This window comes from Bacillus sp. FSL R9-9410 (assembly GCF_038050385.1).
Lineage (GTDB): Bacteria > Bacillota > Bacilli > Bacillales > Bacillaceae_G > Bacillus_A > Bacillus_A cereus_U.
The window spans coordinates 115344-172695 of the sequence record NZ_JBBOTV010000001.1; the positions used below are offsets into that span (position 1 = coordinate 115344).

Genomic DNA, 57352 nt, shown 5'->3' on the forward strand with positions numbered 1-57352 from the left:
TATCATGAGTTATTAAATGAGTATGAGCGTGATGAAATTTTGAATTATATTCAGTCATTTACTGAAATGCATATCAATAATATAGTAAAAACAAACAAATAAATCATTATTTGTACATTTAATAGAGGAGATGAAGGAAGAAGTGAACGTACCGAGTAATCCCATAACGCTCATGGCGAAAGTATACCGTGATGTGTTTCCGGTTGTACACCATGAGCTAGCGATGTGGAAAGAGCGTGCCTACCATATTCCGAATGATGAGCTTCATAGTCAGGCAATCGCAAGTATTGAGAATAAAACGTTTCATTGCGAGGGCGGTGGCATTTTAGCGCTGCTAGCAAATGAACACCGAGAGGAATGCATTCGTTTTATCGTAGCATATCAAACGATTAGCGACTATTTGGATAATTTATGTGACCGTAGTACATCACTTGATCCGAAAGACTTTGCGGCTCTTCATGAGTCAATGGTAATGGCATTAAGTCCTGAAGTTGAAGGAGGCGGTAATTATTATCGTTACCGTGATGACCAAGATGATGGTGGTTATTTAGATGAGCTCGTTGAAACGTGTCAGGATGTTTTAAAGAAAACGAAGCATTATGATAAAATTGCTCCAATTCTTCATGAGCTTGCTTGTTATTATTGTGATTTGCAAATTCATAAACACGTGAAATTAGAAGAAAGAGAACCACGTCTAAAAACATGGTTTGAAGCTCATAAAGAAAACTTGCCGCCGATGAGCTGGTTTGAATTTTCGGCTTGTGCAGGATCAACTTTAGGAATCTTTTGTCTTGTGGCATATGCATTTCATGATGAATTACATGATGAGGATATTGAGAAAATTAGACAAGGATATTTTCCTTACGTACAAGGACTTCACATTTTACTTGATTATTTCATTGATCAAGAAGAGGACCGTATCGGCGGAGATTTGAATTTCTGTAGTTATTACGAAAACGAGCAAGCCATATTAGATCGTATGAAACATTTTGTAGAAGAAGCAGAGAAGAGCATTGGTGATTTGCCTCATGCGAAGTTTCATCGTCTAATAAGCAGAGGGTTACTTGGTATTTATTTATCAGACCAAAAAGTATCAGCACAAAAGAATATGCACAAAATGGCACGGCGCATTGTAAAATACGGAGGGCTCACTTCACGATTCTTCTACTGGAACGGGAAGATGTACCGAAAGAAAATGGCGCAGTGATGAAGAAAACCACTCATGTTGAGTGGTTTTTTTTATCCCGCATTAACGAGCAGTAAGACTCCCACCTCAAAATTCGGCGAATGCGAAGGGGTTAGGTGGGAGATCAACTGCCCGTAAAAGCCCGATTGGTGAAGGCTAATAATCAGTGGGGGATGGACAAAACCCCCACTGATTAAAGTTTCACTTTATTATGATCGTATTTTTGAAAATACATATATAAGAAGTTCAATTGCGAAAATAACTAAAACAGATAGTCCGAATAAAGGCATGACAGTGCCTAGTATAACCATCATGATAAAGAAAACGAATATGCTTTTCTTATCTCTTTGTTTTGGAGGTGCTGCTAATTTGCCTTTCGGTTTTCTTGCTAACCACATTTTTATTCCGTAATAAATGAGAAGTAATAAAGATAATGTCGTTAGTAAGCATAATATTTTATTTGGCCATCCGAATAAATGTCCTTCGTGAAGCGGGATACCGTAAGTGAACCATTGTGCAAATAATCCATAATCAAGATAGTCTGTTTTTGAAATCAGTTCTCCGTTATATTGGTCAAAGTAAGCTGTTAGCTCTTCATGTGGTGCCACGTGCATGCCCGTAATGCCAGAGCCGCCCGATTTCGAAACAGTGAATACACCTTTCGGATCAGCCGGTAGTGAGATAACATATGGCTTCTTTATTTCAACCCCTTTTTGTAATTCATCAACTGAAATGGCTTTTGGCTCATTTGAATTTGATTCAGGAGGAGCTTCTTTTCTTGTTGCCCACGGCAATTCTTTTACCTTTGATTCAGGTGGTGCCATATACAATTTCGGATATCCGATTGATTCATTCGACGCTGCGATTTTATAAATTTGGTTACCCATAAATCCGGACCACGGCAATCCAGATGCGACTAGCAGAACGAGAGGAATTGTAAATATAATACCGATAATAGAATGACGTCGTTTTGCTTTTTCTCGCTTATTGGATGACGGTGTGTTTTTGAATTGGCGTATACTCATATATAACCCAGTTACAATTAAAAAGAGTGTCCAGCACGCTGCAAGCTCTACAATATAGTTGACGACCGTACCACCGACTAAAAGAGAACTATGTAATTCCCGCATTATATTGGCAAACGTTTCACTTGCGTTTTGATCTCCAACAATTTGATTATTGCTATCTAAATACACATACTTTTGTTGTCCAGTATATTCATTTGCAATTGTAAGTCTCGTATTATAATCCCCATTAAACTCACTAATTTTCGCCACACTATAATGTGGATATTTTTTCTCTGTTAATGAAATAGAATCAGACATCGAAATAGACTCTGTTTGGGCGCTCTTCCCAAAATATAAATCTTTATAGATGAAATCTTCAACTTCTTCCCGAAATAAATACCCAATTCCGCTTAGTGACAAAGTAATAAGAAGCGGCGTAATAAAAAGTCCAGCATAAAAATGCCAACGCCAAAAAATGTAATGAAGTGAACGATTTTGTTTCATACTTCAGTTCCCCTAACCTTCCCTATATGAATAAACTACTTATTTAATATAGCGAGATTAAGTGTGGATAATTTGAAAGAATTGTGAAAAAAGTTAAAAGTTTTGGGGGAGGAATGGTCGCTTGTTCGAATTTTTTCGGTAATTCGATATATTTGAACTTATGACCGATATAATTAAAAAAATGCCGATATATTTATCGGCGGGACATAAAAATGCAATTGGTGCGGGATAAATACATCCTAATAACCGCCTCAGCAAGACATTGAGAGGAATCAACAAAGTCCTCACTCGCAACGACATTTAAATCGGTACATGCGATAATAGCGGTATCTACTTCATCTTTCAATTGTAAAACGAGCACATTCCATAATTTGCGAGCTTCTTCAACTTCTCCGCTTTTAATACAAGTAATAATTTGATTAATCATTTCCTGCCATTTTTCATCATGAATGTACGCTATATCACGTTTTACAATCCCGTCTTGATAAATTCCGGCTTGAACAGTCGCTTCTGTTGCGAGAAGAGCAACCCTTTTTGCATTTTCAGGAATTGCTTTTAACGTCTCATTGACTATATTCAAAATAGGAATGGTAATAGAACGCTTTAATTCCTCGAAATAAAGATGCGCCGTATTACATGGCATTGCGATGAAATCTACACCAGTACTTTCAAGTTTTTGTGCCCCTTCAATAATCGCTTTTTTCATCGCTGTATGATCAATAGGCCGATCCATGTAAAATGGTGTTGGACAAGAATAAATCATCATATGAGGAAAGTCCATATCATGCTTTGCTCCGTATGTTGCTTGGCATTGTGCTACAACTGTATCGACGAATGGCCCAGTTGATTTTGGTCCCATTCCTGCTAGTATTCCAATCATTATTTAGTCCCCTTTAATATGTAATCAAAAACGTTTGCTGCGAACGAGAAAAAGAAATAAAGTAAGTAATAAAAATGAATAGACGATAGCCCAAGCTGTGAGCCATAGAGTGTGAGTAAGTATATTATATTTGTATTGTCCAAGCATTATAAAGCTTTCGACAGGTGGTAAAAACCACAGTAGCTCTTTTTTAAACCGGATTGAGGCGATCGTTATAAGTAATATAAATGTAAGACTAAGCCAAGCAGTGCTTGCTTTTTGAATAATATTTCTTGTAAATAATGTTGCGATTGAAATCCCTAGTATAGATAAAGACATATGAGCCAGAAATCCGACTAGAAATAAAGAAGCTGTCATTTTTTCATTGAACATTTGTAAGACAATTGGGTAGCTGATGGATATGACAGATAAAACAGTACAAATAAGAAGGGCTGTAATATATTTACCGAAGTATAATGCTGAAATATTATTCGTATGTGAAATAGTAATTTGTTCTTGTACAGGGTCTTCTGTATGAAAAATTGTAACTGTAATCCAGGCAGACAGTAAATAAAGTGCGAGTGCCGTTTCTAAATATGTCGGTACAATGGGAGTCGGTTTATACGCGTATACAAAAAGTAAGCTCACGAAGTACATCACAATAGGAGGGACGTACTTATACGATTTTGTGTAGTCGAGAAAATTGTAACGAATAAGCGCAAACATAATAAACCTTCTTTCGATTTAAAAATTAGGTTGTAGCAGTGTAATAGATGCTTTTTTATGTAATAAAAACTGGAGTATTTCGTTTGTACAATCTTTCTCGATTTGTAACTGAATGAGGTTTTGATTTGAATTGTGTGTAACATGTATAATCCCTGATTGTTGTTGTAGTTCTATCGCTGAAAATGTTTCATGGACGATTGCCTCAATATAGACTTGTTCTATTGATTTTTGCACAGAGGTATCTTCTACGATCGTATAATTTGCTAACGTCACAATTCTCTGGGCGAAGTTTTCTAGTAGTTGTTTTTCGTGACATGTGAAGAGTACAGATATGCCTTGTTGTTTTAATGAAAGTAAAATGTGTTCTAGTTCTTGCTGAGAGTTAGGATCGAGTCCAGAAAGCGGCTCGTCTAAAATTAATAAATGGACGTCTGTAAGTAATGCTTGCATGATGCCTGTTTTTTGTTTCATACCTTTTGAAAAGTTTCGTACAATGGAATGCCTTGCATGATGTAAATGAAAAGATTCAAGGAGCATCGGAATTTTATTTCTTAAATATTTTGTTGATAAACCGTGAATGTGGCCGAGATGATATAAATAATCCTCTAATGTAAACCGAATTCCTTCAGGAAAATGTTCAGGTACATAGCCGATTTGCATATGTTCTTTTCTTTGAAGTGTCCCCGCCGTAGGTGAAATAAAGCCTGCAATTATTTTGAGTAAAGTACTTTTTCCAGTCCCGTTCCCACCAATAATAGCGATTGCTTCGCCTTCTGGAATGGATAAATCGATGTTGTCTAGTATAAGTGATTTGCCATACTTCTTTTGAATTCCCCTTAGTTCTACTAGCAAAGTTCTATCCTTCTTTCTTCAAATATTGTATACATCCATTATATAGGAGGATAAGAAAAAGACGTGCATCCGTTGCACGTCTTTTTTTGTTATGTTTTGTCGAAGAATCGATATATCGGCAAAATCGTTGATATATTATTCCGCATTAACGGGCAGTAAAACTCCCACCTCAAAATTTGGCTGGAGCAAAGAAGTTAGGTGGGAGATCAACTGCCCGTAAACGCCCGATTGGTGAAGGCTAATAATCAGTGGGGGATGCCCCCCGACTGATTAAAGTTTCACTTTATCGTTTCTCAATCGCCACAATAAATGGCGGGTTATTTTGCTGATTAATGAAGCCGTATCGCAAAACGTGAGCTTGTTTTTGGTCTAGTTCTTCTGCAAATTTGAGAACAGCGTCGCGTTCTACTTGTCCTTCTGGGTGTCCGTGGTAAATGACAAGGACGATGATACCTTCAGGTGCCATTACGTCTAGCAATTGTTCGAGAGCCGAGATTGTTGAGTTCGGTTTTGTGACGATATGTTTGTCTCCACCAGGAAGGTAACCTAAGTTGAATATTGCCCCTGTTACTTTTCCCTTTGCGTCGTCCGGTAATATGGATAGAAGTGTATCGTGACTATCATGAACCAAAACAGTACGTTCGAAAAGTTCTTTTTCTTTCAGGCGGATAGTCGAACTTTCGATTGCTTCTTTTTGAATATCAAATCCAAACACTTTTCCGTTATCCCCAACGATTTCAGCTAGGAAGCAAGTGTCATGTCCATTGCCAAGTGTTGCATCTACAGCGTAATCGCCTTCTTTTACTGCTGTTTGCAAGAGTGTGCGTGCAAATGGTAATACGCGTTCTAATTTCATGCTTGTTTCTCCTCATTTGCATATTTTCCTTGCCAGCTTCCGCGGCGTACAAATTCTGCATCGATGGAATTTAATACTTCCCATTTATTTAAGCTCCACATTGGGCCGATCATTAAATCAGGTGGACCGTCACCTGTGATGCGGTGCACAATTACGTCTGCTGGAATAATTTCAAGTTGGTCAACAACGAGACTTACGTAATCTTCAAGAGATAGGAATTCTAGTTGTCCTTTTTCATATTGCTTCACCATTGGCGTTCCTTTTAACAAATGAAGTAAATGAATTTTAATTCCTTGTACGTCCAGTTTTGCAACTTCACGAGTTGTTTCCATCATCATGTCGTAATCTTCAAGGGGAAGACCGTTAATAATATGAGAGCAAACTCTAATACCGTGCTTGCGTAATTTCTTTACGCCTTCCACATAAGATGGATAATCGTGAGCACGATTAATAAGATTTGCAGTACGTTCATGAACAGTTTGTAGTCCGAGTTCAACCCAAAGGTACGTGCGTTTATTTAAGTCCGCTAAATATTCAACAACATCGTCAGGTAAGCAATCTGGACGAGTTGCGATAGAAAGACCGACAACGTCTTTTTCTGCTAGAAGCGGTTCGAATTTTTCTTTTAACACTTCAAGCGGTGCATGTGTATTTGTGTACGCCTGGAAATAAGCGATACATTTTCCGTCTTTCCACTTTGAGCGCATTTTTTCTTTCATTTCATGATATTGCGTTATAACATCATCGCGGCGATCGCCAGCGAAGTCACCAGATCCAGCAGCGCTGCAAAATGTACAGCCACCGTAAGCAACTGTGCCGTCACGGTTCGGGCAATCGAAGCCAGCATCTAATGAAACTTTAAAGATTTTTTCACCAAATTCATTTCGTAAGTGGTAATTCCATGTATGATAACGTTTATTGTCGTTTGTATATGGAAAAGGGTTTTGAACCTTCATTACTTTCCCTCCTAAGACGAGTCAAAATGAAACAAAATCCATTATAACATACTCATAAGGTTGAGATGGAAGGGACACACTAAAGGGGAATTGAAGCAAGGAGGGACAATTATGGCAGAGCGTCAATCACTTGAAGAGTATATTACACAAGCGGAACAAGCGGTGGAATATGCGAAAGAACAATTAGATCAGGGCATGAGACAAGAACATTACAATACGATGGAATATTCAGATGCACAGTTGCAATTAGAGCAAGCATATAACGATTTACAAACGATGCAACAACATGCGAATGATGAGCAACGCGAACAATTAAATAGAGCACGTATGGCAATTCGCCAACTGCAACATCAAATGATTATTACACCGCACTAATAAGGAGTGAATGTAATGGCGAAACGTTCAGATCAAAATAATCCAGAGCAAAAAACACAAAATGGACATAACGCTGAATTTTCAAATGAACTTGATCCGATTGTTCAAGTGAAACAGCGTAATAGTAAAAAAGGACAACCTCAAAGATCGAAGCAATCAGAGTAAACCAGGTCGCAATATGACCTGGTTTTATTTTGCTCTGCAAACGCCCGATTGGTGCGGGATGGGAAAAAACACACTGATTAAAGTTTCATTTTATTATATGACAATAATGTAAGACTCCTGTAAGGTTTGTCGATAGTTGTAAGCTTATTTTTCCAGTAAAGTAAGGGAGGATTTAATTTAGGACAAGGAGTTGCATTATGGGGAACAATATTACAAACAAACGAATTGATGAGTTAGATTACATTCGTGGCTTCGCATTACTGGGGATTATTTTAGTAAATATTCTTGCACTACTTAATATTAAAATTCCAGATTCTAATACAGTGGATGCAAGTTATCAAAGGTTTCTATACTTATTTGTAGAAGGTCGTTTCTTCTCGATTTTCTCATTCTTATTTGGAGTAGGATTCTATATCTTTATTACGAGAGCAATTGCAAAAGGGAAAAATGGATATGTTCTATTTTTACGTCGTTTAGTTGCATTATTTATTTTTGGTTTGATTCATCAAATGTTCCAACCTGGAGAAGCACTAGCGTTATACGCGATTTGTGGATTAGTCACTTTACCGTTTTATAAAGTGAAGAAACAGATAAATTTAGTAATTGGTCTTATTCTTACAATAGCTTTTAGTATTATGGCTTTTAAGGAACTATTACCACTAGGTTTAATTTTATTAGGTCTTGCTGCAGGGCAGTATAAAGTATTTGAAAATCTTTCAACGAAAATAAAGCAAGTCGCTATTTTTACAGGCATTATGTTTGTTTTAAGTGTGATAGCTTTATGGTATCAATATGGGCACGTCCCTGCTAATCCATTTGTAAATATGATACTCATGAATGAGGATGGAACAATGGATGCTGCAACGCAGTTTTTAAAAATTGGTGTTACAGTTGGGCCAATTATTTCAGCTTTCTATGTTGGAGCATTAATTTTATTACTTCAGTTAAAACCAGTTCAAACATTGTTAGCACCACTAAAATACTACGGCCGTATGGCTTTAACAAATTATATCGGACAAACTGCAATGATTTTAATTGCCGGTAGTGTGTTTAACTTTGCAGGTAATTTAACATATATGCAAACGTTATATGTATGTATCGCAATTTATGCCATTCAAATTGTGTTTAGTGTGATTTGGATGAAAGTCTTTAAAATGGGTCCACTAGAATGGATTTGGCGTGTTATTACGTATTGGACGGTAACACCTTTAAAAAAATAAAGAGAGAAGTGGGCTGTTCCTTTGTGGAACAGCTCGTTTTTATTGTCATCTTTTGTCGGTAAGTCGATATTCCTTGAAGAATCGCCGATATATTTTGAAAATCGCTAATAAAATTTCATTTACCAATGAAGCTTACATGCTCAGTTTTTTTTCTTACAAAAGTGTAAGGTAATTGTAATGTTAATAAATAGCAGTTCACCTCCAAAAGGCGCAAAATAGGTAATGGAAAAACAAGCGTAGGAGGATATATATGACGAAACCAGTTGTAGACGTGAAAAACGTTCAAAAAGTGTACGGTAAAAAAGGTGAGAACCAATCACACGCGTTAAAGGGTGTGTCATTCTCAATTCAAGAGGGTGAGTTTGTCGGAATTATGGGACCATCTGGTTCTGGTAAAACGACATTATTAAATGTAATTTCAACGCTTGATAAAGCAACGGGCGGCGTTGTTGAAATTGCGGGTACGGACATTACGAAAATGAAGCAAGGTGAGCTTTCTGATTTCCGTTCACAAAAATTAGGATTCATCTTCCAAGACTTCAACTTATTAGAGAACTTATCTATTTATGAGAACATTGCACTTCCACTTTCACTTCAAGGTGTTCCATCACGTAATATTGGTCCGAAAGTAGAGAAAGTAGCGAATATGTTAGGGATTTCAGAGATACTTCAAAAGTATCCAACTGAAGTATCAGGTGGACAGAAACAGCGTTCAGCAGCAGCGCGTGCACTAGTGCATGAACCGGCAATTATTTTAGGGGACGAGCCAACAGGAGCTCTTGATTCTAAAAATGCAGCAAGTTTACTTGATGCGATGACAAACTTAAATGAAGAACAAGGCGTATCTATTATGATGGTTACGCATGATCCGTACAGTGCAAGTTACTGTCAGCGTATTTTATTCATTCAAGATGGTGAGCTATATAAAGAAATTCACCGCGGTGGTACACGTGAAGAGTTCTACAAAGAAATTTTAGATGTGCTTGCAGACATAGGTACACAAAAAGCATAAGAAAGGAGGTTCAGGCATGTTATTTAAACTTTCCATGTCAGGGCTAAAGAGTAAGCTGAAAGATTACATCGTCTTACTTGTCGGTCTTGTCATGTCCATTTCAATTTTTTATATGTTTCAAACGCTAGCGCTTAATAAAGCGTTTCTTGAATCCAATTCTGTAATTAAGTCTATTGGATTCGTATTCCAAGCAGGTTCATTTTTACTAGCTATTATAACGTTCTTCTATATTTTATATGCGAACTCTTTCTTATTATCTCTTCGTCAAAAAGAGTTTGGTATGTACATGATGTTAGGAGCGAAAAAACATAAAGTTACATTACTTATGTTTATTGAAACAATCGTATTAGGCGCTGCGTCTCTTGCAATTGGAATTACAGTTGGTGTAGGACTTGCAGAAGGTATCGGACAATTATTAATGAAACAATTGGAATTTGCTGGTGAAGGTTATAAAGCATTTTATCTGCCATCTATGACTGTTACTTGCATTTTCTTCTTTGCACTATTTGTATTATCAGCAATTATGAACAGTATTAAGTTATCACGTATTTCTGTATTACAACTTGTACATGCAGATGCACAAACAGAACGTGTTGCGGTAAAAGGAAAAATGACAGGTTTAGTTGCATTCCTTGCGGTTATTTTATTAGGAATTGGCTATGCATCAATGATTTATATGGAAAAGCTAAGAGAAATGGGAATTCTTATTGCATTAATTACAACAACAGCCGGTACTTACATGCTATTTGGATCACTTCTTCCGGTCATTATTAAAAAGTTAAAGAGTAATAAAAAACGTAGTGAAAAAGGCCTTAACGCTTTTACTTTTGCACAATTAAACTTCCGTATTAATAGTTTAACAAAGGTGCTTGCGACGGTAGCTATGTTAGTTGCTCTTGGAGCTGGTGCAATTTCAGGTGGTATGGCGTTTAAAAATAACGTTATAAAAATGGTAGATGGTTTAGTAATATATGATTCAGTAGTTCATAACCCAACAGCTGAAGAAAAGAAAATTTTGGACGGTATTACATTTAAAGAGAAAAGTGAATATCGTTACAAATTGGATGATAAATACGTTTATTATGTAAAAGAAGATTTAGAGAAAAATCGTCCTTTAGTAAGAGATATGGAAAATATGGAGTCGATGAAAGATTTAGTAAATACGAAAAAAGTTTCAGAGGAACTACCAGTAGGTGCAGTTTCTAGAGAAATGAATGAAAAAGATGCGAACGCTAAAGAACTTTCAGAAGAATGGAGAGATGCTTTTAGTACAATCCATCCATATTATATATACGAAGATCATGCAATTAAAATTGTAGATCAAAAAACGTACGATGGGATAAATGGTAAAGAAGGTATGGCATTTATCGGAAAAACAGATGACTTTTTAACATATACAAAAGAATGGAAAAAACTTGACGAGTTGCAGCTAGTTAAATATAAAAATGTAACGGCTGAAAGAATGAACAGTAAATATCAATCTTACGATATGTTCTACGGTGTTGCGAGTGGAACAGTATTTATGGGATTCTTCCTTGGAATTGCTTTCTTGGCGATGATGGCAAGTTGCTTAATGTTTAAAATTCTTTCTGGTGCATCAAAAGATATTACGCGCTATCAAATGCTTCGTAAAATCGGTGTGCGCCGTGAATTATTAACAAAATCAATTTATAAAGAGTTATTCTTAGTATTCTTATTCCCGGCAATTGTGGGTATCGCCCACGTATTAGTTGGTATGAATATTTTCGGATTTATTTTAGTCGATCCGTACTTCCGTATTTGGATACCAATTGTAATTTTCGTAGTCATTTACGCGATTTATTACTTCATTACTGTTCAATTGTATAAAGGAATTGTTCTTCCGAAAGAAGATTAATAGGTAAAAAACCGAGCGAAAGTGCTCGGTTTTTTATATTTTCAGAAAAAACACTTTTATGTTACTAAAATATATAATATAATGTAAATAAGTAACATAACATAATATAAGATTATCATCAGCTGGAAAATGAAAGGAGGAATCCTATCTGTAGAAAGAAGCTGAACTTATATCCCCCCCATTTCTTTTCTCACCACAAAGCATTCGTACAATCGTCAATTTCCAAATTAAAAATTGACGGACCTAAGCTGGATATTGTGAAAATAATGGATAATACATGGAAATCTCATAGCGTGATAAGGTAAAATGGACAACATGATGAGAAAATTACCGTTCATAAGATGAGGAGAATACATGTATGGAAGTTGTAGAAGCATTAAAAGATATAAACCAAATTGAGGCTATGAAAAAGTATTTAAAAGAGCACTCGCAGCGAGATTATCTTTTATTTGTTATTGGGATTAACACCGGATTAAAAATTACTGAACTACTGAGTATTAAATTTGAAGATGTATTACATGAAGATGGAACTGTTAAAGATTTTTATTCTCTTCCTGTGAAAGATGAAAAGTTTAAACAAGATATTTATTTAAATACAAAAGTAAAAGAGGCGCTTTTAGCGTACGTACAATCTTTTGATATTCAAAGAGAAAATTACGTATTTCAATCTAACAAAACAACAAATTCAATCTCACGCCAACAAGCGTATCGTGTTATCCATAACGCAGCTGAATCGGTCGGAATACTTGGTAAGATTGGAACGAACTCAATGCGAAAAACATTTGGATTTCATGCATATAAAAGAGGAATAGCAATCGCACTGTTGCAAAAACATTTTCATCACGCGACTCCGTCAGAAACGTTAAAGTATTTAGGGATATCAAAAGATGAAAAGTTTAAAACAGAGATTGATGTAGATTTGTAAAAGGGAAGAGCCGTAACTAAAAAATTTTAGGAGGCGGGAATATGAATATTAGAGAGAGTGAACTACCGGGCATTGGATGTAAATTTGAAGTGATAACAAAGGGTAATGAAAAAATGGTTATTGTTATTCATGATGATGGAAGAAGGGAAATGTATCATTTTGATGCGGATCATGATGAGAGTATTTCAAGCATTTCTCTTCGCGATTCTGAAGCAAGACAAATTGCGGCTATATTAGGCGGGATGGTATATAGACCACAAGCTTTAGACACGATTGAGATGGCTTTTGAAGGATTATCAATTGAATGGTTTAAAGTAGAAAATAACGCACCAGTGGTACAAAAAACAATTGGTAGCTTACACGTTAGAAAAACATATAACGTAACAATCATTGCTATTTTGAAAAAGAATATGAAGAAGTTTTTTAATCCAGGCCCAGATTCTATCATTGAAGCTGGCGATATGCTCGTATTATCGGGCGAAAGACATGAAGTGAAAAGAATTATTAATGAGTTGCTTTCAGCAGGAGGTGATTCGTAATCGATGGATACTTTAATTTTTGAAGTTGGAACTGCGTTAGTATTAGTAGCTTTTGCAGCTATCCTCGCTGCAAAGTTAAAGTTCTCGATTATTCCGTTTCTCATTATACTCGGTATGCTAGTGGGGCCTCATGCCCCAGATTTAGGACTTATCGATTTAAGGTTTATTGAAAGCGGAGAAGTTATTTCCTTCCTCGGCCGTGTTGGCGTCATATTCCTCCTATTCTACTTAGGCTTAGAATTCTCAATAAAAAAATTAATTAAATCAGGAAAGTCGATTGCCCTTGGGGGAACTGTTCATATATCACTTAATTTTATATTAGGTTTACTTTATGGATATATAATGGGCTTCCCCTTACTAGAAACATTAATTATTGCTGGAATCATTACAATTTCATCGAGTGCAATTGTAGCGAAAGTAATCGTTGATTTAAGAAGATCTGGTAATAAAGAGACAGAGCTAATTTTAGGAATCATTATGTTTGATGACATCTTTTTAGCTGTATATTTATCAGTCGTTTCAGGTTTAGTACTCGGCGGTGCAACGTCATTTGTAGGTGCCCTTACATCTGTTTTAATAGCAGTAGGATATATGTTACTATTCTTTGTGGTCGCTAGAAAAGCTACGTCGTTCCTAAATAAAGTATTAGATATTTCGTCAAACGAAATTTTTATTATCGTAATATTCGCTATTTTATTCTTTGTAGCAGGATTCTCGGAAACGATTCATGTTGCTGAGGCGATTGGAGCATTATTATTAGGACTCGTCTTTTCAGAAACAGAGCATAGTGATCGAATCGAGCATCTCGTCGTCCCGTTTCGTGATTTCTTTGGAGCTATATTTTTCTTCAGCTTCGGTTTAAGTATAGATCCGTTTTCGCTTGGAGGAGCAGTATGGTTGGCATTAGGAGCAGTTTTCATTACTCTTATCGGTAATTTTACAGCTGGAATGATTGCAGGGCGTAAAGCCGGGTTATCGCATAAGGCTTCTACGAATATCGGTTTAACACTTATATCACGCGGGGAATTCTCCATTATTGTCGCGAATCTCGGGATAGCGGGTGGCTTAATGGCAACGATTAAACCATTCTCAGCCTTATATGTTTTAATATTGGCGTCGTTAGGGCCATTATTAACGAAGGAGTCTGGGAGAATATACTTTCTACTAGACAAAATATTTAAATGGAGTGCTAAAGAAAGTGCAAAACGTAAAAAGGAAGTTGGATAACCTTTCGCGAGGGAACGATTCCATTATTTATAGATTAATATTTTACAAAGACGATTAGAATACATTCTAATCGTCTTTGTGCTATTATCTGAATTTCATCAACTATTAATCAGTTGCCTTCCTATTTAAAAACGACTACAATTTTACTGTTATATATATGAACGAAAAAAAGAGAATAGGAGGGGAGACTATGCCAAGGAAAGTATGGCTATTAGTAGCTGGGATGATTATTAATGTCACGGGTGCTTCTTTTTTATGGCCTTTTAATACAATTTACTTACATGATAGTTTAGGGAAATCTTTATCAGTAGCCGGAATGGTATTAATGATCAACTCGCTTACTGGTGTAATCGGAAACTTGCTCGGCGGTGTTTTATTTGATAAATGGGGCGGTTATAAATCAATTTTAGTAGGGATTGTCATTACACTTGTATCGATTTTAGGTCTTGTATTTTTCCATGGTTGGCCGTTATATGTTGTGTGGCTAGCATTAATCGGATTCGGTTCTGGAATGGTGTTTCCATCGATGTATGCGATGGTTGGTACGGTTTGGCCAGAAGGCGGGAGACGAGCGTTCAATGCAATGTATGTTGGACAAAATGTTGGGATTGCGATTGGAACAGCGTGCGGTGGTTTAGTTGCGTCTTATCGTTTTGATTATATTTTCTTAGCGAACTTTATTTTATATTTTATTTTCTTCTTAATCGCCTTTATTGGATTTCGTGGTATGGAAGCAAAAAAAGAGCAAGAGGTACAAAAAGAAGCCGAAACGAAAAAAGGTTGGTCACTTACACCTGGATTTAAAGCGCTTCTAATCGTATGTGTAGCATATGCTTTATGCTGGGTTACATACGTACAGTGGCAAGGGGCAATTGCGACGTATATGCAACAGTTAAATATTAGCCTTCGTCACTACAGTTTATTATGGACGATAAACGGGGCGATGATTGTTTGTGCACAGCCGCTTGTTAGTATGCTGATTCGCTGGATGAAGCGTTCTTTAAAACAACAAATTATGATTGGAATTATCATTTTTGCGGCGTCGTTTATTGTTTTAAGTCAAGCGCAGCAATTTACGATGTTTCTCGTTGCGATGGTGACATTAACAATTGGTGAATTATTCGTATGGCCGGCAATTCCGACCATTGCAAATATACTTGCGCCGAAAGATAAGTTAGGATTTTATCAAGGCGTTGTAAATAGCGCAGCGACTGTAGGGAAAATGTTCGGACCGGTCGTTGGCGGAGCGATTGTTGACTTATACAATATGGAAGTATTGTTTATTGCGATCATGGTAATGCTTGTAGTAGCGCTTATAGCAACGAGTATTTATGATAGACGAGTAAAAGTAGAAGAAACAGTTGAAGAAAAAATTGCAGTTTAGTTTGACGGAACAAGTAACATGTTTTAGAATATATTTAAATAAATAGTAATAAAACAACCTTTGGAACAAGGGAGATAGCTCGGCTGTCCTAAGACGAATTCGTTAGTTATCAAGAGTAACGATTAACCGAGAAGCCCCGCTTCAAGTAAGCTCTTAAGAGATACTAAGTGGCGGGTAGTTCACATTAACTCATATTTGTAATAACAGTGAGAAGGAGTAGTAGTAATAGAAGCTGGTTTAGAGAGTTGACGGTCGGTGCAAGTCAATCCACGTTTCGTTATGAACTCGCCTTTGAGTTGCAGTTGTGAAATCATTAGTAGCAATTGCCGTTAATCCACGTTACGGATCTAAGCGAATGTATTTATTACATTAATTTAGGGTGGTACCGCGGGAATCTATAACCTCTCGTCCCTTTCTAGGGATGAGAGGTTTTTTGTATTTTGGGCGGTGAAAATAAATCGAATTTCAAGGAGGGTATCTCATGAGCTTTAATCATCAAAAAATTGAGAAGAAGTGGCAAGGTCATTGGGAAGAGAATAAAACATTCCGTACGCCAGATGAGACGGAAAAACCAAAATTTTATGCACTAGATATGTTCCCATATCCATCAGGTGCAGGCTTACACGTAGGTCATCCAGAAGGTTATACAGCGACAGATATTTTATCTCGTATGAAGCGTATGCAAGGGTATAACGTTCTTCATCCAATGGGATGGGATGCATTCGGTCTTCCAGCAGAGCAATATGCACTTGATACTGGAAACAGCCCGGCAGAATTTACAGAGCTTAATATTAATACGTTCCGTAATCAAATTAAGGCATTAGGTTTCTCTTACGATTGGAATCGTGAAGTAAATACAACAGATCCAACTTACTACAAGTGGACACAATGGATCTTCCTAAAACTATTTGAAAAAGGTTTAGCTTACGTTGATGAAGTACCTGTAAACTGGTGCCCAGCACTTGGTACAGTACTTGCGAATGAAGAAATAATTGACGGTAAGAGTGAGCGTGGTGGACATCCAGTTGAGCGTCGTCCGATGAGACAGTGGATGTTAAAAATTACAGCTTACGGAGATCGTCTATTAGAAGATCTAGATGATCTTGATTGGCCAGAAAGCTTAAAAGATATGCAGCGTAACTGGATCGGTCGTTCTGAAGGTGCAGAAGTACATTTCAACATCGATGGTACAGATGAGAAGTTCACAGTTTTCACAACGCGTCCTGATACACTATTTGGTGCAAGCTACTGTGTACTTGCTCCAGAGCATGCACTTGTTGCTGACATTACAACAACAGAACAAAAAGAAGCTGTAGAAGCTTACATTGATTCTGTAAAAATGAAGAGTGACCTAGAGCGTACAGAACTTGCGAAAGAGAAAACTGGTGTATTCACTGGTGCTTACGCAGTTAACCCAGTAAATGGTGAGAAATTACCAATCTGGATCGCTGACTATGTTCTTGCAACTTACGGAACAGGTGCTGTAATGGCAGTTCCAGCTCACGATGAGCGTGACTATGAATTCGCATCAACGTTCAATCTTCCAATGAAGGAAGTTGTAAAAGGCGGAGACATTTCGAAAGAAGCATATACAGGTGATGGTGCGCACGTAAACTCAGCATTCCTTGATGGTTTAAATAAAGAAGAAGCAATTGTAAAAATGATTGAGTGGCTTGAAGTAACAAGCGCAGGAAATCAAAAAGTAACGTACCGTCTACGTGACTGGTTATTTAGCCGTCAACGTTACTGGGGTGAGCCAATTCCAGTAATCCATTGGGAAGATGGTACAATGACAGCTGTGAAAGAAGAAGAATTACCATTAGTTCTTCCGAAAACAGAGAACATTCGTCCTTCAGGTACAGGTGAATCACCACTTGCAAACATTGAAGAGTGGGTAAATGTTGTTGATCCTGAAACTGGTAAAAAAGGTCGTCGTGAAACAAACACAATGCCACAATGGGCTGGTAGCTGCTGGTACTACCTACGCTACATCGATCCAAACAACAGCGAAGCACTTGTAGATCCTGAAAAAGTAAAACAATGGCTTCCAGTTGATATTTATATCGGTGGAGCAGAGCACGCTGTACTTCACTTACTATATGCTCGTTTCTGGCATAAAGTATTATATGATATCGGTGTAGTTCCAACGAAAGAACCGTTCCAACAATTATTCAACCAAGGTATGATCTTAGGTGAAAACAACGAGAAAATGAGTAAATCAAAAGGTAACGTTGTAAACCCGGATGATATTGTAGCAAGCCATGGTGCAGATACACTTCGTCTATACGAAATGTTCATGGGACCATTAGATGCTTCAATCGCTTGGTCTGAAAATGGTCTTGACGGAGCTCGTCGTTTCCTAGACCGTGTATGGCGCCTATTCATTCAAGATAACGGTGAATTAAGTGAGAAAATTACTGATGCACCAAACAAAGAGCTTGAAAAAGCTTACCACCAAACAGTGAAGAAAGTAACGGAAGACTATGCAGAGCTTCGCTTCAACACAGCGATTTCTCAAATGATGGTATTCATCAACGATGCATACAAAGCTGAAACACTTCCGAAAGAATATGTAGAAGGTTTCGTAAAAATGATTGCACCAGTTGCACCTCACATCGGGGAAGAACTTTGGAGCAAGCTTGGATACAATGAAACAATCACATATGCAAGCTGGCCAACATTTGATGAGTCTAAACTTGTAGAAGATGAAGTTGAAATCGTTGTTCAAATTATGGGCAAAGTTCGCGCAAAACTAACAATGAGTAAAGACGCATCAAAAGAAGAAATGGAACAACTTGCACTTGAAGCAATTAAAGAACAAATCGAAGGAAAAGCAGTTCGTAAAGTAATTGTCGTTCCTGGAAAACTTGTTAACGTTGTTGCAAACTAATTAATTATTAATAAAAGCTCAGAGCGTTTATGCTCTGAGCTTTTTTATGTAAAAAATAATCTCTGGATCATCTTTATCTAAGTTTTCAATTATTCCACTGCGTATAAAACCGTTCGCGTTAAACACTTTTTGCATACTTTCATTCGATTCGTTCGTTGAAGAAAATATTTTTTGAGTAGGGGAATGCCTTAACATATATGAGATTAATGAGCTTGCATGACCTTGTCTTCTTTTCGTTGGTGAAACAATGATTAATGAGAGGAAAGTATAACCAAAGAAATTTGTATCGTATGTTAGAAAACCAGAAATAGAATTGTCCTCTTTTGCAATTATGCAGTTTCCTTCATCAATAGCGTGTTTAATATAATTTCGTCTACTATCGTCTCCGATTACAGCGACATCTATATGTAAGATTGACTCTAAATCATCAATTGAAGCTTTTGCTACGTTCTCCAACGAAGACACCTCCTTTGAAAAAATAATCAGTTAATCTAGTTTATCATCAATGAAGAACGAAGAAAAAGGTGCGGAATTCCCATATAGACAAACACCTATTCTTCTATAGGAAATATGATAAAAAAGGTAGGTTAAATTGAGCAGAAGAGGTGAAAGGAATGAAAGGGATGGACAATAATGCACCACATGGCTTCTTCGGAGGTGTATCGGATAGTTATGGACAAATGATGTTCATGGGAGGAGATGGACAACACGGATATGGCGGAATCCCAAGTTGGATGGGAGGAGCAGCTGGAGGATTTCCGGCGTCAGTGGCGGGTGTACAAACAGGATTCCCAACATCAGTAGCTGGAGCGCAAACAGGATTTCCGGCATTAGTAGGAGGTACACAAGGAGGAGTGCCTGTAGGTACAACTACATTCCCATCTTTCGTTGGAGGCGTACAAACAGGATTTCCTGTACCTGGCGTTGGTGTTGTAGCTGGTGGAATCGGTGGCTTCCCTCAAGGTGTTCACGGTCATCATGTGCACCATGAGCATCACGGCCATCATCAGCATCACGGCCATCATCAGCAACAAATACATCACCAAGGTCATCATCAAATTCACCCGCAGGCTGTCCTTTATCAAACTCATCAAAGTCATCATCATGGTCACCAAGGCCAGCATCAACACCAACATCATGGTCATCACCAACACCACGGCCATCATCAGCAACAAGTACATCACCAAGGCCACCACCAAATTCATCCGCAAGCTGTCCTTTATCAAACTCACCAAGGTCAACACCATCACCAAGGTCAACACCATCACCAAGGTCAACATCATCACCAAGGTCAACACCATCACCAAGGTCAACACCATCACCAAGGTCAACACCATCACCAAGGTCAACAACATCATCAAGGTCAACAACATCATCAAGGTCAACAACATCATCAAGGTCAACAACAATACCAACAGTATCAGCAACAACAACAGCCTTGGGCAGCTGGAATTGGAGCAGGGACGGCAGCAGGAGCAGCAGCTGGTACTGCAGGAGCAGCGGGACACGCGGGACACGCGGGTCATTAATGGGCCAAAGGAAAAAAGAAATAATAAAAAACTGCTAGGAGATCCTAGCAGTTTTTTTCAGCTTCTTGGCGCTGACGTTCGATTTCCGCACGAAGTTGTGGTTCCGGTGCTTGCCATCCTTCTGGTTTCATGATTTTGCCATCGCCCTCGCGGAATCGAGGCTTTCCATCAGGGAATAGTTTTGCCATGTTAGCATTGTTTACAATTTCGAATCCTTTATCTGGACGTACGCCCATTTCTGCAAACGTTCCGAATGCAAAGTAAATAAGGTCAATAAGTGCATCATATTGATCTTCAACAGTTGTTGCTACTAGAAATTCTTCTAGCTCTTCTTGCATAAAGCTAGCACGAATTTTTGCACGCTCTTCTGTTAGTTTTGTTGGAGTACTTGTCACAGGATGTCCGAATTCTTCATGCATTTTTGCAACAAGTTCGTATCCTTTATCTAAACCTTTTTCGTTTGTCATGTTGTTTCATCCTTTCTTACGTTATGCCGAAGTTTATTGTAACATAAGGTAGTTATTAAATAAAAAGAACATCTTATGAGAAATAAGATGTTCGCTCGTTATTCTTCTTTCTTAATTAAAACGGATAAAATAAGATCGATACCAAACATTCCGATGAGTAGCATTGGTATAACGACAAGTAAATAACGTGTGAAAGAAACATTTTTTAAGTATGTATGAGCAAATAAAAAGACGCCGAGAAATAAAATACCATTTAAAATAGGTTTTATTAATTTTTTAGACATAAGCTCCCCCGTAAATATCCCTTTTCTCTATTTAAAAATAAAAACTCCCCTCTCCGTTGTACCATGCCAGAGAGGGGAGTTCAATCATTAACTTATTCAATTACGCCAGAATTTGTAATATTGACAGTGTATTTCACCTTAATAGGAACATCTTTATACATTCTTCGCCACTCTTCTAATTTGAATGGACGGTAATGTTCTTTATACCTTGCGCCGAGACCGAGTGGATCCACATTTAAAGATTTAAATTGTTTAATTAATTTGTTAGCTGTTGCATCTAATTGTTTTTCAACTGATTTTTCTATTTTTTGGGTGTTCTTTTTATTGTCTAAGTTGAACTGTTTAGATAGTTCTTGAATGCGTGCTTCTAGTTTGACGTGTATGAAAAATGATGGTTTACCATCTTTAATACTTACTTGGTAAGTTGGGACGGATCGAATATTATTAATGATTGTGTATCCTGAGTTTGCTTTAAATTCATGTGAATCTAAGCGATGTTTTTCCAATAAACCTTTAAAGGCGAACATATCGTGATAGTTAATTTTCCCAACATATTTATCTCTTTTTAAAAGTCCAATACCAGTAATTCTTATTTTATCTTTCTCTTTTTTGAGTATTGGTAAATAAGAATCTTGACCTTCACGATAATATCGATAGGCTCCTAAATGTAGATTGTCAGTAGGTAAAGGACCCGTTTTCATATTATGGTCTAACATTTTCTTTATATAAATTGCAACGTTAGATGATGTTGTATATTTACCTTTTAGTAAGTCTAGCCCTGTTCCCTCTAATAAACCGACATACATAGAGTTCCCGATATTCACATCACGAATTAACGTGTCAAAGGAAGTTGATAAACCTTTTTTTGCGATTTTTGTAGTAAATAAAGCAAAACGCATTTGTCCGCTAGCAAACGGTTGAGAGGATTCTAAAGAAGTATCCGCTTTTACTTGTTTTACTGCGTTTCCTACTCCTTCAAAGACTTGAACTTTATTACCTTTTTTCTGTATAGGACAAACGAATGTGACTTTTACTTTATTATCTTTTGCTGTATCAAAAACAGTCCCTTGAATTAGGTTGACATCATCGATAATATTTTTTTGTAAGCAACCAGTTAGACTAAGGATGCTGATACAAGAAAGAAGCATTAATTTTCTTTTGATTTTTTCCATTTTCTTTTCACCCACACAATAATAAATAGAATTGGGATGTATATGTATATAAGCCAAAAACTAATTCTTGACGCATTACTAATAAAGTCATTAATATCATGTCTGTTTGTTAAAAGTTGTGAAACAATGAGGGTAATAAGCAAAAAAGTAATTAAAACACCTCTTTGTTTTACACGAAATATTTCGTGTGTTCCTCTTGTTGCTGCCCATAAAGGAAGAATGAAGCTCGTAACAATAACGAGAGTATAAGCTGAGATTGCAATGTACTCTAGCCGTTCTATGAAAGGAAGTTGGATAACTTGAGTCATAGAGAGCTGGGCCCAAATTGTTTTGGATAATTGTTTTTCGCTAAAGAATGTAAAAGCTAAGAGGGTGCTAAATAAATATAAAAGGTTAGAGAATAGCGCACCGTATTGTGCAAATTTATGAGATTTCTTAGACTCTTTTACAAATGGATAAATCATAAGAAAAATTTCAAATCCGCTCATAGTATAGATTGATAATTGAGCTGCTTTTAAAATTTCTGAAAATGAATGTGAAAATACAGGGAGTAAATTAGACCAGTGAGTGTATTTTAAGATAAAAAGGCTAAGGAAAAGATATCCGAGTGTCCCGCCGATAGAAATGACACAGATACCAGTAATAACACGAAAACCAGATGAAATAATATAGTAACCGACTAAGCATAGAAAAGTTGTTAACATCCAAATCGAAGCAGAAGGAAACATCCATACTTGAATAATTTCTACATATGTTCGAACGACAGAAATACTGACCATTAAAAAATACACCATAAAGATAATGTTAATCCCATTCCCGAGCCACTTTCCGAATATTTGTTTATGCAAATCAATTAAATTTCCATCTATACCTTTTAATGAGGAATACATCATCCATAGGAGAATATGAATGATGATTCCTGTGAGAATGACACCTATCCAGCCATCGTATCCTGCTGCTTTCGCAATAATGCGGGCAAATCCGAGAACACCAGCACCAAATTGTGCACCGTGAATTAAAAAGAAAACGAAGACGGGTGATATTTGGTGTTCTGCTTTAATTTTACTCATCGATGCACCTCATTTCTTAATCATCAAAATCTGACGTATGTTTCGTAGAAATTCCATTAGTTGCTTTCTTTACGTGTTGCGGTCTTGCTTGAACATCTCGAGTATCAATCATTGTTAATGGAAAACGAATCCAAGAATCTTTAAAGGATTGTTGTCTCGTTGGATAAAAGAGAGCGTACGGCTTACGTAAAGAAGTAAGTCTAAACAAATGGGTAAATAAAAAGATAAATCCAAGAGATATACCGAAGAGCCCACCTGTTTCTGCAAATGCGAGAAATGGGAAACGTAGTAAACGAACGGCGTTACCCATTTTATAAATGGGTGTAATAAAGGAAGCTAACGCTGATAAGGCAACGATAATTAATAAAATATTACTCGTTAAACCAGCTTGTACAGATGCTTGCCCAATTACAATACCGCCTACAATACCTAGTGTTTGTCCAACTTTCATTGGTAATCGCGCGCCAGCTTCTCTTAATAAATCAATGGCTAATTCTAAAAAGAGTGCCTCGATTAAAGGTGGGAAGGGTACTTGTGCCCTTGATAAAATCAATGTTTCAAGCAAATCACTTGGAATGAGCTCGTAATGATAATTTAAAATAGCGACATATAACGGTGTGGCACAAATTGAGAATAGAACTGCGATAAGGCGTAATATTCTTGAAAATGTCGCGTATAGCCAAGATACGTTATAGTCTTCTGGTGAAATGAAAAAATCGAAATATGATACAGGCGTTAATAGGACACTAGGAGAACCATCAACAAAAATAGCAATTTTTCCATCAATAAGTGCTTTTGTGACTCTATCAGTGCGTTCTGTATTTATATAGAGAGGGAAAATTGACTTTTCACCCATTAATTCCTGTATATAAGCACTATCGTTAATTTGATCATATTCAAGAGCTCGAAGTGATTCTTCTAGAAAGTCTACATTATCTTTTTCGGCAAGGTTGTCTAAATACATCATGACAACCTTTGTTTTTGAAAACTCTCCGATAATCATCTCTTTTGTGTGTAAATCTAAAACAGGAAGACGTTTTCGTACTAAATTAATATTCGTATCAATATCTTCTACGAATCCTTCTTGTGGCCCGATAACGGTGGATTCATTTAATGGAGGAGTTGGTGCACGATAATTATCAATTGCAATGTTTGCAAGCATACATTTTTGATCTTGCTGATTCAATTGAATAATCGCATGTCCCTTTAAAACCATGTCCTCAATTTTTTGTAAGTCGTTCGTAATCGTTATACCACTCATTGGAATATGTTCTTTTAATTCTTCTAATGGAGCGCAAGGACGTTCCATTAGAGTAGGCATTAAATACTTTTGCAATTTCTCACCATCAAGTGAAGGGCGATAGTAAGAAATCCAATATGGCATCGTTTCATCGTCAGATGTGTGGTAATTAACAAAATCACTAGACTGTTTCAGCTTCTCTATTAAATCTTGTAGAGAATGAATATGGTCATTTTCTGGCTTGCTAAAGTCATAAATGCTGTTACTTCCTGAGCTTTGTTGTTTGTTTTGAGAATTATCCTCTTGTTTAGAACTTTGCTGCTTATTTTGAGAATTATCCTCTTGCTTAGAATTTTGCTGCGTGTCTTGAGAAGAATCCTTTTGCTTAGAATTTTGTTGTTTGCTTTGAGAATTATCCTCTTGTTTAGAACTTTGCTGTTTGTTTTGAGAATTATCCTCTTGTTTAGAATTATCCTCTTGTTTAGAATTTTGCTGCTTGTTTAGAGAATTATCTTCTTGCTTAGAACTTTGCTGTTTGTTTTGAGAATTATCCTCTTGTTTAGAGTTTTGCTGCTTGTTTTGAGAATTATCCTCTTGTTTAGAATTTTGCTGTTTGTCTTGAGAAGAATCCTCTTGTTTAGAATTTTGCTGCTTGTTTTGAGAAGAATCTTCTTGTTTAGAGTTTTGTTGCTTGTTTTGAGAAGAATCCTCTTGTTTAGAGTTTTGCTGCTTGTTTTGAGAAGAATCATCAGTTTGTTCCGTGCTTTTTGCCTCGTCATTCTTATCTTTGTTATGTTCCTTTTGATCATCAGACTGTTGTTTCGAATCATCTGTCTCTTTTGTATTTGAATTTTTTTTCTTACGTAACCAATTCCAAATCATATATATGCCCTCTTTAATTGTGTAATATAGTGCTATTTTGTGGCTAATTTTGTATATTATTCATTTATTTATGAAAAGAAGGAGGAGATTGGTTTGCATAGAAAAAATCCTTTAGTAAGCAGTTCATAAAATGACGGGAAGAAGGCGAGTCTGTGCAAATTGTAAAAAAGGAGAAGTTTGTTTTAAAAGAGTTTGTGTTTGAAAATGGTAGGGAGATTCCTGTTCAAATGGGGTATGAGACGTATGGTGCTTTAAATAGAGAAAGATCAAATGGGATTTTGGTTTGTCACTATTTTAGTGCAACAAGTCATGCCGCAGGAAAATATACAGAGCATGATGAGGAAGCTGGTTGGTGGGATGGATTAATTGGACCTGGGAAAGCAATTGATACAAATAAATATTTCGTTATATGTACTGATAACCTTTGTAATGTACAGGTGAAGAACCCCTATGTGATTACAACGGGACCAAAATCGATAAATCCGATGACTGGTTTTGAGTATGCGATGGATTTTCCAGTTTTCACATTTTTAGATGTAGCACGTATGCAATATGAGTTAATAAAAGATATGGGGATTGCTAGATTACATGCTGTAATGGGACCATCGGCAGGTGGGATGATTGCGCAGCAATGGGCTGTCCACTATCCTCATATGGTAGAACGAATGATTGGAGTTATTACGAATCCACAAAATCCAATTATAACGTCGGGAAATGTAGCGCAAAATGCGATTGAAGCAATTCAGCTTGATCCAAATTGGAAAGGTGGAAAGTACGGAGAGGAGCAACCAACGAAGGGGCTTCATTTAGCGAATAAAATGATGTTTATGAAAGCATTTGATGAACATTTTTATGAAATGGCATTCCCGCGGAACAGTATAGAAATGGCACCTTATCAGCAATTCTCTGCACTAACATCATTTGAGAAAGAAATAAATAAAGTGACATGTAAAAGTATAGATTTAGTAGATGCAAATTCATGGATGTACACTACGAAAGCGGTCTTATTACATGATGTTGCACATGGATTTTCTTCCTTAGAAGAGGCTCTTTCTAAGATTGAAGCGAATGTACTCATGATTCCATGCAAACAAGATTTACTTCAGCCGCCTCGTTCAAATTATAAAATGGTAGAAATTTTGCAAAAGCAAGGGAAGTATGCAGAAGTATATGAGATAGAAAGTATAAATGGGCATATGGCAGGAGCGTTAGATGTTCATTTGTTTGAAAAGAAAGTTTATGAGTTTTTAAACCGGAAAGTATCTAGTTTTGTGTAGGAAATAATTAATGTGGAAAGGTGCATGATTTATAGTAGGCACCTTTTTTTACATGATTTGCAGACGGAAAATATATGAAGCGACTGATAAACCGAAGAAAGCTATACTAAGTAATAGAAATAAGAATGACATTTCTTGAGGGGATTTTATCTTTTTATTATTTTTCATACTAAGAGCAATAACTGCAAAAACTAAGAAAATGATGCCCATAATGAAAAGAAAAAGTGTCATTTTAACTGGCTCCTTTCATCAAACAAGTATATTGAGGATACAATGCGCCAGTTATGTTTGTAAAGAATAAGTTTTGCGGAAAAATTGAGAAATAAATGTTCCATTCTTTGCGTTCCTTCCTTCGCATGCTAAAATTGATGAGAAATGATTGTTTAAAGAAGAAACTGAAGGTTTTATTGTATATAAGGAGGAACTACATATGACAGAAGTAAAGACGATTACTACAGAAGAAGTGCAAGAGCGTTTAGAAAATGGAGAAACATTATTTTTAGTAGATGTAAGGGAAGATGAAGAAGTAGCGGCAGGGAAAATTCCGGAAGCTGTACATATTAAAATGGGCGATATTCCAAATAAAGTAGATTTCTTTGAGAAAGAGAATGAATATATCTTTATTTGCCGTTCGGGAATGCGTAGTGAAAATGTATGCCATTATTTAAATGAGCAAGGATTTAAAACAGTGAATATGGTTGGCGGTATGCTTCAATATGAAGGCGAAACGAAATAGTTAATTGTTAAAAACTTGAAACGAGTCTGTTTCAAGTTTTTTTCTTTTGCATACAGTATACAAAAGGGGGAGGCGAAATGGGAATTAACATGCGTAAAGTAAAAATTATTAATAATACAGGAGCTGTTAATGTCGGCGACTGTTATAATATCTCACCTTTAGCTGTGGCAAAAATATATGCCGGTGCTGGAGGATCAAGTGCGGCTATTTTTTTAAATGGGAAGCGGCAGCCAGAAGCGGTGATTAGAACGTCAGTATTTCTTCCACCGTTAGCGACGAGTACACGTACATTAGGTTCGTAAAGGAGAGGTAGAGTGTAAGTATGCCAGCACATATAAAAGAGTTTATTATCGTTAATAACACTGGGAATATATTTACGGGTGATAATTTGAGTGATACTTCGTTTACTGCCTCGAAATCGTATAGTGGTTCAATGGGTTGCACTTGGATTGATGTTGTTACAGTAATAGGGACGGAGACGAAGCTTTGTTTACAGCCGGGAGATTCTGTGACGACAACATATACACGGGGAACTCCTGCTGGTGCTATAACAGGAACAAATATGGGGCAAGGTGCAAATGCATCAGGTATAGCGCAGGCTGTCCCTAATACAGATAATATGGATTCAACAGCTGGACTCCCCTAGGAAATTAGGGGAGTTTTTATTAATTTAATTAAAAAGTTCACTTCATAAAATAAATTAGAGTCTAATAAAAGTAGTCTTGGAGATTGCTTTTGTAAATAGATTAAAAAGAAGAGTTTTGTTTCATGTGAAAAGATGGTTTGTAGGTGGTGAAAATGTGAAAGAGCGTGATAATAAAGGGAAACAACATTCGTTAAACTCTAATTTTAGAATTCCACCAGAACTTATTGGGCCTACTTTTCCTCCTGTTCCAACTGGATTTACGGGTATAGGGATTACAGGCCCAACAGGTCCACAAGGTCCAACGGGCCCACAAGGACCAAGAGGATTTCAAGGTCCGATGGGAGAGATGGGACCGACAGGACCGCAAGGAGTGCAAGGGATTCAAGGGCCAGCTGGACAAATAGGAGCAACAGGACCAGAAGGACAACAGGGGCCGCAAGGATTGAGGGGACCAGTAGGAGCAACGGGAGCAACAGGTTTGCAGGGCGTGCAAGGAATTCAAGGTCCGATTGGTTCAACAGGCACGACAGGAGCACAAGGTATACAGGGAATACAGGGATTACAAGGTCCGATTGGAGCTACTGGACCAGAGGGACCTCAAGGAATCCAAGGAGTGCAAGGGTTACCAGGAGCAACTGGCCCCCAAGGAGTGCAAGGAGTGCAAGGGCTTATTGGTCCACAAGGGCCGAGTGGAAGTACAGGGGTAACTGGAGCAACTGGTCAGGGGGTTACAGGCCCAACAGGAATTACAGGTTCAACAGGGGTAACCGGTCCGTCAGGAGGACCTCCTGGCCCAACAGGTCCAACTGGTGCAACAGGGCCAGGAGGCGGACCGAGTGGAAGTACAGGAGTAACTGGATCGACAGGAAATACTGGGGCGACAGGAAGTCCAGGAGTAACTGGTGCAACAGGTCCGACGGGAAGTACAGGAGCAACTGGGATACAGGGCTCACAAGGAATACAAGGGATCCAAGGGCCACTTGGACCAACAGGACCAGAAGGTCCGCAGGGGATTCAAGGTATTCCTGGTCCGACTGGAATAACGGGAGAACAAGGAATACAAGGAGTACAAGGGATTCAAGGGATAACGGGAGCGACGGGAGATCAAGGAACACAAGGTATACAGGGGGCTATAGGACCTCAAGGAGTGACAGGAGCAACAGGAGAGCAAGGGCCTCAAGGAATACAAGGAGTACAAGGGCCAATAGGAGCAACAGGTCCACAAGGAATACAAGGAATACAAGGACCGATGGGTGAATTGGGGCCAACAGGTCCAGAAGGTCCAGAAGGACTGCAGGGCCCGCAAGGAATACAAGGAGTACAAGGTCCAATTGGTCCAACGGGGCCAGAGGGACAGCAAGGAATACAAGGACCAGTGGGACCGGTAGGTACAACAGGTCCAGAAGGTCAGCAAGGTATACAGGGAGTGCAAGGTATACAGGGGCCGACGGGAGCGACAGGAGCACAAGGGATTCAAGGAATACAAGGGATACAAGGACAAATTGGTCCAACAGGGCCAGAGGGCCCACAAGGAGTGCAAGGTCCTCAAGGTCCCATTGGCCCAACAGGGCCAATGGGACCACAGGGAGTGCAAGGAATACAAGGAGAAATAGGTGCGACGGGAGCGCAAGGTGTTCAAGGTCCACAAGGAATACAAGGAATCCAAGGTCCGACGGGAGTAACCGGAGATACAGGAGAAACGGGAGCGACTGGTGAGGGAACTACAGGCCCAACGGGCGTAACAGGCTCAACAGGGGTAACAGGACCTTCCGGAGGGCCAGCAGGGCCGAGTGGTCCAACAGGTCCGTCGGGACCAACAGGAGTAACAGGTCCATCGGGTGGGCCACCTGGTCCGACAGGAGCGACAGGTGTGACGGGAGCAACCGGAGATACAGGAGAAACGGGAGCGACAGGTGTGACGGGAGCAACTGGAGATATAGGAGCAACGGGAGCAACAGGTCTGCAGGGTCCACAAGGAATACAAGGAATACAAGGTGTAATTGGTCCAACAGGTCCACAAGGTGCACAAGGTCCTCAAGGGATACAAGGAGTAACAGGAGCAACGGGAGATCAAGGTCCACAAGGGATTCAAGGCCCGCAAGGAATCCAAGGTCCAACAGGTCCACAAGGAATTCAAGGAGATCAAGGTCCACAAGGAATCCAAGGAGCAACGGGAGCAACCGGAGCACAAGGTCCGCAAGGTGTTCAAGGGATACAAGGAATCCAAGGTCCGACCGGTCCACAAGGCCCAACTGGCATTCAAGGTGTGCAAGGGGAAATAGGTCCAACAGGTCCACAAGGTGTGCAAGGCTTGCAAGGCCCACAAGGCCCAACCGGTTCGCAAGGCCCACAAGGAATTCAAGGTCCAATGGGAGTCACGGGAGCAACAGGTTCACAAGGTCCAACCGGTGATACGGGTCCAACAGGTTCACAAGGAATCCAAGGTCCAACAGGCCCAACAGGAGCTGGAGCAACCGGAGCCACTGGAGCGACCGGGGTGACTGGAGTTAGTACAACTGCAACATATGCATTTGCAAATAATACATCAGGAAGTGTTATTTCTGTTTTGTTAGGTGGCACGAATATTCCGTTACCAAACAATCAAAATATTGGACCAGGAATAACCGTTAGTGGTGGAAATACTGTATTTACAGTTGCGAATGCAGGGAATTATTATATAGCCTATACAATTAATTTAACGGCAGGATTACTTGTAAGTTCGCGTATAACTGTAAATGGAAGTCCGCTTGCGGGAACGATAAACTCCCCAGCAGTGGCTGCTGGTTCATTTAGTGCAACAATAATTGCTAACTTACCCGCTGGAGCTGCCGTTAGTTTGCAATTATTTGGAGTAATTGCGTTGGCTACATTATCTACGGCAACGCCAGGAGCTACTCTAACTATTATTAGATTAAGTTAATAAGCAAAAAAACCTTGGAACTTTTATGTTTCAAGGTTTTTTATCCCTCTATTTGTGGGCTAATAATCAGTGGGGATGGACAAAACCCCCACTGATTAAAGTTTCACTTTATTCACTTGAGCAAAAACATCGCGGTTCAAAAATATATTATAATAGAATGAAGAGAGGTAAAAATTTGGCAGAAAGGGAGAGTGGCGATGCAGGAGAAGGTTAAAGATTTTTTCGGACGCCCACTTCAAGATTTGCGCATCTCTGTCATTGATCGTTGTAATTTACGGTGTACGTATTGTATGCCAGCGGAAGTGTTTGGTCCTGATTATGCTTTTTTGAAAGATGAGTTTTTACTGACATTTGATGAAATCGAGCGATTAGCAAAATTATTTGTTAGCATCGGTGTACGGAAAATTAGACTTACTGGCGGTGAGCCATTGCTCCGTAAGGATTTAACAAAACTTATCGAACGTCTCGTGAAAATTGACGGTTTAGTAGATCTAGGATTAACGACAAATGCGATTCATTTAACGAAGCAAGCGAAGGCGTTAAAAGAAGCTGGATTACACCGAGTAAATGTTAGTTTGGATGCGATAGATGATAATGTATTCCGCGCAATTAATGGCCGGAATATGAATACGAAGCCAGTGTTAAAAGGAATTATGGCAGCGAAAGAAGCAGGCCTTGAAGTGAAGGTAAATATGGTTGTGAAAAAAGGGATGAACGATCATCAAGTACTTCCGGTTGCTGCGTATTTTAAAGAACAAGGAATTTCACTTAGATTTATTGAGTTTATGGATGTTGGCAGTACGAATGGATGGAATTTTGATCAAGTTATTTCGAAACGAGAATTAATTGATATGATTCATGGGGTTTATCCAATTGAGCCAGCTGAAGCTCATTATTTTGGGGAGGTTGCGAAGCGGTATCGATACGTTGGAACGAATGTAGAGGTTGGTTTTATTACCTCTGTTTCTGAGTCATTTTGTTCTTCTTGTACGAGAGCAAGAATTTCAGCAGATGGAAAGTTTTATACTTGCTTGTTTGCGACAGAAGGAATGGATTTAAGGAAACTTCTGAGGGAAAACCTTTCAGATAATGAGTTATTAAAAGCTATACAAGATGTATGGGAGAATAGAAAAGACCGATATTCAGATGAACGGACAGAAGAAAGTGCGAAAAATCGTCCGAAAATTGAAATGTCTTATATAGGAGGATAAGAAAGGGGGATGTCGTATGCAAGAGCGATATTCAAGACAAATGTTATTTTCTGGTGTTGGGGAAGAAGGGCAATGGAAAATAAGAAGGAAGCACGTGCTCGTCATCGGTGCTGGTGCGCTTGGAGCAGCGAATGCAGAAGCAATTGTTAGGGCAGGTGTTGGAAAAGTAACAATTGCTGATCGTGATTATGTAGAATGGAGTAATTTACAAAGGCAACAATTATATACAGAAGAAGATGCGAAGCATTATAAGCCGAAAGCGATAGCGGCAGCAGAACATTTAAAGGCAATTAATTCCGAAGTCGAAATTGTACCGGTTGTGACTGATGTAACGGTGCAAGAAATGGAAGAGTTAATTAAAGGGGTAGATTTAATATTAGATGCGACAGATAATTTTGAAACGCGCCTTCTTATTAATGATATATCTCAGATGTATAACGTTCCGTGGATATACGGAGGATGCGTTGGAAGTTACGGAGTAACCTATACCATCTTGCCAGGGAAAACGCCGTGTTTTCGATGTTTAATGGAACATCCGGCGAGCGGAGCGACATGTGATACGGCCGGTATTATACAGCCAGCAGTGCAATTAGTAGTTGCACATCAAATAACGGAAGCCTTGAAAATATTAGTAGAAGATTTTGAGGCACTTCGTGAAACAATGCTATCATTTGATCTTTGGAATAATCAACAGATGGCATTTAAAGTGAATAGGCAGAAAAAGGATACATGTTTATCTTGTGGGAAATTACGTACATATCCGAGTTTAACATTTGAAGCACAAACGAAAACAGAAGTATTATGTGGGCGAAATACAGTTCAAATCCGTCCAGGTGTGCGTCAGGGTTTTAATTTAGAAGAAATTAAAAAGCGCTTACAAAAAAATGTGGATGTAAAAGCAACGCCGTATTTATTATCATTTCCAGTGGAAGAATATCGTTTTGTTTTATTTACAGATGGCAGGGCGTTTATTCATGGTACGAATGATATGAATGTTGCGAAACGACTATATACAAGATATATAGGTTGAACCTAAAGGGGAATCCTTTAGGTTCAAATGGAAAAGGTAGGATTAAGAATTTCTAATATAATCTCCATTTTTTCCGCCCGTTTTTTCAAGTAAGTACGTTTCGCCAATAATCATACCCTTATCAACGGCTTTACACATGTCATATACAGTAAGAGCGGAAGCGGAAGCGGCTGTTAAAGCTTCCATCTCAACGCCGGTACTACCTTCTGTTTTAACTTTTACTTCAATAAGTAGTCGATATTGTTCTTCTGACTGTTTCCAATCGAAAGAGACGTCAACACCTTTTAATAATAAAGGATGGCACATTGGGATAATATCAGAAGTACGTTTTGCAGCCATAATACCTGCAATTTGTGCGACGGCTAATACGTCACCTTTACCAATTTCGTTGTGCGAGATTTTATCAAAAATTTCTTTCGTAACGAGAATGCTAGAGCATGCTATTGCTGTTCGAACGGTCATTTTTTTGTCACTTATATCAACCATTTTAGCGCGTCCTTGGTCGTTGAAATGTGTGAATGAAGACATGGAATTCCTCCTTGAAGTAATTGCGATTTAATATATAAAGTGTAATCGAGATTAGATATTTTGCAAATATGAGGTGAGAAACAATGGTAGAAAAACGAATCCCGATTCAAGTTGCTGAGGCAGTAGAGCGGGTTATGAAATACGCTAAGCATGGTGAAGTAGAAGAAGTTTCTATTACAGAAAGTTACGGGAGGATTCTTGGCGAGGATGTTGTCTCAGATCACGACGTTCCTCACTTTGATCGTTCTCCTTACGATGGTTTCGCAATTCGAGCAGAGGATACGAAGGAAGCGAGTCAAGAGCAGCCGGTTGAATTTGAAGTAATAGGAGAAATCGGAGCAGGATCTGTTTTTACAGAAGAAGTAGGGGCTTTTCAGGCGGTTCGTATTATGACAGGAGCAGCTATTCCAGAAGATTGCAATGCAGTCGTAATGCTAGAACTGACGGAAGGATTCGAGAGGAACGAAAGTACATATATGAAGTTAAAACGTCCTTTCCAAAACGGTGACAATGTGTCATTTAAAGGAGAAGATATAAAAAAAAATCAAGTCCTCGTTAAGAAAGGTGTTGTAATCAATCCAGGTGTTGCCGCATTATTAGCGACGTTTGGATATAGCACTGTGAAAGTTGTAAAAAAGCCTGTTGTCGGTATTGTAACGACAGGAAGCGAATTACTAGAAGTGCATGAGCCGTTAGAACCAGGAAAAATTAGAAATAGTAACTCTTATATGATTGCAGCTCAAATTCTGAAAGCTGGCGGAAAAGTGCGTTACTATGGACAACTTGCCGATGAGTTAGATGCATGTTTTACAGTCGTTAAATCAGCGATGGATGAGGTTGATATTTTAATTACAACGGGCGGTGTTTCAGTAGGAGATTACGACTACTTACCGGCTATTTATGCAAGGTTACAGGCGAATGTACTCTTTAATAAAATAGCGATGAGACCTGGAAGTGTAACGACAGTAGCTGAAGTTGATGGAAAGTTACTTTTCGGTTTATCAGGTAATCCATCAGCTTGTTATGTAGGTTTCGAATTATTTGTGCACCCAATTATAAAAACGTATTTGCATGCGAAGGATCCTCACGTATATAGAGCTGATGCTATTTTACAAAAAGATTTTCCAAAGCCAAATCCGTTTACTCGTTTTGTAAGAGCGAAAGCGAGCATTGTTAATGGAGCACTACAAGCGATGCCAGTCGGTTTAGATAAATCAAGTGCAGTCTCTTCACTTGCGGATGCAAATGCTTTTATCGTGCTGCCTGGAGGAACGAGAGGATTTGAAGCAGGAATGAAAGTGTCTGTATTATTGTTAGAATGCTCTGAGGGAAGTGATTGGCCGTGGGCAAAGCCTCTTCAATCTTACAAATAGTAGGGTATCAAAATAGCGGAAAAACAACGCTTGTAGAGAAGATGGTACATGCATTAGCTGAAAGAGAAATGAAGGTTGCTACAATTAAACATCATGGTCACGGGGGATTTCCTGAAGTAGCGCAAAAAGATAGTGAAAGACACCGAAAAGCTGGTGCTGTAGTAAGTAGTGTAGAAGGTGCTGGATTACTATCTCTGTCCTCTTTGCGAGATGAATGGTCTTTGCAAGAAATTATCCGCTTGTACGAATTTTTTGAAGTGGATACGATTTTAATAGAGGGCTATAAAGCTGAGGAATATCCAAAAATAGTGTTACTTCGTTCTGCGGAAGACGCTGAACTTTTACATAAAGTAGAAAATATAGCGGCGGTTATTACGTGGTATGATGCTCCGTCAAATGTACGAGAAGAATATAAAGTATTTCATATAACAGAAGAAAAATTGTATATAGACTGGTTTTTACAAACGGTTAGGGGTGCAAAATGATAAATACGTATTATGAATTAATTGATACAGAAATCTCGATTGAAGAGGTGGCAAAGAAAGTAGTTCGCCGTGAATGTGGTGCTGTCACAACATTTATCGGAACAGTTAGGGAGTTTACGAAAGGGCGTCGTACACTATACTTAGAGTATGTAGCTTATAAGACGATGGCAGAAAAGATGCTACAGAAAATTGGGTCAGAAGTGAAGGAGAAGTGGCCCGGTACACATGTTGCGATTACGCATCGCATCGGCACGCTGCAAATTTCTGATATAGCGGTTGTTGTTGCTGTATCAACGCCTCATCGCAAAGAGGCTTATGAAGCGAATGAATATATTATGGAGCGTATTAAGCAAATTGTTCCGATTTGGAAAAAGGAGTTTTGGGAAGATGGTGACTCATGGATTGGTGATCAATTAGAAAAAACACCATATCCAGCAGGAGAGCCTGGGAAGGAGTTATAACTATGATTCGAGTATTGTTATTTGCGAACTTGCAAGAAGAAGCAGGAACGAGTGAATTACAAATAGAGAAAGAAAATATTACTGTTGCAGAGTTAAAAGATATTGTTGCGAAAGAATATAATGTACCAGTGTCAGCGCCAATTATGGTTGCGATTAATGAAGAGTACGCGAATGAAGATGATACGATACAATCTGGTGATGTAGTTGCACTAATACCACCAGTGAGTGGTGGTTAATATTGGATTTGTGCTATAAAAAACGACTTTCCTAAATAGGGAAAGTCGTTTTTTTATGGCATTTTGGAGAACACTATCTTATAGGAAAAGGAGGAAGTTATGAAAAAGATATGTGTAATGATTTCGATGATATGTTCTGTTTTTTTCTTTTCTCCAAGCAATTCTTTGGCAAAAGAATCGACGGAACAGCTTTTAGAAAGTGCGTTACTGAATCGATATTACTCGGTTATAAGGCAAGTGACAGAAGATCAACATGAATGTGAATCTGTTATAAATATAAAGCGTCTCGGTAAGAAAGATGAGTTCGTTCCTAGATTTGAAATTATGCTACAATTTCTTACATTTCAAGGTGCACATAATCCGCCGAATGATAAAGTTACACTTACTTTGGAAGATAATTTAGATCACGTAAAGATAAAGAAAGTGGAGCGAGAAAAGAATGTTTCTGGTGCTATTGTAGAAAAGATTTGTGCACGAAAAAATGAAAAAATAAAAGCTCACTCTAATGATTTAGAGCGATAACCTATGACATTTTGTAGAGAAAGGTAATGAGCGATGGATATACTTTTAGCGATTTTACCAGCTATATTTTGGGGGAGTATTGTGCTATTTAACGTGAAACTGGGCGGGGGACCGTATAGCCAAACGCTCGGTACAACGTTCGGTGCACTTATCTTCTCAATTGTTGTTTATATTTTTATGAAGCCGGTATTAACTCCGACCGTTATTGGAGTTGGAATTGTATCCGGCTTATTTTGGGCACTTGGTCAAGCGAATCAATTAAAAAGTATTGATTTAATGGGTGTTTCTAGAACGATGCCGATTTCAACAGGGCTTCAATTAGTCGCGACAACATTATTTGGGGTTATCGTGTTTCATGAATGGTCAACGACGATATCGGTCGTACTTGGAGTTTTGGCGCTCGTTTGTATTATTATCGGGGTTATTTTAACATCACTTCAAAGTAAAGAAGAGAAGAATGCAGAGCAAGCAGGGAATTTCAAAAAAGGAATTATTATTTTATTAATTTCAACAGTCGGTTATTTAGTTTACGTAGTAGTTATCCGGTTATTTAACGTGAACGGTTGGGCGGCTTTATTACCACAAGCCGTCGGTATGGTATTAGGCGGGATTTTACTCACATTTAAACATCATCCATTCAATAAATATGCGATTCGAAATATTCTTCCAGGATTGATTTGGGCAGCTGGAAATATGTTTTTATTCATTTCGCAGCCAAGAGTTGGGGTCGCAACAAGCTTTTCCCTTTCACAAATGGGAATTATTATTTCGACGCTTGGCGGGATTTTTATATTAGGTGAAAGGAAAACGAAGCGTCAATTAATTTGGATTGTTATTGGAATCGTTTTTATCATTGCAGCTGGAATTATGCTGGGGATTGCGAAAAGTTAAGGAGGTATTAAAATGTATAGCGATTTAGAAGGGAAAGTCGTCGTTATTACAGGATCAGCAACTGGTCTTGGAAGAGCCATGGGAGTAAGATTTGCTAAAGAAAAGGCGAAAGTTGTTATTAACTATCGCTCAAGAGAGTCAGAAGCGAACGAGGTATTAGAAGAAATAAAAAAAGTAGGCGGAGAAGCGATTGCTGTAAAAGGTGATGTCACGGCCGAGGCAGATGTTGTGAATCTCATTCAATCTGCTGTTAAAGAATTTGGTACGCTCGACGTTATGATTAATAATGCAGGGATAGAAAATGCGGTACCATCGCATGAAATGCCGTTAGAGGATTGGAATAAAGTAATTCATACAAATTTAACAGGTGCTTTTTTAGGAAGTCGTGAAGCGATTAAATATTTTGTGGAACACGATATTAAAGGTTCGGTTATTAATATGTCTAGTGTTCATGAGAAAATCCCGTGGCCATTATTTGTGCATTATGCGGCTAGTAAGGGGGGGATTAAGCTTATGACAGAAACGTTAGCGTTAGAATATGCACCAAAAGGTATTCGGGTAAATAATATTGGGCCTGGTGCAATTAATACGCCAATTAATGCTGAAAAATTTACTGACCCGAAAAAACGTGACGACGTAGAAAGTATGATTCCGATGGGTTACATTGGAAAACCTGAAGAAATCGCAGCAGTAGCAACGTGGCTCGCTTCATCAGAGGCAAGTTACGTAACTGGAATTACGTTATTTGCAGATGGTGGAATGACGTTATACCCATCGTTTCAAGCGGGGCGTGGGTAATATGAAAGGCCAAAGAGATTTAACTCTTTGGCCTTTTTTACGCAAAAAAAAATAGCGGTCGGCTATTTTTAAAATTAATGATTAATTGTATCTTGAAGAAATTCTGTTGCTTGATGTTCTGAAACATTCTGTACGAGCGCAACTTCACTAATAAGCATTTTACGTGCATTATCTAGCATTTGTTTTTCGCTCGCATTTAATGCTCTTTCTTTATTGCGACGAAGTAAATCACGAACAACTTCTGCACTATCTTGAAGATTGCCGTTCTTCATTTTTTCCATATTCATTGTATATCTTTGTTTCCAAGAGAGTGAGGGGTCTGATTCCCCATGATGAAATTCAAGAAGTATACCATCTAACGTACCTTTATCGACGATATAACGTATACCTGATTTTTGTAATTGATTTATCGGAAGCATTACTTGCATGTCTTTACTAATGATTCGTATAACACAATATTGACGCGTAGTGCCTAATATTTCTTTCTCTTCAATTGCTTCGATGATTCCTGCACCGTGCATTGGATAAACGATTTTATCACCAATTTGAAACAAATCATCCACCTCCATATGTGGTAACTATCTTTAATGATAACATACCAGGATAAAAATGTCAAATTTTATATAATATCATATCTGATATGCTGTAGTCAATATATAGAAGTCGTTTTTTTATGTGTTTTTTTGCTCTTATAAGTTGAATAAGTAGAGGTAATTTTTTTAGAAAAATAGTACAGGCGCAGAAAGAAGGCATATCCACTTATTTTTAAGCATAAAATATAAAATCGCTAATACAATATACCTAAATCCGTTCTTTACAAGGGAGGGAGAGAAGGTGGGGCGCACAATTCGAATTGATATTACAAATAAAGTTGTAGCTAAATTTAGGCAAGATTATTTGGAATTATATACGAGTAAGTTTATGATAGGTAAGTTTTATGTCTATACTGAAGATAAACAATATGTGTTAGAAGACGGATATATATATGAAGATGGAAAGTTTTATCGCATCATAGATACGCACCGTGGCAATAAACAAGCGGCGGAGGGCTGCGATCTAGGATGGTGTTAACATGATTCGTGTGAAAGTGTTTGATGAAAGTCATGAAAAAGACTTAGAAGAAGCTGTAAATGTATTTTTGAAAAAAATTGATGATGGAAATTTTGTAGATATAAAGTATCAAGTTGGTGTTTCAATTAACGATGATGAAAATCAAATTTATTGTTTTTCAGCGATGATTGTTTATAAAGCATAAAAAAGAGCTGGGGATCCAGCTCTTTTTTATGCTTTACGTTGGGACAACATGTGTCGGTAAAATATTCATAATAGATTGTGTTGCGCCGATTTTCTTTGTCGTTAAAAGAACTTCTTCTGTTTCATGCTCCTGAGCATCAGTGCACATACCGAGGTGATAACGATCACCTAAAAATGGATCAATATAAAAACCATTTTTGAATATTTTATCATTTGGATGTTTTTCATGGTGAATTTCAGAACAGTTAATGCAATAGAACATAGCTTTCATCTCCTTTTTATTTTTGTTTAAAAAAGTGGGTAGGTAGTCATTTCGCTCCTAAGGAAATGTTGAGGAGAAGAGAAATAACTACCTACCCAAATGGCGGGCATACTCCTTCTGATTTTTGCATATCTCGCGTATTGTCCCCGAGGGAAGGAGGGAAGGAGGGGAGACGAAGTACAGATGAGATAAGTTAGGCGCTTCTCTCAATATGAATGACGGAGTTTCATGTTGAGGGAGTTTTCTATTTTTCATTGCCTTTGTGAGTATATTATGAAGGAATGCTGAGAGGGTGTTTGTCCTGTTGAAAAAATGTTGAGAATTTCTCAACAGTGAAAAAGAGCCTTTCTTGACATGAAACCAAAAGGTGTTATATTGTTAATGTGAAACTAAAAGGTGTTATATTTAATGCCGAATAAAGGAGATATAAAATGGAACAACAAAATACATTAAATGATATTAAACAAACAATCGTTTTTAATGCACCTATTCAAAAAGTATGGAATGTAGTATCAACTGCAGAAGGAATTACGTCATGGTTTATGCCAAATGATTTCGAATTAGAGGTAGGACATGAATTTCATGTGCAATCACCTTTTGGACCATCACCATGTAAAGTGTTAGAGATTGATGAGCCAAATCATTTATCCTTCTCATGGGATACGGATGGCTGGGTTGTTTCATTCATTTTGAAAGACTTAGGAGATAAAACAGAATTCACGTTAATTCACGGCGGATGGAAACATCCTGATGAAATTCTTCCGAAAGCAAATGCGAAGAGCTCTATTATTCACGATAGAATGAGCGGCGGCTGGGTAGCGATTGTAAATGAAAAACTGAAAAAGGTTGTCGAAGGTTAAATGGCCTCGTCAGCAGCGAAATATGATGTATTTCAAGCAATTGCTGATCCAACCCGCCGAGAAGTGTTACGGTTATTAAGTGATAAAGAGTTACCAATTTCAAAAATAACAGATCATTTTCCGATGAGCCGTACTGCAGTTGTAAAGCATCTTCATATTCTTTCAGAAGCGAATTTAGTGAGTGGAAGAAAGAGCGGGAGAGAGAAGATATATCGTTTGCATCCAGAACCATTAGAAGAATTACAGCAGTGGCTCTCGTATTATGAACGATTTTGGGATAATAAATTGTCCATGCTGAAGCATATTGTGGAGAATGAAGAGTAGATTTTATGCAAAAAAGGATGACCAAAATGGTCATCCTTTTTTTATTGTTCACTTGTTTGTTTAGCTGGCTTTAATAGGATCCAAGCGATAATTAATGTAAATACTGCTAATACGAAAGTACTCATATAAATGACGTGTACACTTGATGCTAATGCGGATTGCGATTCGGTTACCACGTTTGCTGTAGTTCCGCCGTGTCCGCCAGATACAAGATCAAGGTTTTTAATGCCACGTGCATGAATCATCGTATTGAAGATCGTTCCGAAGATTGCAGCACCTAGTGTTTGACTGAAAGTATTAATAAAGGTATTTAATCCGACTGCAGTTCCGCGCGTATTCGCCGGTACAGCTGCTTGAATTGTTACCATGTAAATTGGTGTAACAAGCCCCATTCCTAAGCCGAATAATCCGACTGCAACATAAATAAGGAATGATGGTGAATCTGTTGATAATGTAAATAATAAGAAAGTAGCAACTGATAAAATGCTAGCTCCAAGTAAAATAATTTGTTTCGTTTGTAACTTGCCAACTAAGTTACCGGAGAACATCGCACCGAATGTCCACATAACAGGAATCGGCATTAAAATGAGTCCCGCCTCTGTCGCATTTTTTCCTAAAACACCTTGGCTCCAAATTGGAAGGTACACTGTAATACTAATAATCATTGCGCCAGCAATAAGTGTTAGTATGTTTATTGTAGATAATGTACGGTTAGAGAAAAGTGCTAGCGGAATTAATGGTTCCGGAGACTTTTTCTCGATGTATAAGAAAATAATGAATGAAACAGCGGCAAAGATTAATAGGCCGATAATTGAAATGTCTCCCCAGTTTTGCTTACTGCTACCTGTTAATAATGCGTATAGCAGAGAGATTGTACTTAATGAGAAGACTGTCGCACCAAGATAGTCGATATGTTGCTTAGCGGCGGACTTAACAGATTCCTTATAAGAAGTGGCAAACATTAAGCAAGCGATAATTCCAAAAGGAACGTTTAAGAAGAAAATATAGCGCCAAGAAAGAGAATCAACTAAAAATCCACCTACTAACGGCCCAATAACACCAGATACACCCCAAACGGCACTCATCCAGCCTTGTGCTTTCGCGCGGTCTTTCGCTTCGCTATATAGATCTCCAATAATCGTCATTGTGATCGGCATAACAGCACCAGCCCCTATACCTTGAAGAGCACGGAAGAAGATTAATTGTTCCATTGATGTAACGACTCCGCAAAGTGCAGAACCGATTAAGAAGATTGTTGCTCCGATGAGCAGAACTTTTTTACGGCCGAATAAATCAGCTAGCTTTCCGTATATTGGAGTCGAAACAGCTGTTGCAAGCATATAGATTGCATATACCCAACTAACAAGTTCGACACCTGACAAATCACTCGTTATACGAGGGATCGCTGTACTAACAATCGTTCCTTCTACCGCAGAAAGAAACGTCATTAGCATTAAAGACATCATGACTTTTTTTCTCATTTGTTTTCCCCTTACCCTTTTTCGAATATTCAACAATATAAAATATAAAGGTACTAAGGTATATAAAGCAACAAAAAAGCAATGGGAAGTTAGGAGGAAGGGATATTTTTGAAGAAACGGTCGATATATTTAAAGTATCGCCGATATAATTTCGTGTACTGCTTTGCTATTTCAATATACTAAAAAAAGAAACAGGAGCCCCTGTTTCTTTTTTAATATTGCATTTTCGCATTTTGTCCTGCTGTTGTTCCGGCAATTCGGCCAGTAACAAGGGCTGATGTAATGTTATAGCCGCCAGTATAACCGTGAATATCAAGAACTTCTCCGCAGAAGTATAAACCATTCGTGAATTTCGAAGCCATTTCTTTCGGGTTAATTTCTTTAACGGATACCCCTCCGCCAGTAACGAATGCTTTTTCAATTGACTGCGTACCATTTACATGGACGGTAAATTCTTTAAAGTCTTTCACAAGTGCACGAATCTTCTCATGAGAAACTTGTCCAGCTTGTTCGCTACCGTCAATTTCATTTTTTTCTAATAAAAATAGGAAGTAACGTTCAGGAACATAGCCTTTTAAAACGTTTTTAATTCCTTTTTTCGGATCTTCTTTCATTTGTTTCAGCATGCGCTGGAACAGTTGCTCACTATTTTCTTCTGGCAATGCATCGATACTCATGTGCACTGTGTTCGTTTTAAACTTTTTCATCGCTTTCACAACGAATTGGCTACAGCGAAGAGCAGCAGGACCAGATAGGCCGAAGTGAGTGAAAAGCATGTCCATTTTATGAGAAATGATAACTTTTCCTTTCGGGTTTAATACACTTAAGTTTACATCGCGTAAAGCAAGACCTTGTAATGTGCGATCACGAATAAACGGTTCGTTTGAAAGGATTGGTACTTCTGTTGGGAAAAGCTCTGTAATTGTATGCCCAGCTTTTTCAGCCCAAGCGTATCCGTCTCCAGTGGAACCAGTTTGAGGAACAGATTTTCCGCCAACAGCGATGACGACGTGATTCGTTTCTAATACTTCGCCTGTTTGCAGTACGACTGCTTTCGTTTGACCGTTTTCATATTCAATCGTTTCAACAGGTGTATTCGTACGTATTTTCACACCTAAGTCTTTTAAGCGTGTTAACAGTGCATCTACTACCGATTGCGCTTTATTTGATACTGGGAACATGCGGCCATGATCCTCTTCTTTCAGTTGTACACCGAGATTTTCGAAGAATGTAATAATATCTTCATTACTGAAAATAGAAAAAGCACTGTATAAGAAGCGACCATTTCCAGGTATATGTTTAACGATTTCATCAAGTGGTAGACGGTTCGTTACGTTACAACGACCACCACCAGAAATCGCAAGTTTACGTCCTAGTTTATTTCCTTTATCAAGAAGTAAGACGCTTGCGCCTTCTTCAGCAGCACCGATTGCAGCCATTAGCCCTGAAGGACCGCCGCCGATGACAATAACATCATAATGCATAATATATCGACCTCATTTTCTACATTTCCTGCCTAAAAGAATAGCATGTTTTCCCTTAAAAGAAAAATAGAGTGAAGTACTGCTTAAGAGGAGAATTGTGGTACAATACAAAAGTTAGAGTTCAGCATTATCCTGCTATTTATGGGCAATAAGACTACTCCCTTAAGATTTAAGAGAAGTAAAGGGGGAGTTAAAGCGGCCTGTAAATGCTCGAATGGTTAGTAGGAGGAGAGTCTCCCGCTGATTAAAGTTTCACTTTATGTAGATGTAGGAGGATTTTTGTATGTCCGATTCAAAATTTCTGCGCGGAACGCTTATTGTGACGTTAGGGACATTTTTAGTAAAGTTCTTAGGCATGATTTACGTCTTTCCATTTCATGCATTAGTAGGCACAGAAGGCGGAACGCTCTATACATATGGATACATTCCATATACGATATTTTTAAGTATCGCAACGGCAGGGGTGCCGCTTGCTGTTTCGAAGTTTGTTTCCAAATATAATGCACTTGGAGATTATAAAACGAGCCGGAGAATGTTCCGCTCGGGAATGGTTATGATGATAGTAACAGGAGTTCTTTCCTTCTTAGTACTGTACATGACCGCACCATTATTTGCAGAAGCAATGCTTGGTAAACAAAGTTTACAAAATAAGATAGAAGAAGTTACGACGATTATTCGCCTCGTAAGTTTTGCGCTTATTGTTGTGCCGGCAGCAAGTTTGATTCGTGGTTATTTCCAAGGCCACCAATCGATGGGACCGACTACGGTTTCACAAATTATTGAGCAAATTATTCGTATCATCTTTTTATTAGCGGGTAGTTTCATCGTTATTAAAGTACTTGGCGGTACAGTAGCAACGGCAGTTGGTGTTGCGACATTCGCTGCGTTCGTTTCAGCAGTTGGAGCACTTGGTGTATTAATTTGGTACTGGTTAAAACGTAAAAAATATTTGGATCAATATTTAATTGAGCAAACTGTACCAGAATCAACGGTGAGTACCGCTCAATTGTTTAAAGAGTTGTTTGCATATGCAATTCCTTACGTTGTAATTGGATTAACAATTCCTTTATATCAACAAATTGATACATTGACATTTAACTCTATTATGCAGGCGATTGGTCAAGGGGATATCGCAGAGCGAGCACTTGGTATTTTCACGATGTGGACGCATAAATTAATTATGATTCCGGTATCACTTGCAACAGCGTTTAGTTTAACGCTCGTACCAGCGATTACAAAGTCGTTTACTGAAAAGCAATACCGTTATTTGAAATTACAAATTACACAAACATTCCAGGCGAATATGTTTTTAACATTGCCAGCAGTTATCGGTATTTCTACACTTGCATATCCAATTTACACTGCTTTCTACGATTCAGATCCACTAGGTGGACAAGTATTAATGTGGTATGCACCAGTTGCATTGTTATTCGCTTTATTCACAGTAACAGCAGCTATCTTGCAAGGGATTAACAAGCAGAAACATGCGGTTATTGCGCTTGTGATGGGTGTTATTTTGAAATTTGTATGTAACGTAATCTTTATTCGTTATTTCGGTACAGTTGGGGCGATTTTAGCTACTGCAGTCGGTTTCTTAGCTTCTGTATGGTATACGAATAGACAAATCAAAAAACACGCACACTATTCATTTGGTGTTGTATATAAGAGAACATTCCAAATTGCAGTATTAACACTTGTAATGGTTATTGCTGTAAAACTATCACAATGGCTTCTATCCTTCATGATTTCGCCTGATGGCCGTATTGGTGCTCTTATTACAGTTGCGATTTGTGCAGGTATTGGTGGTCTTGTTTACGGATTGTTAGCGATTCGCACGGGAGTACTAGAAAGAGTATTTGGCGGAGAAGCTTTAGAGAAAATCCAGCGTAAACTTGGTAGTAGATTCAAAATAAAGTTGAAATCAAAAGGGGCGTAAATACGGCCCCTTTTCTATGATAAATAAAGAAGGTGAAGAACATGAGATTAGATAAATTATTAGCGAATATGGGACACGGAAGTAGAAAAGAAGTAAAGAAATTACTGAAAGACGGCGTTGTGAAAATTGATGGAACGCCAGTGAAAGATGCGAAGTTTCATGTGAATATAGAAGAGCAAGAGGTTATGATTCACGGTGAAGTTGTGGAATATAAAGAGTTTGTTTATTTAATGATGCATAAACCACAAGGTGTTATTTCAGCGACAGAAGATGATAACCACGAAACAGTAATAGATTTATTAGAATTAGAAGATGCGATTTTCGATCCATTCCCTGTTGGAAGGCTCGATATTGATACAGAAGGTTTCTTATTAATCACAAATGATGGGAAGTTAACGCATCAACTATTATCTCCGAAAAAGCATGTGCCGAAAAAATATTATGCACACATTTCAGGCGTTGTAACGGAAGAGGATGTAATAGAATTCGCTAAAGGTGTTATTTTAGAAGATGGCTATGAAACGAAGCCAGGCGAACTTACAATTTTAAAAAGTGATGATATTTCCGAAATTGAGCTTGTTATTACAGAAGGAAAATTCCATCAAGTGAAGCGTATGTTTGAAGCGGTAGGAAAAAAAGTAGTGTATTTAAAGAGAACAGAGATGGGACCTTTAGTGTTAGATGAAGAGTTAGAACTTGGGCAATATCGTGAATTAACAGATGAAGAAGTAGAAATGTTAAAGACGTATCAAGTAGATAACGAAAAGTAACGCCGATTTCATAGCATAGAAAAGACCCCTTTCTAATGAGTTGGAAAGGGGTATGTATTTATTTACATACAATTATTTTTTATTATGAGGTCATTCTCACTTTCTTTCCTGTCGTTGTCCACTTGCCGCGGCAAGGGCTATACACGAGTTCATTAAACTGCAACACATTTAGATCACGTTGTATCGTTCGCGGTGTGATCCCGAACTCATCTACAAGGTCTTTCGTTGTTACCGTACCGTTTTCATTGATGTACATATAAATTGATTTAATGCGTGTTAGCATACGAGTAGTTGTAGGTTTCAAGAGAAAACCGCTCCTCTACTAGTTTTTTTGACCCCATTCAGGAAAGAAGGTCGTTACTACCATTGTACTCTACATGATAAAATTCATGCTTTAATCTACTTAAATTTTACAAAAGTTTAACAAAGATTCATATAGAAAAATATTGGAAGTTGACATTGTATATTTAGTCAGTCAACTAACTCATAAATTTCTACGTAAAACGCCAAATTCCTGCAAATTTTTTTGAGAAAATAAAAGAAAAACTAATAAGAAATATCTGAAATATTACAATTGTTCGTTATTAGGTTTTCATGTATGGCATAAGAGATTTTCGTTTGCTATGATGAAAGAGACAATATAGTGAAGGATGGATGCGTGATGTCAACGATTAATTGGACAGAAGAAGTTACAAAACGAAAAGATGATTTAATTCGTGATACACAACAATTTTTGCAAATTAAAAGTGTATGGGAAGAAGAATCTGCGAAAGAGGGCGCGCCATTTGGTGAAGGTGTAGAAAAAGCCTTATCTTTCATGTTACATAAAGGAGAAGTAGAAGGTTTCGCTTCTAAAAATTTAGAAGGGTATGCAGGTCATCTTGAAATGGGACAAGGAGAAGAATTAGTAGGTATTCTTTGTCACGTTGATGTTGTACCAGAAGGAGATGGCTGGACAACTCCTGCGTATAGTGCGGATATTCGCGACGGGAAGATTTTTGCACGCGGTGCAATTGATGATAAAGGGCCGACGATGGCAGCTTATTATGCGATGAAAATCGTTAAAGAATTAGGCTTACCTCTTTCAAAACGTGTTCGTATGATTTTAGGAACAGATGAGGAAAGCAATTGGAAGTGTGTAGATCATTATTTTAAAAATGAAGAAATGCCAACAATCGGTTTTGCGCCGGATGCAGATTTTCCAATTATCAATGCGGAAAAAGGAATTTCTGACATACAAGTTGTGCAAAGTGGTGGCGAAGAGAAGGAAGGCACATTTAAGCTTCTTTCATTTGAGTCAGGTCGTCGTTTAAATATGGTTCCTGATTTTGCAGAAGCAGTTATTACAGGAGAAGATGTAAATGCACTTACAGTAGCATATGAAGAGTATTTACAAACTGCTAAAAAAATAGGTAAAGCAATTGTAGAAGGAAATACGGTGACGTTGCAAATCAAAGGGATTTCAGCTCACGGATCTACTCCAGAAAAGGGAGAAAATGCAGGTTTATTATTGGCAAACTGCTTAACGAAAGTTTCTCTTGATGGAAAAGGGGCTTCATTTGCATCGTTTGTAACAGAAACATTTACAGGTGATATTATTGGAGAAAAAGCTGGTATTTCTTATAAAGACGATATTAGCGGCCCGTTAACAGTGAATGTTGGTCGCCTGTCTTACTCACAAGAAAACGGTGGTAATTTAGGATTAAATGTACGCTATCCAGTTACGACTAACTTTGAAGAAACGATTGCAAAGTTAAAAGAATATGTTGGTACTCATGGATTTGAAGTAGCGGATTATTCTAACTCTCGCCCGCATCACGTTGACAAAGATCATACGTTAATTCGTACTTTGCAACGCGTATATGAAGAACAAACTGGTGAAAAAGCTGAATTGTTAGCAATTGGCGGTGGTACTTATGCTCGTTCATTGAAAGCTGGCGTTGCATTTGGCCCGTTATTCCCAGGAAAAGAAGAACTTGCGCATCAAAAAGACGAGTACATTGAAATTGAAGATTTATTAAAAGCAACAGCGATTTATGCGCAAGCAATTCATGAATTAGCGAAATAATGAGAGGCCGTCCCAAAAGGTTTTTTGGGACGGTTTTCTGTTAGGAATGGGTTGCTTTTATTGTTGTATTTTGTTGTTAAGTCGATATTTCTTGTCGAAACGTCGATATAATTTCATTTATTATCGCGATCTTAACTAAGAAGAAAATAAATCTATTCAAAGGTTAGACTTTTTGGATGGTTCCCTTCTTTTTAGCTGAATGAGATAAGAAAGAAAAGCAACAATAACATAAAGGAGACGATGTAGATGGTGCCGCATTATTTTGTCGCAGTAACTTTACCACGTCATATAAAAGAAGTGCTCTCTAATTATAAAGAGGACATGAAGGATGAATTACCATTTCGCTCGTGGGTACATGAAGAAGATTATCATATTACACTTTCATTTTTAGGAAGTGCGACAGAGGAACAATTAGAAGGAATAAAGAATGGATTACAAATACTTACAGAAACAAAAGAATTATCGTTCACGTTACAAAGATTTTCAACGTTTGGCCTAGAAGAAGAGCCGCGTGTTTTTTGGGCGAAGGTAAGTGAGAATAATGATTTGGTTCAGTTGCAAAAACAAGTGCATACAATTTGTGAAGAAAATGGTTTCTCTCTAGAGACACGTCCTTATCATCCACATATTACTGTTGCGCGTAAATGGGTAGGAGAAAAAGTATTTGATCTGACAAATGTAAAAGATTTGCCCGTAACATCATTTCAAGCAGATACGATTACTTTGTATGAATCTCACGTTAAGGAAACGCCGAAGTATAAATCGATTACTGAAATAAAACTATAAACATAGAATGTATGAAAACGTTTTTTATACAGGTGAATATACTATAGGGAATAATGTGTTACTGTATAGAGCTTCGCTGATAAGAAAACCCTTATCATTTGCAGCTCGTTTCACCCCTCTATTTGCGGGCAGTAAGACTCCCACCTCAAAATTAGGATAAAGCAAAGAAGTTAGGTGGGAGATCTACTGCCCATAAAGGCCCAATTGGTGAAGGCTAATAATCAGTGGGGTAAAGCCTTCCCGCTGATTAAAGTTTCACTTTATTTTAACTTTAAGAATGATGGTGATTTTTTATGTTGAAAGTAAAACGTCCATTTGATGCCTATTTAGATGAAATGAATAAAATTACAATTTTGCTCCCGCATGCGTATGGAACAAGCCGGACATTTCGTTTACAAGAAGGAAGCAATGTGAAAGAGTTACCGATTGTTCATACTATTGCTCTTCCAGATGCAACGAAGTATGAATGTTTTATAGAAGAGCCGCTAGATGTGGGGAAGTATTATACAGTACGGGATGAACGGAATGAAGAAACAGATTTACAAATAGGCGCTGTGATTCGAACAGTAGTTTTCGATGAAAAATATTATTACGAAGGTACCGACTTAGGTGCTGTGTATAAAAAAGAAGAAACAATATTTAAAGTATGGGCTCCGACCGCAAGGCTTGCGAAAGTACGGATTTATAAAAGTGATAAAGAATATATTGATTATGAAATGTACAGAGAAGAAAACGGAGTGTGGATTCATACATTACAAGGTGATCATGATGGAGCACGATATACATTCCTTGTTTGTATTAATTTAATATGGAATGAAGCGGTTGATCCTTACGCAAAGTCAGTGACTGTAAATGGGAAATACGGCGTTGTTATCGATTTGGAAAAGACGAATGTAACAAAACGAGAGGAATTATCACCATTACAGTCAATGACAGATGCTATATTGTATGAACTGCATATTCGTGACGCTACTATTCATTCAAACAGTGGAGTGAATAAAAAGGGAACATATAAAGGATTGATGGAAGAAGAGACAACGGGACGAAATGGGACATTAACAGGATTGGCTCATATAAAAGATTTAGGCGTTACACATGTTGAACTATTACCTTTACATTGTTTTGGTGGTATAGATGAAGTGAATCCTGCTTCCGCATATAATTGGGGATATAATCCATTATATTACAATATACCAACAGGGTTTTATGTTACAAACCTTTCTGATCCGTATAACAGGATAGTAGAGTGTAAACAGCTAATTGAAACATTTCATGATCACGGCATTCGAGTGATTATAGATGTTGTATATAATCATGTTTATGAAAGAGAATTATCATCATTTGAGAAGCTTGTCCCGGGATATTATTTTCGTCATGGGGAAGATGGTATGCCTTCTAATGGGACGGGAGTTGGAAATGATATAGCATCTGAACGGAAAATGATGAGGAAATTTATTATAGAATCTGTTTTATATTGGCTTACTGAATACAATGTTGATGGATTCCGATTTGATTTAATGGGGATTTCAGATGTTGAAACGATGAATGCGTTAGAAAAAGAAGTGCGAAAAATAAAGCAGGATGCGCTGTTATTAGGTGAAGGATGGGATTTACAAACACCGCTTCCTCTTGAAGAGAAAGCGACGTTAAATAATGCGAATAAGATGCCATGTATCGCACAGTTTAATGATCAATTTCGTGATGGAGTAAAAGGAAGTACTTTTAATATAAATAAACGTGGTTTTGCATTTGGTGGGCATGTAGACTGTAATCATTTGCAGTATATAGTAGCTGGTAGCCTTTTAAGTATGAAAGAAACAGGATTGTTCCTAGAGCCAGTACAAAGCATTAACTATGTAGAATGTCATGACAATATGACGATGTGGGATAAACTAGTGCAAAGTAATCCAGAATCAGAAGAAATTTTGAAAAGGCGTCATCGCTTAGCAACTGCAATGGTTATTCTTTCACAAGGTATTCCTTTCTTACATGCGGGGCAAGAGTTTTATCGTACGAAGCAAGGAAATGAAAATAGTTATAATGCAAATGATGAAATTAATCAATTAGATTGGGATCAAAAAGAAAAAGAGATGGAGACAGTTAACTATATAAAAGGTTTAATTGCGATTCGGAAGGAGCATGGGGCATTCCGATTAAAAAGCGCTGACCTTATAAAAAAGCATATGACTTTTTTGCAAACATCAAAAGAAGCACTTGCATACCATTTGCGAGATGTAGAATCTTTCGGACCGTGGAAAGAGATTGTTGTGCTATTCAATAGCGGTTTGGAAGCTAAAACGGTGCAGCTTCCAAAAGAAGAAACGTGGCATGTGTTAGTAAACGAAAAGCAAGCAAAAATAGAGCCAATTTCTTCATTTAGAGGAAAGGAACTTCAATTGGCTCCAATTAGCACGTATATATTGACGATAATGTGACAAATCGCTACTTGACGATGAGAATGTAATAAATGTAGAATTGACAAAGGTGACGATTTTGATAAGTTGTCATTCTATGAGTGATTTTGTAAAATAAACTAGAAGAACAGGTGATTTATCCTGTTTTCGGCTTATGCCAAGTTTTTTCATTCAAATACAGTAAAATATATGAATCCACAACATGTGTAGAAATGTTGCGGTTTTTCTTTTCATAACTATAAAAGATAAGGATTTGTTAACGGGTAATGAATATGGAATGGTTGGAACAATTATTAGGAAAAGAGTGGAGTCTTATACCGGCTGGTGGAGTAACGGGCGATGCATATATTGCGCAAAACGGACAACAAAAGTTATTTTTAAAGCGGAATACATCGCCCTTTTTAGCGGTATTGTCAGCAGAAGGAATTGTTCCAAAATTACTTTGGACAAGAAGGGTAACGAACGGTGATGTAATTTCTGCTCAAAAATGGCTTCCGGGACAGAAGTTAGAGCAAGAGGATATGAAACTAGAACGTGTTGCGAAACTTTTGAAGAAAATACACTCCTCTAAAGCGCTTGTGCAGATGATTCAAAGGCTAGGAAAGCAGCCGCTTCATGGGCAAGAGTTATTACAACAACTACAGCTCGTTTTAAGAGGAGATATAAGAGTTGATGAAACAATTCAGCAAGGTCTTCAATATTTAACGGAGTCATTAAAAGATATTGAGTACAATGAATTCGTTGTATGCCATTGTGATGTAAATCATAACAATTGGATATTGTCGGATGAAGATGAATTGTTTTTAATTGATTGGGATGGGGCTGTTATTGCTGACCCAGCTTTAGATCTTGGTATGTTATTATATTGGTATATTCCGCGCCAAGAATGGAGTGAGTGGCTCGGATATTATGAGGTTGAACTAGATGAATCATTGCTTAGGCGTATGAGATGGTATGTGATAGCACAAACGATTTTATCTATTCAATGGCACACAACAAAAAAGCAGCAAGCAGAAGCGAAATATTGGCACCAATATTTACAGCAACTACTTGCTTCAGAATAATACTTAAGAAAAATTGTCCATTCCAGCAATCCACTGAGTAAGTTGTTCTTGATTATTGGAAATATGGTTGTCCAAATTAGAGGAAGATTTACCCGATTGACTATAAGAATATACATCGTTTAGCATTGCTTTAGCGTCACTACTTATACTATCGTTTGCGAGTAACGATTGAATGAGGCGCTCTAATTGCTCGCATTCAGAAACTGTCCCGCAGCAATCACTTTGATGATTGATTAAAATATCTTTTAACACTTCTAATTGATGCTGTTGATTAATTGGCATGAACGGATCATCCTTTCGAGTGTTTTTCTCTCCCTAGAAATGTAAGAGAAAAAGCTGTTTCGTCATGGAATGTTTAATGCTTTATGTAGTTTTTATCAAAATGGTACATCTTATACTTGAAAGAAACGGACCGAGTGCTCGTACGTACTTGGTTTTTTGTTTGATAGATTGATTAAAACAGAAAGAAGGAATTTTTCCTTTAAAATAGTTTTGTAAAGAGAGGGAGACATCTATGCGTTTAAGACATAAGCCTTATGCAATGGATCGAATTAATGAGTATTCACATATCGTAATTGGAAACCCAGAGGAGAGCGCTGGTAACTGGAAAGAAATATTTGGAAATGAACAGCCAATTCATATTGAAGTAGGTACAGGACGTGGCCGCTTTATGTATGATATGGCAAAAGAAAATCCGCATATTAACTATATTGGAATTGAAAAATTCACAAGTGTTGTTGTAGATGCACTTGATAAATTAATTGAAGAAGAAGTACCGAACTTAAAGTTAATTAATAAAGATGCTGAAGATTTAACAGTTTTCTTTGCGAAAGGTGAAATTGACCGCGTTTATTTAAACTTCTCAGATCCATGGCCGAAGAATCGTCATACGAAGCGTCGTTTAACGTATAAAACATTTTTACACAATTACGAAGAAGTGTTAGTAGATGGCGGAGAAATTCATTTCAAAACTGATAACCAAAGTTTATTTGAATATTCTATTATGAGTATGGCTGAGTATGGTATGTTATTAACTTACCTTAGCCTAGATCTTCATAATAGTGATTATGAAGGAAACATTATGACAGAATACGAAGAGAAATTCTCTAGTAAAGGTCATCGTATTTACCGAGTTGAAGCAAAATATCGTACGGAGCCTATGCAGTAATGCATAGGTTTTTTATATGAAAAATAATCGGAATATTATGCTAAAATTAAATAAAAAAGGGGGATTGGATATGGAACAGTTACAAATTGGAAATATAAAAGTGACGTGGCTAAAAGGTGGGAATACACATTTAGATGGAGGCGCGATGTTTGGAGTTGTGCCAAAAGTACTTTGGTCACGCAAATATAAACATAATGATACAAATCATATTTATTTACGAACAGATCCGTTACTCTTGCAAACGAAAGAAGGAAACATGCTTATTGATGCAGGGATAGGCAACGGTAAATTGAATGAGAAAATGAAGCGGAATCAAGGTGTAACAGAAGAATCATCAGTTAAGGAATCTTTAGAAAAACTTGGACTGCATACTGAAGATATTCATTACGTCTTAATGACACATCTTCATTTTGACCATGCATCTGGTTTAACAAAATGGGAGGGAAACCACCTTGTTCCGGCGTTTCCGAACGCAACGATTTATGTAAGTGAGACTGAATGGAATGAAATGAAAAATCCAAATGTTAGATCGCGTAATACATATTGGAAGGAAAATTGGGAGCCAATCGTTGATAAGATTGTTACGTTCAGACAAGAAATAGAAATTACGGATGAAATAAAAATGGCGCATACAGGTGGTCATAGTGATGGACATGCCGTTATCATTCTTGAAAGTCAAGGTGAAACGATGCTTCATTTAGCGGATATTTTACCGACGCATGCACATCAAAATGTATTGTGGGTAATGGCATACGATGATTATCCGATGACATCGATTGAACATAAACAAAAGTGGATAAAGTATGGTGCTGAAAAAGAGGCGTGGTTTACTTTTTATCATGATGCATATTACCGTGCAGTAAAGTGGAATGAGGAAGGGCATATAGTGGACAAGATAGAGAGAAAAACAATTGTAGAAGCTTAATAAGAGGAGATTGTTCAAAAATATTTGTTGGAAAGCCGCCTCTTATTATTGATCGCTATTATTATCAGATTTTTTCGGTAAATCGATATATTTAAAAAATCGTCGATATAATTTTAATTACTATCGGCGATTTTCAAAAAAAAAGAGGTTCACCTAACGGGAAACCTCCTTTTTATGCTGCTATAACTTCTAAAACAGTACCTGTTTTAGCATCAACTAAAAATTCAAATCGTTCTTGTATTTCATCTAACATCGTTGTAAGACCGCCGCGATAAACTTCGTACGCGACATCATATTTTTCAAATGTCTCTGGAACCATATGTACCCAAGAGCCAGTAATTTCACCTTTATGACTTAATGCTTGTTTCACCATTTTCAATGCTTTTTCTGAAGAAATATGGGATTGTTCTTGTACTTTGTTTGCAACGAAATAACCAGCTGCGAACCCAACGCCAAGACCTGTGACTAAACCTTTCCAGCTCATATATTCACCTCAATTCTGTAAAATAAAAATAGTGTACCAATAATAATTATAATGCAAATGCAACTAAAAAAGAAGAAACTAGAAACATTTCGAAAATTTCGTTACAATAAAAGAGGTATTCTACTAAGGTTTGAAAGAAGGGGACTTCGTGAATAAAGAGACATTACAATTATTTCGTACGTTAACAGAATTACAAGGTGCATCGGGTTTTGAACATGATGTGCGCCGTTTTATGAAGCAAGAATTAAGCAAATATGCTGATGAAATTGTGCAAGACGGTTTAGGTAGCGTATTTGGTCTGAAAAAAGGGGACGAAACTGGCCCGCGCGTTCTTGTAGCAGGTCATATGGATGAAGTAGGTTTCATGGTTACACAAATTACGAAAAATGGGATGCTTCGTTTTCAAACGTTAGGTGGCTGGTGGAGCCAAGTACTATTAGCTCAGCGTGTACAAGTTATGACGAAGAATGGCCCTGTTATTGGGGTTGTTGGTTCTATTCCGCCTCATTTATTAAGTGATGCGCAACGTGCAAAACCGATGGATATAAAAAATATGTTAATTGATATAGGTGCAGATAGTTATGAAGATGCAATTGAAATTGGCATAAAGCCAGGGCAACAAATCGTTCCAATCTGCCCATTCACGCCGATGGCAAATGAGAAGAAAATTATGGCGAAAGCTTGGGACAACCGCTATGGGTGTGGTCTTGCTATCGAATTGCTAAAAGAATTAAAAGATGAAACATTACCAAACACATTATACTCTGGTGCGACTGTACAAGAAGAAGTAGGTCTTCGCGGAGCACAAACTGCTGCAAATATGATTCAACCAGATATTTTCTATGCGCTTGATGCAAGTCCAGCAAATGATGCATCTGGTGATAAGACGCAGTTCGGTCAATTAGGAAAAGGCGCGCTTCTTCGCATTTATGACCGCACAATGATAACACATAGAGGAATGCGCGAATTCATTTTAGATACAGCAGAAACACATAACATTCCGTACCAATACTTTATTTCACAAGGTGGTACAGATGCGGGCCGTGTACATACAAGTAACTCTGGTATCCCATCAGCAGTAATTGGTGTTTGTGCACGCTACATTCATACACATGCTTCTATTTTACATGTTGATGATTATGCGGCAGCGAAGGAATTAATTACGAAGCTTGTGAGAGCGACGGACAAAACGACGTTAGAGACAATTAAGAATAACGCGTAAAGAGGAAGAAGGGCTGAAGAGCCTTTCTTTTTTTAGGTGGGAGAGAGGGCACAGCGATGAGTGGTAGTGGTTAGTGCTTAATTGGTGCTCACTCCGAATAGATAGTGAGAGTATGATCTATTTTAACGTTCGAGTCCCGAAGTTGTGAAAGTGAAAAGTTTGAATGTAGAAGGAATATGAGTGTGAATTTATATAGAGGTGAATGAAATGAAGGTAGTAGTTGGATCGAAGAATAAAACGAAGGTTGGGGCTGTGGAGAAGGTTTGGAAAGATGCTGAAATTACATCTCTTTCTGTTCCGTCAGGAGTGGCAAACCAGCCTTTCTCAGATGAAGAGACGATGCAAGGAGCAGTAAATAGGGCGAAGAGAGCGTTACAGGAAGGTGAAGCTCATATCGGCATTGGGCTAGAAGGCGGTGTTATGAAAACGGAGCATGGATTATTTATGTGTAACTGGGGTGCTTTAGCGACGATTGACGGTAAAACATTTGTAGCAGGCGGGGCACGTATTAAGTTACCAGACGATTTTTTAGC

At 37.8% G+C, this 57352-nt stretch carries 62 protein-coding genes and 1 other annotated feature (2 of these 63 only partly in view); of the genes, 41 read left to right on the top strand and 21 right to left on the bottom strand.

The window, feature by feature from the left end:
- Positions 1–102 carry the end of an alpha/beta hydrolase gene (locus MKX77_RS00680; RefSeq protein ID WP_341305552.1) on the top strand. 702 nt of this gene lie to the left of the window's left edge, so only the last 102 of its 804 coding nucleotides appear in the window; its start codon lies beyond the left edge, outside the window; it ends in the stop codon at positions 100–102.
- Positions 103–142: 40 nt separating this feature from the next.
- The gene (locus tag MKX77_RS00685) at positions 143–1207 is read left to right on the top strand and encodes a tetraprenyl-beta-curcumene synthase family protein (RefSeq protein ID WP_002199075.1); all 1065 of its coding nucleotides are present in this window, start codon (positions 143–145) and stop codon (positions 1205–1207) included.
- 188 nt (positions 1208–1395) lie between these two features.
- Here MKX77_RS00685 and MKX77_RS00690 read toward each other — a convergent pair whose 3' ends face one another.
- From MKX77_RS00690 to MKX77_RS00715, 6 genes are all read right to left on the bottom strand, one after another.
- The gene (locus MKX77_RS00690) at positions 1396–2697 is read right to left on the bottom strand and encodes a PepSY-associated TM helix domain-containing protein (RefSeq protein ID WP_341305553.1); all 1302 of its coding nucleotides are present in this window, start codon (positions 2695–2697) and stop codon (positions 1396–1398) included.
- Between the two features lie 193 nt (positions 2698–2890).
- A complete protein-coding gene (locus MKX77_RS00695; RefSeq protein ID WP_341305554.1) occupies positions 2891–3577 on the bottom strand; it encodes an aspartate/glutamate racemase family protein in 687 nt (228 codons plus the stop codon).
- A gap of 24 nt (positions 3578–3601) precedes the next feature.
- A complete protein-coding gene (locus MKX77_RS00700; RefSeq protein ID WP_341305555.1) occupies positions 3602–4282 on the bottom strand; it encodes an ABC transporter permease in 681 nt (226 codons plus the stop codon).
- An 18-nt stretch (positions 4283–4300) separates the two neighbouring features.
- Positions 4301–5134 carry an ABC transporter ATP-binding protein gene (locus tag MKX77_RS00705; protein WP_341305556.1) on the bottom strand — a complete coding sequence of 278 codons (834 nt, stop codon included), beginning with the start codon at positions 5132–5134 and terminating at the stop codon, positions 4301–4303.
- A gap of 283 nt (positions 5135–5417) precedes the next feature.
- Positions 5418–5990 (bottom strand): class I SAM-dependent methyltransferase, encoded by a 573-nt coding sequence (locus MKX77_RS00710; protein WP_341305557.1) that lies wholly within the window; start codon positions 5988–5990, stop codon positions 5418–5420.
- Entirely contained in the window at positions 5987–6946 is a 960-nt protein-coding gene (locus MKX77_RS00715) for a TIGR01212 family radical SAM protein (protein ID WP_341305558.1), read from the bottom strand. The genes MKX77_RS00710 and MKX77_RS00715 overlap by 4 nt, the downstream gene beginning before the upstream one ends.
- A 111-nt stretch (positions 6947–7057) precedes the next feature.
- On the opposite strand from MKX77_RS00715, the gene MKX77_RS00720 reads away from it, so the two are divergent.
- The 10 genes from MKX77_RS00720 (at position 7058) to leuS (ending at position 18559) form a co-directional block, all read left to right on the top strand.
- Positions 7058–7321, top strand: coding sequence for a YtzC family protein (locus tag MKX77_RS00720; protein WP_002089099.1), 264 nt, complete (start codon positions 7058–7060; stop codon positions 7319–7321).
- A 15-nt stretch (positions 7322–7336) separates the two neighbouring features.
- Entirely contained in the window at positions 7337–7486 is a 150-nt protein-coding gene (locus MKX77_RS00725) for a hypothetical protein (RefSeq protein WP_001129341.1), read from the top strand.
- A 197-nt stretch (positions 7487–7683) separates the two neighbouring features.
- Positions 7684–8706 (top strand): DUF418 domain-containing protein, encoded by a 1023-nt coding sequence (locus MKX77_RS00730; RefSeq protein ID WP_341305559.1) that lies wholly within the window; start codon positions 7684–7686, stop codon positions 8704–8706.
- 250 nt (positions 8707–8956) lie between these two features.
- Positions 8957–9718 (top strand): ABC transporter ATP-binding protein, encoded by a 762-nt coding sequence (locus tag MKX77_RS00735; RefSeq protein ID WP_215554477.1) that lies wholly within the window; start codon positions 8957–8959, stop codon positions 9716–9718.
- A gap of 16 nt (positions 9719–9734) precedes the next feature.
- Positions 9735–11594, top strand: coding sequence for an FtsX-like permease family protein (locus tag MKX77_RS00740; protein ID WP_341305560.1), 1860 nt, complete (start codon positions 9735–9737; stop codon positions 11592–11594).
- Positions 11595–11952: 358 nt separating this feature from the next.
- On the top strand, positions 11953–12519 hold the full coding sequence (locus tag MKX77_RS00745; RefSeq protein WP_341305561.1) for a tyrosine-type recombinase/integrase: 567 nt from the start codon (positions 11953–11955) through the stop codon (positions 12517–12519).
- Between the two features lie 41 nt (positions 12520–12560).
- Positions 12561–13058, top strand: coding sequence for a cation:proton antiporter regulatory subunit (locus MKX77_RS00750; RefSeq protein ID WP_001026047.1), 498 nt, complete (start codon positions 12561–12563; stop codon positions 13056–13058).
- 3 nt (positions 13059–13061) lie between these two features.
- Positions 13062–14285 carry a cation:proton antiporter gene (locus MKX77_RS00755; protein WP_341305562.1) on the top strand — a complete coding sequence of 408 codons (1224 nt, stop codon included), beginning with the start codon at positions 13062–13064 and terminating at the stop codon, positions 14283–14285.
- Positions 14286–14475: 190 nt separating this feature from the next.
- Positions 14476–15669 (top strand): MDR family MFS transporter, encoded by a 1194-nt coding sequence (locus MKX77_RS00760; RefSeq protein WP_002138714.1) that lies wholly within the window; start codon positions 14476–14478, stop codon positions 15667–15669.
- 197 nt (positions 15670–15866) lie between these two features.
- Positions 15867–16085: a binding site (T-box leader), on the top strand.
- Between the two features lie 65 nt (positions 16086–16150).
- Positions 16151–18559 carry a leucine--tRNA ligase gene (gene leuS / locus MKX77_RS00765; protein ID WP_341305563.1) on the top strand — a complete coding sequence of 803 codons (2409 nt, stop codon included), beginning with the start codon at positions 16151–16153 and terminating at the stop codon, positions 18557–18559.
- Between the two features lie 27 nt (positions 18560–18586).
- Here the strand turns inward: leuS and MKX77_RS00770 are convergent, their stop codons facing one another.
- A complete protein-coding gene (locus MKX77_RS00770; protein ID WP_341305564.1) occupies positions 18587–19015 on the bottom strand; it encodes a GNAT family N-acetyltransferase in 429 nt (142 codons plus the stop codon).
- 158 nt (positions 19016–19173) lie between these two features.
- Between MKX77_RS00770 and MKX77_RS00775 the strand changes: the two genes are divergently transcribed.
- Positions 19174–20088, top strand: a complete 915-nt coding sequence (locus tag MKX77_RS00775; protein WP_341305565.1) for a VrrB protein — start codon at positions 19174–19176, stop codon at positions 20086–20088.
- A gap of 44 nt (positions 20089–20132) precedes the next feature.
- Here MKX77_RS00775 and MKX77_RS00780 read toward each other — a convergent pair whose 3' ends face one another.
- The 5 genes from MKX77_RS00780 to MKX77_RS00800 form a co-directional block, all read right to left on the bottom strand.
- Entirely contained in the window at positions 20133–20555 is a 423-nt protein-coding gene (locus MKX77_RS00780) for an HAD family hydrolase (protein ID WP_341305566.1), read from the bottom strand.
- Between the two features lie 98 nt (positions 20556–20653).
- Complete coding sequence (locus tag MKX77_RS00785) at positions 20654–20839, bottom strand: hypothetical protein (protein WP_078180092.1); 186 nt, start codon at positions 20837–20839, stop codon at positions 20654–20656.
- A gap of 92 nt (positions 20840–20931) precedes the next feature.
- On the bottom strand, positions 20932–22011 hold the full coding sequence (locus tag MKX77_RS00790) for a Ger(x)C family spore germination protein (RefSeq protein ID WP_341305567.1): 1080 nt from the start codon (positions 22009–22011) through the stop codon (positions 20932–20934).
- The gene (locus MKX77_RS00795) at positions 21987–23081 is read right to left on the bottom strand and encodes a spore germination protein (RefSeq protein WP_341305568.1); all 1095 of its coding nucleotides are present in this window, start codon (positions 23079–23081) and stop codon (positions 21987–21989) included. Before MKX77_RS00795 ends, MKX77_RS00790 begins: the two co-directional genes overlap by 25 nt.
- A gap of 16 nt (positions 23082–23097) precedes the next feature.
- Entirely contained in the window at positions 23098–25203 is a 2106-nt protein-coding gene (locus MKX77_RS00800; RefSeq protein ID WP_341305569.1) for a spore germination protein, read from the bottom strand.
- Positions 25204–25355: 152 nt separating this feature from the next.
- On the opposite strand from MKX77_RS00800, the gene MKX77_RS00805 reads away from it, so the two are divergent.
- On the top strand, positions 25356–26480 hold the full coding sequence (locus MKX77_RS00805) for an alpha/beta fold hydrolase (protein WP_341305570.1): 1125 nt from the start codon (positions 25356–25358) through the stop codon (positions 26478–26480).
- 48 nt (positions 26481–26528) lie between these two features.
- On the opposite strand, the gene MKX77_RS00810 is transcribed toward MKX77_RS00805, so the two are convergent.
- On the bottom strand, positions 26529–26711 hold the full coding sequence (locus MKX77_RS00810) for a hypothetical protein (RefSeq protein ID WP_002015640.1): 183 nt from the start codon (positions 26709–26711) through the stop codon (positions 26529–26531).
- Between the two features lie 199 nt (positions 26712–26910).
- Between MKX77_RS00810 and MKX77_RS00815 the strand changes: the two genes are divergently transcribed.
- The 6 genes from MKX77_RS00815 to MKX77_RS00840 all read left to right on the top strand — a co-directional run bounded on the left by MKX77_RS00815 (position 26911) and on the right by MKX77_RS00840 (position 33023).
- The gene (locus MKX77_RS00815; RefSeq protein ID WP_000141214.1) at positions 26911–27216 is read left to right on the top strand and encodes a rhodanese-like domain-containing protein; all 306 of its coding nucleotides are present in this window, start codon (positions 26911–26913) and stop codon (positions 27214–27216) included.
- 77 nt (positions 27217–27293) lie between these two features.
- Positions 27294–27518, top strand: a complete 225-nt coding sequence (locus MKX77_RS00820) for a spore germination protein (RefSeq protein WP_215554465.1) — start codon at positions 27294–27296, stop codon at positions 27516–27518.
- A gap of 20 nt (positions 27519–27538) precedes the next feature.
- Positions 27539–27862 (top strand): hypothetical protein, encoded by a 324-nt coding sequence (locus MKX77_RS00825; protein WP_341305571.1) that lies wholly within the window; start codon positions 27539–27541, stop codon positions 27860–27862.
- A 154-nt stretch (positions 27863–28016) separates the two neighbouring features.
- On the top strand, positions 28017–30782 hold the full coding sequence (locus tag MKX77_RS00830; protein WP_341307921.1) for a BclA-related collagen-like exosporium protein: 2766 nt from the start codon (positions 28017–28019) through the stop codon (positions 30780–30782).
- 197 nt (positions 30783–30979) lie between these two features.
- Positions 30980–31993, top strand: a complete 1014-nt coding sequence (gene moaA, locus MKX77_RS00835; protein WP_341305572.1) for a GTP 3',8-cyclase MoaA — start codon at positions 30980–30982, stop codon at positions 31991–31993.
- Between the two features lie 16 nt (positions 31994–32009).
- Positions 32010–33023: a molybdopterin-synthase adenylyltransferase MoeB gene (locus tag MKX77_RS00840; protein ID WP_341305573.1), complete on the top strand. Its 1014-nt coding sequence runs from the start codon at positions 32010–32012 to the stop codon at positions 33021–33023.
- 42 nt (positions 33024–33065) lie between these two features.
- On the opposite strand, the gene moaC is transcribed toward MKX77_RS00840, so the two are convergent.
- The gene (gene moaC / locus MKX77_RS00845) at positions 33066–33551 is read right to left on the bottom strand and encodes a cyclic pyranopterin monophosphate synthase MoaC (RefSeq protein ID WP_341305574.1); all 486 of its coding nucleotides are present in this window, start codon (positions 33549–33551) and stop codon (positions 33066–33068) included.
- An 83-nt stretch (positions 33552–33634) separates the two neighbouring features.
- Here moaC and MKX77_RS00850 point away from each other — a divergent pair, with 83 nt between their 5' ends.
- The 7 genes from MKX77_RS00850 to MKX77_RS00880 all read left to right on the top strand — a co-directional run bounded on the left by MKX77_RS00850 (position 33635) and on the right by MKX77_RS00880 (position 38317).
- Positions 33635–34924: a molybdopterin molybdotransferase MoeA gene (locus tag MKX77_RS00850; protein ID WP_341305575.1), complete on the top strand. Its 1290-nt coding sequence runs from the start codon at positions 33635–33637 to the stop codon at positions 34922–34924.
- On the top strand, positions 34888–35409 hold the full coding sequence (mobB, locus tag MKX77_RS00855) for a molybdopterin-guanine dinucleotide biosynthesis protein B (RefSeq protein WP_002145314.1): 522 nt from the start codon (positions 34888–34890) through the stop codon (positions 35407–35409). Before MKX77_RS00850 ends, mobB begins: the two co-directional genes overlap by 37 nt.
- Complete coding sequence (gene moaE / locus MKX77_RS00860; protein ID WP_341305576.1) at positions 35406–35870, top strand: molybdopterin synthase catalytic subunit MoaE; 465 nt, start codon at positions 35406–35408, stop codon at positions 35868–35870. Before mobB ends, moaE begins: the two co-directional genes overlap by 4 nt.
- A 2-nt stretch (positions 35871–35872) precedes the next feature.
- Positions 35873–36106, top strand: coding sequence for a molybdopterin converting factor subunit 1 (gene moaD, locus MKX77_RS00865; protein WP_000621795.1), 234 nt, complete (start codon positions 35873–35875; stop codon positions 36104–36106).
- Between the two features lie 99 nt (positions 36107–36205).
- Positions 36206–36628 carry a DUF3888 domain-containing protein gene (locus tag MKX77_RS00870; RefSeq protein ID WP_215554458.1) on the top strand — a complete coding sequence of 141 codons (423 nt, stop codon included), beginning with the start codon at positions 36206–36208 and terminating at the stop codon, positions 36626–36628.
- A 33-nt stretch (positions 36629–36661) separates the two neighbouring features.
- On the top strand, positions 36662–37519 hold the full coding sequence (gene glcU, locus MKX77_RS00875) for a glucose uptake protein GlcU (RefSeq protein WP_341305577.1): 858 nt from the start codon (positions 36662–36664) through the stop codon (positions 37517–37519).
- Positions 37520–37531: 12 nt separating this feature from the next.
- The gene (locus MKX77_RS00880) at positions 37532–38317 is read left to right on the top strand and encodes a glucose 1-dehydrogenase (protein ID WP_341305578.1); all 786 of its coding nucleotides are present in this window, start codon (positions 37532–37534) and stop codon (positions 38315–38317) included.
- A gap of 74 nt (positions 38318–38391) precedes the next feature.
- Here MKX77_RS00880 and MKX77_RS00885 read toward each other — a convergent pair whose 3' ends face one another.
- Complete coding sequence (locus tag MKX77_RS00885; protein ID WP_215554455.1) at positions 38392–38886, bottom strand: CarD family transcriptional regulator; 495 nt, start codon at positions 38884–38886, stop codon at positions 38392–38394.
- 265 nt (positions 38887–39151) lie between these two features.
- Between MKX77_RS00885 and MKX77_RS00890 the strand changes: the two genes are divergently transcribed.
- Both MKX77_RS00890 and MKX77_RS00895 read left to right on the top strand, forming a co-directional pair.
- A complete protein-coding gene (locus MKX77_RS00890) occupies positions 39152–39388 on the top strand; it encodes a DUF2553 family protein (RefSeq protein WP_002089059.1) in 237 nt (78 codons plus the stop codon).
- A gap of 1 nt (position 39389) precedes the next feature.
- Complete coding sequence (locus MKX77_RS00895; RefSeq protein WP_002112353.1) at positions 39390–39572, top strand: sporulation protein Cse60; 183 nt, start codon at positions 39390–39392, stop codon at positions 39570–39572.
- A 33-nt stretch (positions 39573–39605) separates the two neighbouring features.
- On the opposite strand, the gene MKX77_RS00900 is transcribed toward MKX77_RS00895, so the two are convergent.
- Complete coding sequence (locus tag MKX77_RS00900) at positions 39606–39833, bottom strand: DUF3973 domain-containing protein (protein WP_215554454.1); 228 nt, start codon at positions 39831–39833, stop codon at positions 39606–39608.
- Between the two features lie 431 nt (positions 39834–40264).
- On the opposite strand from MKX77_RS00900, the gene MKX77_RS00905 reads away from it, so the two are divergent.
- Positions 40265–40693, top strand: coding sequence for an SRPBCC family protein (locus tag MKX77_RS00905; protein ID WP_341305579.1), 429 nt, complete (start codon positions 40265–40267; stop codon positions 40691–40693).
- Positions 40694–41017: an ArsR/SmtB family transcription factor gene (locus MKX77_RS00910; RefSeq protein WP_088079512.1), complete on the top strand. Its 324-nt coding sequence runs from the start codon at positions 40694–40696 to the stop codon at positions 41015–41017.
- 41 nt (positions 41018–41058) lie between these two features.
- Here the strand turns inward: MKX77_RS00910 and MKX77_RS00915 are convergent, their stop codons facing one another.
- The gene (locus MKX77_RS00915) at positions 41059–42498 is read right to left on the bottom strand and encodes an MDR family MFS transporter (RefSeq protein ID WP_215554452.1); all 1440 of its coding nucleotides are present in this window, start codon (positions 42496–42498) and stop codon (positions 41059–41061) included.
- Between the two features lie 212 nt (positions 42499–42710).
- A complete protein-coding gene (locus tag MKX77_RS00920; RefSeq protein WP_002015633.1) occupies positions 42711–43982 on the bottom strand; it encodes a BaiN/RdsA family NAD(P)/FAD-dependent oxidoreductase in 1272 nt (423 codons plus the stop codon).
- A 283-nt stretch (positions 43983–44265) separates the two neighbouring features.
- Between MKX77_RS00920 and MKX77_RS00925 the strand changes: the two genes are divergently transcribed.
- Both MKX77_RS00925 and MKX77_RS00930 read left to right on the top strand, forming a co-directional pair.
- Positions 44266–45918, top strand: coding sequence for a putative polysaccharide biosynthesis protein (locus MKX77_RS00925; RefSeq protein ID WP_215554451.1), 1653 nt, complete (start codon positions 44266–44268; stop codon positions 45916–45918).
- A 41-nt stretch (positions 45919–45959) separates the two neighbouring features.
- Complete coding sequence (locus MKX77_RS00930) at positions 45960–46688, top strand: pseudouridine synthase (RefSeq protein ID WP_215554450.1); 729 nt, start codon at positions 45960–45962, stop codon at positions 46686–46688.
- Positions 46689–46770: 82 nt separating this feature from the next.
- On the opposite strand, the gene MKX77_RS00935 is transcribed toward MKX77_RS00930, so the two are convergent.
- Positions 46771–46992 (bottom strand): DeoR family transcriptional regulator, encoded by a 222-nt coding sequence (locus tag MKX77_RS00935; protein ID WP_000805512.1) that lies wholly within the window; start codon positions 46990–46992, stop codon positions 46771–46773.
- A 357-nt stretch (positions 46993–47349) separates the two neighbouring features.
- Between MKX77_RS00935 and pepV the strand changes: the two genes are divergently transcribed.
- The 4 genes from pepV (at position 47350) to MKX77_RS00955 (ending at position 53020) form a co-directional block, all read left to right on the top strand.
- Positions 47350–48756, top strand: coding sequence for a dipeptidase PepV (gene pepV, locus MKX77_RS00940; RefSeq protein WP_341305580.1), 1407 nt, complete (start codon positions 47350–47352; stop codon positions 48754–48756).
- A 246-nt stretch (positions 48757–49002) separates the two neighbouring features.
- Positions 49003–49542 carry an RNA 2',3'-cyclic phosphodiesterase gene (gene thpR / locus MKX77_RS00945; RefSeq protein ID WP_341305581.1) on the top strand — a complete coding sequence of 180 codons (540 nt, stop codon included), beginning with the start codon at positions 49003–49005 and terminating at the stop codon, positions 49540–49542.
- A 293-nt stretch (positions 49543–49835) separates the two neighbouring features.
- The gene (gene pulA / locus MKX77_RS00950; protein ID WP_341305582.1) at positions 49836–51977 is read left to right on the top strand and encodes a type I pullulanase; all 2142 of its coding nucleotides are present in this window, start codon (positions 49836–49838) and stop codon (positions 51975–51977) included.
- A 245-nt stretch (positions 51978–52222) separates the two neighbouring features.
- Positions 52223–53020, top strand: a complete 798-nt coding sequence (locus MKX77_RS00955; protein ID WP_341305583.1) for a phosphotransferase family protein — start codon at positions 52223–52225, stop codon at positions 53018–53020.
- 3 nt (positions 53021–53023) lie between these two features.
- Here the strand turns inward: MKX77_RS00955 and MKX77_RS00960 are convergent, their stop codons facing one another.
- Positions 53024–53302 carry a YtzH-like family protein gene (locus MKX77_RS00960; RefSeq protein WP_002112336.1) on the bottom strand — a complete coding sequence of 93 codons (279 nt, stop codon included), beginning with the start codon at positions 53300–53302 and terminating at the stop codon, positions 53024–53026.
- Between the two features lie 232 nt (positions 53303–53534).
- Here MKX77_RS00960 and trmB point away from each other — a divergent pair, with 232 nt between their 5' ends.
- Both trmB and MKX77_RS00970 read left to right on the top strand, forming a co-directional pair.
- Positions 53535–54188, top strand: a complete 654-nt coding sequence (trmB, locus tag MKX77_RS00965) for a tRNA (guanosine(46)-N7)-methyltransferase TrmB (RefSeq protein WP_341305584.1) — start codon at positions 53535–53537, stop codon at positions 54186–54188.
- A gap of 70 nt (positions 54189–54258) precedes the next feature.
- Entirely contained in the window at positions 54259–55113 is an 855-nt protein-coding gene (locus tag MKX77_RS00970) for a YtnP family quorum-quenching lactonase (RefSeq protein WP_435868534.1), read from the top strand.
- 172 nt (positions 55114–55285) lie between these two features.
- Here the strand turns inward: MKX77_RS00970 and MKX77_RS00975 are convergent, their stop codons facing one another.
- Positions 55286–55597 carry a PepSY domain-containing protein gene (locus MKX77_RS00975; RefSeq protein ID WP_002112333.1) on the bottom strand — a complete coding sequence of 104 codons (312 nt, stop codon included), beginning with the start codon at positions 55595–55597 and terminating at the stop codon, positions 55286–55288.
- A gap of 148 nt (positions 55598–55745) precedes the next feature.
- Between MKX77_RS00975 and MKX77_RS00980 the strand changes: the two genes are divergently transcribed.
- Entirely contained in the window at positions 55746–56819 is a 1074-nt protein-coding gene (locus tag MKX77_RS00980) for a M42 family metallopeptidase (protein ID WP_078173974.1), read from the top strand.
- A gap of 207 nt (positions 56820–57026) precedes the next feature.
- On the top strand, positions 57027–57352 hold the 5' portion of the coding sequence (locus tag MKX77_RS00985; RefSeq protein ID WP_199708928.1) for a DUF84 family protein. Its footprint extends 184 nt past the window's final position; 326 of the gene's 510 nt are visible here — the first part of the coding sequence; it begins with the start codon at positions 57027–57029; its stop codon lies off the right edge, out of view.

Excerpts from the sequence above, each read along its gene's own strand:
- MKX77_RS00750 (WP_001026047.1), top strand. The coding sequence starts at position 12,561 with ATGAATATTAGAGAGAGTGAACTACCGGGCATTGGATGTAAATTTGAA.
- MKX77_RS00895 (WP_002112353.1), top strand. The coding sequence starts at position 39,390 with ATGATTCGTGTGAAAGTGTTTGATGAAAGTCATGAAAAAGACTTAGAA.
- pulA (WP_341305582.1), top strand. The coding sequence starts at position 49,836 with ATGTTGAAAGTAAAACGTCCATTTGATGCCTATTTAGATGAAATGAAT.
- MKX77_RS00960 (WP_002112336.1), bottom strand. The coding sequence starts at position 53,302 with ATGCCAATTAATCAACAGCATCAATTAGAAGTGTTAAAAGATATTTTA.
- MKX77_RS00690 (WP_341305553.1), bottom strand. The coding sequence starts at position 2,697 with ATGAAACAAAATCGTTCACTTCATTACATTTTTTGGCGTTGGCATTTT.
- MKX77_RS00900 (WP_215554454.1), bottom strand. The coding sequence starts at position 39,833 with ATGTTCTATTGCATTAACTGTTCTGAAATTCACCATGAAAAACATCCA.
- MKX77_RS00840 (WP_341305573.1), top strand. The coding sequence starts at position 32,010 with ATGCAAGAGCGATATTCAAGACAAATGTTATTTTCTGGTGTTGGGGAA.
- MKX77_RS00815 (WP_000141214.1), top strand. The coding sequence starts at position 26,911 with ATGACAGAAGTAAAGACGATTACTACAGAAGAAGTGCAAGAGCGTTTA.
- MKX77_RS00800 (WP_341305569.1), bottom strand. The coding sequence starts at position 25,203 with ATGATTTGGAATTGGTTACGTAAGAAAAAAAATTCAAATACAAAAGAG.
- MKX77_RS00735 (WP_215554477.1), top strand. The coding sequence starts at position 8,957 with ATGACGAAACCAGTTGTAGACGTGAAAAACGTTCAAAAAGTGTACGGT.
- MKX77_RS00760 (WP_002138714.1), top strand. The coding sequence starts at position 14,476 with ATGCCAAGGAAAGTATGGCTATTAGTAGCTGGGATGATTATTAATGTC.
- MKX77_RS00915 (WP_215554452.1), bottom strand. The coding sequence starts at position 42,498 with ATGAGAAAAAAAGTCATGATGTCTTTAATGCTAATGACGTTTCTTTCT.
- MKX77_RS00825 (WP_341305571.1), top strand. The coding sequence starts at position 27,539 with ATGCCAGCACATATAAAAGAGTTTATTATCGTTAATAACACTGGGAAT.
- MKX77_RS00695 (WP_341305554.1), bottom strand. The coding sequence starts at position 3,577 with ATGATTGGAATACTAGCAGGAATGGGACCAAAATCAACTGGGCCATTC.
- MKX77_RS00710 (WP_341305557.1), bottom strand. The coding sequence starts at position 5,990 with ATGAAATTAGAACGCGTATTACCATTTGCACGCACACTCTTGCAAACA.
- MKX77_RS00870 (WP_215554458.1), top strand. The coding sequence starts at position 36,206 with ATGAAAAAGATATGTGTAATGATTTCGATGATATGTTCTGTTTTTTTC.
- MKX77_RS00930 (WP_215554450.1), top strand. The coding sequence starts at position 45,960 with ATGAGATTAGATAAATTATTAGCGAATATGGGACACGGAAGTAGAAAA.
- MKX77_RS00730 (WP_341305559.1), top strand. The coding sequence starts at position 7,684 with ATGGGGAACAATATTACAAACAAACGAATTGATGAGTTAGATTACATT.
- MKX77_RS00725 (WP_001129341.1), top strand. The coding sequence starts at position 7,337 with ATGGCGAAACGTTCAGATCAAAATAATCCAGAGCAAAAAACACAAAAT.
- MKX77_RS00920 (WP_002015633.1), bottom strand. The coding sequence starts at position 43,982 with ATGCATTATGATGTTATTGTCATCGGCGGCGGTCCTTCAGGGCTAATG.
- thpR (WP_341305581.1), top strand. The coding sequence starts at position 49,003 with ATGGTGCCGCATTATTTTGTCGCAGTAACTTTACCACGTCATATAAAA.
- moaE (WP_341305576.1), top strand. The coding sequence starts at position 35,406 with ATGATAAATACGTATTATGAATTAATTGATACAGAAATCTCGATTGAA.
- MKX77_RS00790 (WP_341305567.1), bottom strand. The coding sequence starts at position 22,011 with ATGGAAAAAATCAAAAGAAAATTAATGCTTCTTTCTTGTATCAGCATC.
- pepV (WP_341305580.1), top strand. The coding sequence starts at position 47,350 with ATGTCAACGATTAATTGGACAGAAGAAGTTACAAAACGAAAAGATGAT.
- MKX77_RS00820 (WP_215554465.1), top strand. The coding sequence starts at position 27,294 with ATGGGAATTAACATGCGTAAAGTAAAAATTATTAATAATACAGGAGCT.
- MKX77_RS00810 (WP_002015640.1), bottom strand. The coding sequence starts at position 26,711 with ATGACACTTTTTCTTTTCATTATGGGCATCATTTTCTTAGTTTTTGCA.
- MKX77_RS00715 (WP_341305558.1), bottom strand. The coding sequence starts at position 6,946 with ATGAAGGTTCAAAACCCTTTTCCATATACAAACGACAATAAACGTTAT.
- moaA (WP_341305572.1), top strand. The coding sequence starts at position 30,980 with ATGCAGGAGAAGGTTAAAGATTTTTTCGGACGCCCACTTCAAGATTTG.
- MKX77_RS00975 (WP_002112333.1), bottom strand. The coding sequence starts at position 55,597 with ATGAGCTGGAAAGGTTTAGTCACAGGTCTTGGCGTTGGGTTCGCAGCT.
- MKX77_RS00880 (WP_341305578.1), top strand. The coding sequence starts at position 37,532 with ATGTATAGCGATTTAGAAGGGAAAGTCGTCGTTATTACAGGATCAGCA.
- glcU (WP_341305577.1), top strand. The coding sequence starts at position 36,662 with ATGGATATACTTTTAGCGATTTTACCAGCTATATTTTGGGGGAGTATT.
- MKX77_RS00955 (WP_341305583.1), top strand. The coding sequence starts at position 52,223 with ATGAATATGGAATGGTTGGAACAATTATTAGGAAAAGAGTGGAGTCTT.
- MKX77_RS00755 (WP_341305562.1), top strand. The coding sequence starts at position 13,062 with ATGGATACTTTAATTTTTGAAGTTGGAACTGCGTTAGTATTAGTAGCT.
- MKX77_RS00850 (WP_341305575.1), top strand. The coding sequence starts at position 33,635 with ATGGTAGAAAAACGAATCCCGATTCAAGTTGCTGAGGCAGTAGAGCGG.
- moaD (WP_000621795.1), top strand. The coding sequence starts at position 35,873 with ATGATTCGAGTATTGTTATTTGCGAACTTGCAAGAAGAAGCAGGAACG.
- MKX77_RS00910 (WP_088079512.1), top strand. The coding sequence starts at position 40,694 with ATGGCCTCGTCAGCAGCGAAATATGATGTATTTCAAGCAATTGCTGAT.
- leuS (WP_341305563.1), top strand. The coding sequence starts at position 16,151 with ATGAGCTTTAATCATCAAAAAATTGAGAAGAAGTGGCAAGGTCATTGG.
- MKX77_RS00780 (WP_341305566.1), bottom strand. The coding sequence starts at position 20,555 with ATGACAAACGAAAAAGGTTTAGATAAAGGATACGAACTTGTTGCAAAA.
- MKX77_RS00700 (WP_341305555.1), bottom strand. The coding sequence starts at position 4,282 with ATGTTTGCGCTTATTCGTTACAATTTTCTCGACTACACAAAATCGTAT.
- MKX77_RS00720 (WP_002089099.1), top strand. The coding sequence starts at position 7,058 with ATGGCAGAGCGTCAATCACTTGAAGAGTATATTACACAAGCGGAACAA.
- MKX77_RS00740 (WP_341305560.1), top strand. The coding sequence starts at position 9,735 with ATGTTATTTAAACTTTCCATGTCAGGGCTAAAGAGTAAGCTGAAAGAT.
- MKX77_RS00885 (WP_215554455.1), bottom strand. The coding sequence starts at position 38,886 with ATGGAGGTGGATGATTTGTTTCAAATTGGTGATAAAATCGTTTATCCA.
- MKX77_RS00795 (WP_341305568.1), bottom strand. The coding sequence starts at position 23,081 with ATGAGTAAAATTAAAGCAGAACACCAAATATCACCCGTCTTCGTTTTC.
- MKX77_RS00745 (WP_341305561.1), top strand. The coding sequence starts at position 11,953 with ATGGAAGTTGTAGAAGCATTAAAAGATATAAACCAAATTGAGGCTATG.
- trmB (WP_341305584.1), top strand. The coding sequence starts at position 53,535 with ATGCGTTTAAGACATAAGCCTTATGCAATGGATCGAATTAATGAGTAT.
- moaC (WP_341305574.1), bottom strand. The coding sequence starts at position 33,551 with ATGTCTTCATTCACACATTTCAACGACCAAGGACGCGCTAAAATGGTT.
- MKX77_RS00775 (WP_341305565.1), top strand. The coding sequence starts at position 19,174 with ATGAAAGGGATGGACAATAATGCACCACATGGCTTCTTCGGAGGTGTA.
- MKX77_RS00785 (WP_078180092.1), bottom strand. The coding sequence starts at position 20,839 with ATGTCTAAAAAATTAATAAAACCTATTTTAAATGGTATTTTATTTCTC.
- MKX77_RS00905 (WP_341305579.1), top strand. The coding sequence starts at position 40,265 with ATGGAACAACAAAATACATTAAATGATATTAAACAAACAATCGTTTTT.
- MKX77_RS00970 (WP_435868534.1), top strand. The coding sequence starts at position 54,259 with ATGGAACAGTTACAAATTGGAAATATAAAAGTGACGTGGCTAAAAGGT.
- MKX77_RS00925 (WP_215554451.1), top strand. The coding sequence starts at position 44,266 with ATGTCCGATTCAAAATTTCTGCGCGGAACGCTTATTGTGACGTTAGGG.